The 56,008-nt window shown below is 72.9% G+C and carries 48 protein-coding genes, 1 other RNA gene and 2 pseudogenes (1 of these 51 only partly in view); 26 read left to right on the forward strand and 25 right to left on the reverse strand.

Annotated features, from left to right (window positions below):
• Positions 1 to 251: 251 nt before the first annotated feature.
• Positions 252 to 848, reverse strand: a pseudogene (locus ACIGW4_RS23090) (transposase family protein); the annotation flags it as partial.
• A 201-nt stretch (positions 849 to 1,049) separates the two neighbouring features.
• Between ACIGW4_RS23090 and ACIGW4_RS23095 the strand changes: the two are divergent.
• Positions 1,050 to 1,763 (forward strand): hypothetical protein, encoded by a 714-nt coding sequence (locus tag ACIGW4_RS23095; protein WP_399582597.1) that lies wholly within the window; start codon positions 1,050 to 1,052, stop codon positions 1,761 to 1,763.
• 30 nt (positions 1,764 to 1,793) lie between these two features.
• Here ACIGW4_RS23095 and ACIGW4_RS23100 read toward each other — a convergent pair whose 3' ends face one another.
• From ACIGW4_RS23100 to ACIGW4_RS23115, 4 genes are all read right to left on the reverse strand, one after another.
• Positions 1,794 to 2,204 (reverse strand): transposase, encoded by a 411-nt coding sequence (locus tag ACIGW4_RS23100; protein ID WP_399582599.1) that lies wholly within the window; start codon positions 2,202 to 2,204, stop codon positions 1,794 to 1,796.
• 45 nt (positions 2,205 to 2,249) lie between these two features.
• Positions 2,250 to 3,260, reverse strand: coding sequence for an LLM class F420-dependent oxidoreductase (locus tag ACIGW4_RS23105; RefSeq protein ID WP_399582601.1), 1,011 nt, complete (start codon positions 3,258 to 3,260; stop codon positions 2,250 to 2,252).
• A 108-nt stretch (positions 3,261 to 3,368) separates the two neighbouring features.
• Positions 3,369 to 4,226 carry a hypothetical protein gene (locus ACIGW4_RS23110; protein WP_399582649.1) on the reverse strand — a complete coding sequence of 286 codons (858 nt, stop codon included), beginning with the start codon at positions 4,224 to 4,226 and terminating at the stop codon, positions 3,369 to 3,371.
• Positions 4,227 to 4,331: 105 nt separating this feature from the next.
• A complete protein-coding gene (locus ACIGW4_RS23115) occupies positions 4,332 to 5,258 on the reverse strand; it encodes an N-acetylmuramoyl-L-alanine amidase (protein WP_123451809.1) in 927 nt (308 codons plus the stop codon).
• A gap of 728 nt (positions 5,259 to 5,986) precedes the next feature.
• Between ACIGW4_RS23115 and ACIGW4_RS23120 the strand changes: the two genes are divergently transcribed.
• Positions 5,987 to 7,582, forward strand: coding sequence for a hypothetical protein (locus tag ACIGW4_RS23120; RefSeq protein ID WP_399582603.1), 1,596 nt, complete (start codon positions 5,987 to 5,989; stop codon positions 7,580 to 7,582).
• Positions 7,583 to 7,584: 2 nt separating this feature from the next.
• On the opposite strand, the gene ACIGW4_RS23125 is transcribed toward ACIGW4_RS23120, so the two are convergent.
• Together ACIGW4_RS23125 and ACIGW4_RS23130 are read right to left on the reverse strand one after the other, a co-directional pair.
• Positions 7,585 to 8,214 carry a class I SAM-dependent methyltransferase gene (locus ACIGW4_RS23125; protein ID WP_123451808.1) on the reverse strand — a complete coding sequence of 210 codons (630 nt, stop codon included), beginning with the start codon at positions 8,212 to 8,214 and terminating at the stop codon, positions 7,585 to 7,587.
• Positions 8,215 to 8,260: 46 nt separating this feature from the next.
• On the reverse strand, positions 8,261 to 8,668 hold the full coding sequence (locus ACIGW4_RS23130) for an ATP-binding protein (protein WP_399582605.1): 408 nt from the start codon (positions 8,666 to 8,668) through the stop codon (positions 8,261 to 8,263).
• Positions 8,669 to 8,752: 84 nt separating this feature from the next.
• Between ACIGW4_RS23130 and ACIGW4_RS23135 the strand changes: the two genes are divergently transcribed.
• Genes ACIGW4_RS23135 through ACIGW4_RS23145 form a run of 3 tightly spaced genes read left to right on the forward strand, consistent with a single transcriptional unit; the run spans position 8,753 to position 10,189 of the window.
• Positions 8,753 to 9,601 (forward strand): helix-turn-helix transcriptional regulator, encoded by an 849-nt coding sequence (locus ACIGW4_RS23135; RefSeq protein ID WP_123457295.1) that lies wholly within the window; start codon positions 8,753 to 8,755, stop codon positions 9,599 to 9,601.
• Entirely contained in the window at positions 9,561 to 9,770 is a 210-nt protein-coding gene (locus ACIGW4_RS23140; protein ID WP_123451804.1) for a DUF397 domain-containing protein, read from the forward strand. The genes ACIGW4_RS23135 and ACIGW4_RS23140 overlap by 41 nt, the downstream gene beginning before the upstream one ends.
• Before the next feature lie 20 nt (positions 9,771 to 9,790).
• Positions 9,791 to 10,189 carry a hypothetical protein gene (locus ACIGW4_RS23145; protein ID WP_359589966.1) on the forward strand — a complete coding sequence of 133 codons (399 nt, stop codon included), beginning with the start codon at positions 9,791 to 9,793 and terminating at the stop codon, positions 10,187 to 10,189.
• On the opposite strand, the gene ACIGW4_RS23150 is transcribed toward ACIGW4_RS23145, so the two are convergent.
• The 5 genes from ACIGW4_RS23150 to ACIGW4_RS23170 all read right to left on the reverse strand — a co-directional run bounded on the left by ACIGW4_RS23150 (position 10,176) and on the right by ACIGW4_RS23170 (position 14,300).
• Positions 10,176 to 10,997, reverse strand: a complete 822-nt coding sequence (locus ACIGW4_RS23150) for a hypothetical protein (RefSeq protein WP_398710821.1) — start codon at positions 10,995 to 10,997, stop codon at positions 10,176 to 10,178. The two genes, ACIGW4_RS23145 and ACIGW4_RS23150, sit on opposite strands and share 14 nt — an antisense overlap.
• A gap of 116 nt (positions 10,998 to 11,113) precedes the next feature.
• A complete protein-coding gene (locus ACIGW4_RS23155; RefSeq protein ID WP_123451800.1) occupies positions 11,114 to 11,518 on the reverse strand; it encodes a DUF4259 domain-containing protein in 405 nt (134 codons plus the stop codon).
• Positions 11,519 to 11,704: 186 nt separating this feature from the next.
• Entirely contained in the window at positions 11,705 to 12,472 is a 768-nt protein-coding gene (locus ACIGW4_RS23160) for a hypothetical protein (RefSeq protein ID WP_399582607.1), read from the reverse strand.
• A gap of 139 nt (positions 12,473 to 12,611) precedes the next feature.
• Positions 12,612 to 13,196, reverse strand: coding sequence for a hypothetical protein (locus ACIGW4_RS23165; protein ID WP_399582608.1), 585 nt, complete (start codon positions 13,194 to 13,196; stop codon positions 12,612 to 12,614).
• 222 nt (positions 13,197 to 13,418) lie between these two features.
• Positions 13,419 to 14,300: an NmrA/HSCARG family protein gene (locus ACIGW4_RS23170; protein ID WP_399582609.1), complete on the reverse strand. Its 882-nt coding sequence runs from the start codon at positions 14,298 to 14,300 to the stop codon at positions 13,419 to 13,421.
• 167 nt (positions 14,301 to 14,467) lie between these two features.
• Between ACIGW4_RS23170 and ACIGW4_RS23175 the strand changes: the two genes are divergently transcribed.
• The 6 genes and pseudogenes from ACIGW4_RS23175 (at position 14,468) to ACIGW4_RS23200 (ending at position 29,873) form a co-directional block, all read left to right on the forward strand.
• Complete coding sequence (locus tag ACIGW4_RS23175) at positions 14,468 to 16,639, forward strand: acyl-CoA dehydrogenase (RefSeq protein WP_399582651.1); 2,172 nt, start codon at positions 14,468 to 14,470, stop codon at positions 16,637 to 16,639.
• Positions 16,640 to 16,650: 11 nt separating this feature from the next.
• The gene (locus tag ACIGW4_RS23180; protein WP_399582611.1) at positions 16,651 to 17,847 is read left to right on the forward strand and encodes a lipid-transfer protein; all 1,197 of its coding nucleotides are present in this window, start codon (positions 16,651 to 16,653) and stop codon (positions 17,845 to 17,847) included.
• Positions 17,848 to 17,920: 73 nt separating this feature from the next.
• Positions 17,921 to 18,091 (forward strand): annotated as a pseudogene (locus ACIGW4_RS23185) (MFS transporter); the annotation flags it as partial.
• A gap of 523 nt (positions 18,092 to 18,614) precedes the next feature.
• The gene (locus tag ACIGW4_RS23190) at positions 18,615 to 22,304 is read left to right on the forward strand and encodes a LamG-like jellyroll fold domain-containing protein (protein ID WP_399582613.1); all 3,690 of its coding nucleotides are present in this window, start codon (positions 18,615 to 18,617) and stop codon (positions 22,302 to 22,304) included.
• Between the two features lie 205 nt (positions 22,305 to 22,509).
• Positions 22,510 to 29,475, forward strand: coding sequence for a polymorphic toxin-type HINT domain-containing protein (locus ACIGW4_RS23195; protein ID WP_399582614.1), 6,966 nt, complete (start codon positions 22,510 to 22,512; stop codon positions 29,473 to 29,475).
• Complete coding sequence (locus ACIGW4_RS23200) at positions 29,475 to 29,873, forward strand: hypothetical protein (protein WP_399582616.1); 399 nt, start codon at positions 29,475 to 29,477, stop codon at positions 29,871 to 29,873. The genes ACIGW4_RS23195 and ACIGW4_RS23200 overlap by 1 nt, the downstream gene beginning before the upstream one ends.
• Positions 29,874 to 29,980: 107 nt before the next feature.
• Here ACIGW4_RS23200 and ACIGW4_RS23205 read toward each other — a convergent pair whose 3' ends face one another.
• Genes ACIGW4_RS23205 through ACIGW4_RS23220 form a run of 4 tightly spaced genes read right to left on the reverse strand, consistent with a single transcriptional unit; the run spans position 29,981 to position 33,371 of the window.
• The gene (locus ACIGW4_RS23205; RefSeq protein WP_399582618.1) at positions 29,981 to 30,586 is read right to left on the reverse strand and encodes a response regulator; all 606 of its coding nucleotides are present in this window, start codon (positions 30,584 to 30,586) and stop codon (positions 29,981 to 29,983) included.
• Positions 30,583 to 31,734 carry a sensor histidine kinase gene (locus tag ACIGW4_RS23210; RefSeq protein WP_399582620.1) on the reverse strand — a complete coding sequence of 384 codons (1,152 nt, stop codon included), beginning with the start codon at positions 31,732 to 31,734 and terminating at the stop codon, positions 30,583 to 30,585. Before ACIGW4_RS23210 ends, ACIGW4_RS23205 begins: the two co-directional genes overlap by 4 nt.
• A 9-nt stretch (positions 31,735 to 31,743) precedes the next feature.
• Positions 31,744 to 32,466 (reverse strand): ABC transporter permease, encoded by a 723-nt coding sequence (locus ACIGW4_RS23215; RefSeq protein WP_398710827.1) that lies wholly within the window; start codon positions 32,464 to 32,466, stop codon positions 31,744 to 31,746.
• Positions 32,463 to 33,371: an ABC transporter ATP-binding protein gene (locus ACIGW4_RS23220; protein ID WP_123451786.1), complete on the reverse strand. Its 909-nt coding sequence runs from the start codon at positions 33,369 to 33,371 to the stop codon at positions 32,463 to 32,465. Before ACIGW4_RS23220 ends, ACIGW4_RS23215 begins: the two co-directional genes overlap by 4 nt.
• Positions 33,372 to 33,645: 274 nt before the next feature.
• On the opposite strand from ACIGW4_RS23220, the gene ACIGW4_RS23225 reads away from it, so the two are divergent.
• From ACIGW4_RS23225 to ACIGW4_RS23235, 3 genes are read left to right on the forward strand one after another with little or no spacing between them, the layout of a single operon-like run.
• Positions 33,646 to 34,500, forward strand: coding sequence for a MaoC/PaaZ C-terminal domain-containing protein (locus tag ACIGW4_RS23225; RefSeq protein WP_123451784.1), 855 nt, complete (start codon positions 33,646 to 33,648; stop codon positions 34,498 to 34,500).
• A 24-nt stretch (positions 34,501 to 34,524) separates the two neighbouring features.
• Positions 34,525 to 35,601: a Zn-dependent alcohol dehydrogenase gene (locus ACIGW4_RS23230; RefSeq protein WP_359589971.1), complete on the forward strand. Its 1,077-nt coding sequence runs from the start codon at positions 34,525 to 34,527 to the stop codon at positions 35,599 to 35,601.
• Positions 35,602 to 35,614: 13 nt separating this feature from the next.
• Positions 35,615 to 36,577 (forward strand): 3-oxoacyl-ACP reductase, encoded by a 963-nt coding sequence (locus ACIGW4_RS23235; RefSeq protein WP_398710828.1) that lies wholly within the window; start codon positions 35,615 to 35,617, stop codon positions 36,575 to 36,577.
• A gap of 87 nt (positions 36,578 to 36,664) precedes the next feature.
• Here ACIGW4_RS23235 and ACIGW4_RS23240 read toward each other — a convergent pair whose 3' ends face one another.
• Positions 36,665 to 36,799 carry a hypothetical protein gene (locus tag ACIGW4_RS23240; RefSeq protein ID WP_260174325.1) on the reverse strand — a complete coding sequence of 45 codons (135 nt, stop codon included), beginning with the start codon at positions 36,797 to 36,799 and terminating at the stop codon, positions 36,665 to 36,667.
• A 47-nt stretch (positions 36,800 to 36,846) separates the two neighbouring features.
• The gene (locus ACIGW4_RS23245; protein ID WP_123451779.1) at positions 36,847 to 37,980 is read right to left on the reverse strand and encodes a hypothetical protein; all 1,134 of its coding nucleotides are present in this window, start codon (positions 37,978 to 37,980) and stop codon (positions 36,847 to 36,849) included.
• Between the two features lie 231 nt (positions 37,981 to 38,211).
• Here ACIGW4_RS23245 and ACIGW4_RS23250 point away from each other — a divergent pair, with 231 nt between their 5' ends.
• The 5 genes from ACIGW4_RS23250 to ACIGW4_RS23270 all read left to right on the forward strand — a co-directional run bounded on the left by ACIGW4_RS23250 (position 38,212) and on the right by ACIGW4_RS23270 (position 43,428).
• Positions 38,212 to 39,246, forward strand: coding sequence for an ABC transporter substrate-binding protein (locus ACIGW4_RS23250; RefSeq protein WP_123451777.1), 1,035 nt, complete (start codon positions 38,212 to 38,214; stop codon positions 39,244 to 39,246).
• Positions 39,247 to 39,504: 258 nt separating this feature from the next.
• Positions 39,505 to 40,323 (forward strand): Nif3-like dinuclear metal center hexameric protein, encoded by an 819-nt coding sequence (locus tag ACIGW4_RS23255; RefSeq protein WP_123451775.1) that lies wholly within the window; start codon positions 39,505 to 39,507, stop codon positions 40,321 to 40,323.
• Positions 40,320 to 41,063, forward strand: a complete 744-nt coding sequence (locus ACIGW4_RS23260) for a zinc ribbon domain-containing protein (protein WP_185094751.1) — start codon at positions 40,320 to 40,322, stop codon at positions 41,061 to 41,063. The genes ACIGW4_RS23255 and ACIGW4_RS23260 overlap by 4 nt, the downstream gene beginning before the upstream one ends.
• Positions 41,063 to 42,559, forward strand: coding sequence for a bifunctional RNase H/acid phosphatase (locus ACIGW4_RS23265; RefSeq protein ID WP_398710830.1), 1,497 nt, complete (start codon positions 41,063 to 41,065; stop codon positions 42,557 to 42,559). Before ACIGW4_RS23260 ends, ACIGW4_RS23265 begins: the two co-directional genes overlap by 1 nt.
• Before the next feature lie 50 nt (positions 42,560 to 42,609).
• The gene (locus ACIGW4_RS23270; protein WP_123451771.1) at positions 42,610 to 43,428 is read left to right on the forward strand and encodes a GNAT family N-acetyltransferase; all 819 of its coding nucleotides are present in this window, start codon (positions 42,610 to 42,612) and stop codon (positions 43,426 to 43,428) included.
• Here the strand turns inward: ACIGW4_RS23270 and eda are convergent.
• Positions 43,418 to 44,065, reverse strand: a complete 648-nt coding sequence (gene eda / locus ACIGW4_RS23275) for a bifunctional 4-hydroxy-2-oxoglutarate aldolase/2-dehydro-3-deoxy-phosphogluconate aldolase (protein ID WP_359589976.1) — start codon at positions 44,063 to 44,065, stop codon at positions 43,418 to 43,420. The genes ACIGW4_RS23270 and eda overlap by 11 nt on opposite strands.
• A gap of 65 nt (positions 44,066 to 44,130) precedes the next feature.
• Positions 44,131 to 44,898, reverse strand: a complete 768-nt coding sequence (gene yaaA / locus ACIGW4_RS23280) for a peroxide stress protein YaaA (RefSeq protein WP_123451767.1) — start codon at positions 44,896 to 44,898, stop codon at positions 44,131 to 44,133.
• Positions 44,899 to 45,181: 283 nt separating this feature from the next.
• Between yaaA and ACIGW4_RS23285 the strand changes: the two genes are divergently transcribed.
• Entirely contained in the window at positions 45,182 to 46,624 is a 1,443-nt protein-coding gene (locus tag ACIGW4_RS23285) for an RNB domain-containing ribonuclease (protein WP_399582625.1), read from the forward strand.
• Here the strand turns inward: ACIGW4_RS23285 and ACIGW4_RS23290 are convergent.
• Positions 46,569 to 47,465: a hypothetical protein gene (locus ACIGW4_RS23290; RefSeq protein WP_398710833.1), complete on the reverse strand. Its 897-nt coding sequence runs from the start codon at positions 47,463 to 47,465 to the stop codon at positions 46,569 to 46,571. The genes ACIGW4_RS23285 and ACIGW4_RS23290 overlap by 56 nt on opposite strands.
• A 173-nt stretch (positions 47,466 to 47,638) precedes the next feature.
• Positions 47,639 to 48,436 (reverse strand): MerR family transcriptional regulator, encoded by a 798-nt coding sequence (locus tag ACIGW4_RS23295; protein ID WP_399582627.1) that lies wholly within the window; start codon positions 48,434 to 48,436, stop codon positions 47,639 to 47,641.
• Between the two features lie 78 nt (positions 48,437 to 48,514).
• On the opposite strand from ACIGW4_RS23295, the gene rnpB reads away from it, so the two are divergent.
• Positions 48,515 to 48,913: RNase P RNA component class A (gene rnpB, locus ACIGW4_RS23300), an RNA gene on the forward strand.
• Positions 48,914 to 48,984: 71 nt separating this feature from the next.
• On the opposite strand, the gene ACIGW4_RS23305 is transcribed toward rnpB, so the two are convergent.
• Positions 48,985 to 49,512 carry a DUF1203 domain-containing protein gene (locus tag ACIGW4_RS23305; RefSeq protein WP_399582629.1) on the reverse strand — a complete coding sequence of 176 codons (528 nt, stop codon included), beginning with the start codon at positions 49,510 to 49,512 and terminating at the stop codon, positions 48,985 to 48,987.
• A 140-nt stretch (positions 49,513 to 49,652) separates the two neighbouring features.
• On the opposite strand from ACIGW4_RS23305, the gene ACIGW4_RS23310 reads away from it, so the two are divergent.
• The 3 genes from ACIGW4_RS23310 to ACIGW4_RS23320 all read left to right on the forward strand — a co-directional run bounded on the left by ACIGW4_RS23310 (position 49,653) and on the right by ACIGW4_RS23320 (position 51,630).
• The gene (locus tag ACIGW4_RS23310; RefSeq protein ID WP_398710836.1) at positions 49,653 to 50,114 is read left to right on the forward strand and encodes a VOC family protein; all 462 of its coding nucleotides are present in this window, start codon (positions 49,653 to 49,655) and stop codon (positions 50,112 to 50,114) included.
• 84 nt (positions 50,115 to 50,198) lie between these two features.
• A complete protein-coding gene (locus ACIGW4_RS23315; RefSeq protein ID WP_359589981.1) occupies positions 50,199 to 51,227 on the forward strand; it encodes an excalibur calcium-binding domain-containing protein in 1,029 nt (342 codons plus the stop codon).
• 79 nt (positions 51,228 to 51,306) lie between these two features.
• Positions 51,307 to 51,630, forward strand: coding sequence for a nuclear transport factor 2 family protein (locus ACIGW4_RS23320; protein ID WP_123451755.1), 324 nt, complete (start codon positions 51,307 to 51,309; stop codon positions 51,628 to 51,630).
• A 140-nt stretch (positions 51,631 to 51,770) separates the two neighbouring features.
• Here the strand turns inward: ACIGW4_RS23320 and ACIGW4_RS23325 are convergent, their stop codons facing one another.
• On the reverse strand, positions 51,771 to 52,547 hold the full coding sequence (locus tag ACIGW4_RS23325; protein WP_399582631.1) for an SDR family oxidoreductase: 777 nt from the start codon (positions 52,545 to 52,547) through the stop codon (positions 51,771 to 51,773).
• 102 nt (positions 52,548 to 52,649) lie between these two features.
• Between ACIGW4_RS23325 and ACIGW4_RS23330 the strand changes: the two genes are divergently transcribed.
• Positions 52,650 to 54,281 carry an alkaline phosphatase D family protein gene (locus tag ACIGW4_RS23330; protein ID WP_399582633.1) on the forward strand — a complete coding sequence of 544 codons (1,632 nt, stop codon included), beginning with the start codon at positions 52,650 to 52,652 and terminating at the stop codon, positions 54,279 to 54,281.
• Here ACIGW4_RS23330 and ACIGW4_RS23335 read toward each other — a convergent pair.
• Positions 54,268 to 55,275 (reverse strand): Gfo/Idh/MocA family protein, encoded by a 1,008-nt coding sequence (locus ACIGW4_RS23335; protein WP_398710839.1) that lies wholly within the window; start codon positions 55,273 to 55,275, stop codon positions 54,268 to 54,270. The two genes, ACIGW4_RS23330 and ACIGW4_RS23335, sit on opposite strands and share 14 nt — an antisense overlap.
• 74 nt (positions 55,276 to 55,349) lie before the next feature.
• Between ACIGW4_RS23335 and ACIGW4_RS23340 the strand changes: the two genes are divergently transcribed.
• Positions 55,350 to 56,008, forward strand: partial view of a Bcr/CflA family multidrug efflux MFS transporter gene (locus ACIGW4_RS23340; protein ID WP_399582653.1) — the 5' portion only. Its footprint extends 628 nt past the window's final position; the window shows 659 of its 1,287 coding nt (coding positions 1-659); its start codon is at positions 55,350 to 55,352; its stop codon lies off the right edge, out of view.

Below are 56,008 nucleotides of genomic sequence, written 5' to 3' on the forward strand. Positions count from 1 at the left end.
GGACGCTTCGTCACCGGCAGCGACATGGGACGACTCCGCTTCGGTGACACCACCGGCGACGGCAAGGCCGACATGTACGTCCACGTGATCGGCACCGGCGAGGTCTCGGTGCGCAAGAACATGGGCACCTACTTCGACGGCGGCACGCTGATGGTCACCCTCTGACCCATGCCTCCTCGCCCCCTGGCCCGACTGACGCAGCTGCCGTCAAGGGGGCGAGGACTCCCCGGCCGAACACGTCAGCCCTCGCACAACGAGCTCGTGTGTGATCGGGGTGGAGGCATGAGTGCCTGCTGGCCGGGATGGTCGCGCCGGAGCCCGGGGCAGCCGTCGTCCAGAAGCACTTCCACGTCCGGGAAGTGCTGGAAACAGATCCCGATGCCTTCGTTGCAGGCAGCGGTCGCATCGTGCATCCGCCCTGGTCGCAGGGCATCGGTCCAGAGCGTGCGGCTTTGGTGGTCGGCGATGACGGTGGCCTTCATGGTGTTCTGTTTCCTTGTGCCCGAGGCGAACGCCCGGCGTCCGCCTCGGCCGGCCACGGGTCGGCGGACCTGGACCTCGGTGGCGTCCAGACGCAGCTCGACGCCTTCGGCCCGGGCGTAGGCGAACACATCCGCCAGGGTCCGCAGCCGCAGATGGAGCGGCGTGACGACCAGCCGGTCGACGAATACCAGCCGATGCCGGGTACCGGTCCCCGCCCCGCGCTGCCTGGCCTCGCCGCGTGCTTTGTGACGACGACCCTCCACGGCAGCCTGTCACGGGTCGGCCAACTCCTCGACCAGGCAAGCCAGATGCTGCCGGGAGATCCCTGTGAACAGCTGATGCGCGAGGACGTGCCGGTCGACCATGATCACCACAGGCTGGATCGTCCCACCCCCGCCCGGCCGCCCCTCCACCGCAATCACACACCAGCTCGTTGCCGGCGCCGCTGGGCCGTGTGCCGAAAGTGTCTGGAGCGACGTGGTGCAACGGTTCTGATCGATGCCAAGCGCCACTCTCTATGCCGCGGGTCCTGGGGTGTTGCTGTGTTGCGGGTCTTGATCTGACGGGTGACCGAGTCGCTCGGCGAGGGCATCGATGTGCTCCAGCTGAGCCAGGACGGATATCGCCGCTTCTTGTCTGCGATGGAGCGCGTCGGCATCGTGACGCAACGCGCGAAGGCGTGCGCGCATCCGCAACCGCGTCTGCCATGGGTGCCACAGCGCCCGGAGCAGGTGTCGGGCTGTCGCCTGCCGATATTCCTCACACCGCGTCATGAGTTCTTCGAGGGAGTCACCCAGGACACCGCCGAGGCGGAGATCGATCAGTCTGATGACCTCGCATTGCAGGGCACGTTCCTCACCGCCTCCGGCGAAGTCCAGGACCCTGCGCGGTATGCCGGCCGAGAGTGCGGCCACCACAAGTTCCGAGATCGCTTCCCGCTGGGCGTGCTCGGCGTCGCAGCCGTCCTCCAGGACCGCCGTGACGCCAAAACGCGTCGTGGCGAGCAGTCGTTCCCCGACCAAGTACCGCGACGGACTCGCCCTTCGGCTCGGCACGATGTCGCCTACCCTGTCGCGCACCGCTGCGACGCGAAGAAGTCGCTGCATGACCGCTGCGCGCAGCTGTCGACGCTCCTGGTTCATGGAGAGGTGGTTGGTCACCGCGGCACCGACGACACCGCCGACCGTGGTGTATGCCAAGTCCATCCATCCAGGCATGGAAGCCGCCTCACTCTGCCGGGAGCAGGCAGATCGCTTCGCACCGAATCCGTCCGAGGGTAAGCGGGACGCTTGGCTGAGGGAAGACCGAGATCACGTGAAGCAGGCAGACCCAACATGATCTGCCAGACACCCCGCCGGCGCGGGTTCACCGGTCACAGCCACTCGTTGACGGCCGCGATGAGGTCGGTCTCCTCGTAGCGGACGGCGAGTTTCTCGTGCCTGGTGGCGACGGCACGGTGGCGTTTGAGGCGGTTGATCCCGCGCTCGACCGCGTGGCGCTCGCGGTAGTGGGCCGGACCGGCGGAAAAGGTCGCAGACCCGGTTCCACGGGCCGTAGTCGACGGGAACGTCCCGCCACGGAACCCCGGTCCGGACACCGAACCGCATACCGTCGATCCGCTGCCGCCGAGGCCGGGCCGGTGGCCGCCCCGCCTCGGCACCCTTCGGCGACAGCGGTTCCAGCGCCGCCCACGGCTCGTCGGTGAGATCTCCCCGACCCATGCACCGTGATCATTCACAGCTCAAGATCCACTTCCGATGCGCCCCCTACCCGTTGAGCTCCGCGAGCAGGCGGAGCGTGGCGGGGTCCGGTGAGGTGACCAGCAGGTCCGTCACCGGGCCCCGCCGCCATGTCTCCAGGCGTCCGGCGATCCGCCGCCGGGGGCCGACGAGCGAGATCTCGTCCGCGAAGGCGTCCGGCACGGTGAGCACGGCCTCCTCGCGCCGGCCCGCAGCGAACAGCTCCTGGATGCGGCGGGCCTCCTTCTCGTACCCCATGCGTCCCATCAGGTCGGCGTGGAAGTTGCGGGCCGCGTGCCCCATGCCGCCGATGTAGAAGCCGAGCATCGCCTTGACCGGGAGCAGCCCCTCCGCCACGTCCTCGCAGAGCCGCGCCCGGACCATGGGGGCGACGAGGAAGCCCTCGGGGAGTGTCGCCGGCAGGGCGTACACCTCGGCCCAGCGCTCGGGCGTCCAGTAGAGGGGCAGCCAGCCGTCGGCGATGGCGAGGGTCTGCGCGATGTTCCTGGGGCCCTCGGCGCCGAGCAGGACGGGGACGTCGGCGCGCAGCGGATGGGTGATCGGCTTGAGGGCCTTGCCGAGGCCGGTGCCGTCCGGGCCGTTGTACGGGTGGGAGTGGTGGCGTCCGTCGAGCCGGACGGGGGCCTCGCGGCGCAGCACCTGGCGGACCACGTCCACGTACTCGCGGGTCGCGGTCAGCGGGGAGCGGGGGAAGGGGCGCCCGTACCAGCCCTCGACGACCTGCGGCCCGGACAGGCCGAGCCCGAGCAGCACGCGCCCGCCGGAGAGGTGGTCGAGCGTGAGGGCGTGCATCGCGGTGGTGGTGGGGGCGCGGGCGGCCATCTGCGCGACGGCGGTGCCCAGTCGGATGCGGCTGGTGTGGGCGGCGATCCAGGTCAGCGCGGTGAAGGCGTCGGAGCCCCAGGCCTCGGCGGTCCACACGGAGTCGTAGCCGAGCCGCTCGGCCTCGCGGGCGAGGTCGAGGCGGTCGGGGGAGGGGCCGCGGCCCCAGTAGCCGAGGGCGAGTCCGAGTCGCATGCCCGCATCCTTTCTGACGCTCCGTCAGTTCGTGCGATGCGGGGACTGTACGGCAACGGCCCCCCGACCGGAAGGGATTCCGGTCGGGGGGCCGCTGGGAAGGAGGAGTCAGCCGCGCTGGATGCCGGTCGTGTCCTGGAGGACACCGCGACGGCCGTCCTGCGTCTGGGCCACCAGGCCCGGACCGCGCTGCTCGACCGCCAGGTACCAGGTACCCGGGGCCAGCTCGGCGATCGGCGCCTGCGAGCCGTCCTCCGCGTACAGCGGACGCGCGACCGGGACCGCGAACCAGAACGGCGCGAAGTCCGAGGCCGGCTGCGCGGCCGGAGCGGCCGCCTGCGGCTCGGGCTGCTGCGCGGCCTGCGGCTGCGGGGCGACGGCCTGCGCGCCGAACGGCTGGCCCGCACCCTGCGAGGGGTCCTGCGGCCCGCCGTACGGCGGCTGCTGCGCACCCGGGTAGCCGTAGCCGCCGGGGACGCCCGGCTGACCCGGCTGGCCGTGCTGCATGCCGTACGGCGAGGGGGTCTGCGGCTTGGGGGCGCCGACGAGCGGGGCCTTGAGGGCGGGGACCATCGGACCGGCGACGGCGGCGCCGGCCAGGGCCAGGGCGGCGATGAGGCCGAGGATCAGGCCGGCGCCGGCGTTCTCCACCTCGAAGATCCACATGAGCAGGGTCCAGGCGGACGCGACGGTGAACGCGGCGCCGACCTGGCCGAGCTCCAGGCCGACCACCTTGCGCGGCTGCGGCAGGGAGCGGGAGACGACGACGAGGGCGGCGCCGGCGATGCCGAGGAAGAAGGAACCCCAGCCGAGCTGCGAGATCTCCCACGAGTTCGTGGTGGGGACCTTGTCGCAGATGTCGGCGCTGACGTTGCAGCCGGAGACATCGAGGAACGAGGCGATGAACAGCAGCACCGCTGCACCGATCAGCACGCCGTCGCCTCGGGTGAGGGAGCGGATATTCACGTAAGAGTCCTTCGTCGGGTCGTCGGTCGTCGCGTCGGGGGTGGCGCTCAGGTTCATGACAGGGGGCGGCCCCATCGTACGGAGCGAATCTATCGCCCGTCGGTCCTACCCCTGGAGGTAGGTGGCGATGCCGTCCGCCAGTCCCTGGGCCGCCTTCTGCCGCCACGTCGACGACGTGAACAACTGGGCGTCCTTCGGGTCACGCATATTGCCGCATTCGACGAAGACCTTGGGGACGGTCGAGAGATTGAGGCCGCCGAGGTCGTCCCGTACGTCCAACCCCGTACCGGAACCGATGTAGTTGGCGGGCGAGGTCCCGGTGGCGCGTGCGAAGCGCTCCACGATCCGCTCGCCGAGGGCGCGGGAGGGGGCGACGATCCTCGCGGTGTCCGCGGAGCCCGCCCGCACCTTTGCGGGAAGGATCACATGGAAGCCGCGGTTGCCCACGGCCGTACCGTCCCCGTGGACGGAGACGACGGCGTCGGCACGGGCGGCGTTGCCGATCCTGGCCCGCTCGTCGATGCAGGGGCCCCAGGGGCGGTCGCCGTCGTGGGTGAGGACCACCTTGGCGCCGCGCGCGGTGAGGAGGTCCCGCAGGCGGTGGGAGACGTCGAGGGTGAAGGAGGCCTCGGTGTAACCGGCGTCGGTGGAGGTGCCGGTGGTGTCGCACTCCTTCCGAGTGGTCCCGATGTCGACCTTCTTGTTGATTTCGGCGGAATGGTCGAAATTGCCGGAGTTGTGGCCGGGGTCGATGACGACGGTCCTCCCGGCGAGTGAACGGCTCGCCTGGGAGGCGGGCAGCGGCGAGCGGGTGGCCCGGGGAGCGGAGGGCGCGGCGAACGGCGGGCGGGACTGCGTCCCGCTCTCGCCCCGGGTCGCCTGGGTTCCCTGCGTTCCTTGGGTTCCCTGGGCCTTCCCGTTCGGGGGTGAGGCCTGGGAGGCCGCGCACCCGGCGAGCGCGGCGCAGCAGCCCGCGGCGGCGAGGGCGAGGGCGAGAGTACGGCGGGCGGTCTTCCGGTGGTCGTACGGCACCCCGCGACTTTAGGCCCTGCGCGGGGCGAAACGCCGCAGGGGTGCGTAGCAGGTTGGTCACCGTCGTCACGGAACGGTGGACGCGTGTGGGCGAACCGTGAAGGGTAGGTGGAATGAGGCGGCGGTGGGGTGCTGCCGCGCACCGGACCCACGAGGGGGGAACCGTGGTGGGGGAAGAACCGAACGACGCACGTCCCGAACCGAACGACAGACCTCCGGGCGGCGACTGGTTGATCAAGGGGAGCGGGGAGGCGCCGGGGACGCCGTCGGGAGCGGCTTCCGACGGCCCTTCGGGGGCGTCGGCCGGAGGAGCGGCTTCCGGTACTCCTCCGGTCGCGCCTGCCGGGGGAGCGGCTTCCGGTACTCCTTCGGTCGCGCCTGCCGGAGCGCCCTCCGGCGCTCCTTCGGACGCACCGCCCTGGGCCGCTCCGGCCCCTGCGGCACCGGCGCCGTCGGCTCCGGCTCCGGGCCCGGCGGCCTCCGGCGCCTCGGAGACCCACGAGGCCCCGGCTCCGGCGGCTCGCGACGCTTCGGCGGCCCCAGGTGTCCCCGGCGCAGCCCCCGGCGCGGGGGCGGGATCGCCCACGCTCGCCTTCGGGACGCCAGCCGGGGCCGCGTCCGGGGCTGAGGGGGCGCGGCCGGAGGGCGCGGGTGCCACTCCGCCCGCCTCCCCGCCCGCCACTCCGCCCGGCCCCCCGACCGTGCCCGGCTGGGCGGGGGCCGGGACCGTGCCGCCGCCGCCCGGCGCCCCGCCCGGCTTCGGACCGCCGCCGGGGTACGGACCGCCCGGGTACGGCCCGCCCCCGGCGCCCGGCCCCGCGCAGCCGCCCGGCGAGGCGAACCCGGCCCAGGCCGCCGTGATCGGCCTGCTCAACCTCTCCTGCCTCGGCCTCGGCTACGTCCTGCTGCGGAACTGGATCGGCGCCGCGCTCTGCTGGCTCGCCACCGCCGGCCTGCTCGTGGCCGCGCTCCCCGCCGACGTCGACGGCGTGCCCACGGGCCTCCTCGCCGGTTACGGCGCCTTCCTCCTCGCCGTCGCCGCCGACGGCGCCCGGCGCGGGCTGCGCGCCAGGCTCCGGATCGGCGCCTCCTTCCGGCGCCTGGCGCTGCCGCTCGCGCTCGTGCTGCTCGCCGTGCCCGCCGGCGGCTCCCTCGCGTACGGCGCGGCCCGCGACGAGGCGAAGGAGCAGGCGCTGCTCGAACGGCTCGCGGCGGCCGACGCGCTGGTGAAGGAGGCCGACGGCCTCCCCTTCGACAAGGCCGAGCCGACACTCCGCAAGGCGCTCGACACCTATGCGGACCTCGGCACGAAGCACGCGGGCTCGCGGGCCGGGAAGCTCGTCCCCGACCGCCTCGACGCGTACTACAGGACGCTCTCCGCCCCGTACGGGAAGAAGCAGTACTGCGCGGCCGTCCCCCCGCTCACGCACCTGCGGGAGCTGCCCTCCACCGTGGACAAGGGGCTGCTCGGCTCCCGCCCGGCCAAGACCGACGAGCCGCTGGCCGAGTCGCTCTACCGGTGCGGCACGGAGGCGCTCGGCGTGCAGACGGCGAACCCGCCGGCGAGCGACAGCCTCAACGCGCTCCTCGACACCTTCCCGGAGTCCACCCAGGCGACCCGCGTCGAACCGGCCGTCCGGGCGGCGATCAGGACCCGGACGACCGCACTCGCCGGCACCGAGCCCTGCGACGCCACCGCCCAGCTGCGCGCCCTGGTCTCCTCCCTCGACAACATGCCGGCCCCGTCCCTCGAAGGCGCGTCGAAGGAGGCGGCGGACGGCGTCCAGAAGGGCGACTTCGCCTGCGGGACCGACCACTTCAGGGACAAGGAGTTCAGCGAGGCGGCCACGGCCATGACGGACTACGCCAAGGCGTACCCGAACAGCCCGAAGGCCGCCCACGCCCGCTCGATCGCCATCGCCGCCGAGATCGCCGAGGAGGAGCCGGAGGCCGGGAAGAGCCTGCCGCCGGCCGACGTCCCCGGCGGTGCCCGGATGGTCATGGTGGTGAGCAACGACGGCCCCGGCGAGGTGGAACTGCTCTACACGGGCCCGATGACCGGCAAGGTCACCCTCAAGGCGTGCGGGACCTGCACGAAGTACAAGACCCCGCTGTACGTGAACGCCCCGAAGATCAAGGCGTGCACGGGGCCGTCCTCGAAGTACCCGAAGGCGACCCTGCTGCTGCCCGCCGGCGACTACCACTTCCTCCAGAAGCGGGCGGCCACCGGCCCCTCGTCCGCCGGAGACACCAAGTCGAGCAGGACGAAGATCGAAGAGGGCTACAGCTACACGAACTGCCTGTACGTGACGTCTCTGTTCTGACGTCAGCGACGGCGCAGCACCCGCAGCGAGTCGGTGACGGAGACCTCGTCGAAGTCACCCGACTCGAGCGCCCGCAGATAGATCCGGTACGGCGCCTGGCCGCCGTCCTCCGGGTTCGGGAAGACGTCGTGGATGACGAGCAGGCCCCCGGGGGCGACCTTGGGGGCCCAGCCCTCGTAGTCGTTCGTGGCGTGCTCGTCGGTGTGCCCGCCGTCGATGAAGACGAAGCCGAGCTGCCCGCCCCACACCTTCGCGACCTGCGGCGACCGTCCGACGACGGCGATCACGTGCTCCTCCAGGCCCGCCTTGCGCAGGGTCCGGCGGAAGGTCGGCAGGGTGTCCATGACCCCCACCTCCGGGTCGACGACGCTCGCGTCGTGGTACTCCCAGCCCGGCTGCTGCTCCTCGCTGCCCCGGTGGTGGTCCACGGTCACCGCGACCGTCCCCGCCTGCCGGGCGACGTCGGCGAGCAGGATCGTCGACCGCCCGCAGTACGTCCCGACCTCCAGGAGCGGCAGCCCGAGCTTCGCGGCCTCGGCGGCGGCCCCGTACAGCGCCAGCCCCTCCCCGACGGGCATGAAGCCCTTGGCGGCCTCGAAGGCGGCGAGGATCTCGGGCGAGGGCTCGGACATGGTCACTCCTACTGGCGGGTACGCGGGTACGGGCGCCCATGTTGCCCTACGCGTCGCACGCGAACCACACCGTCTTCCCGTCGGCCCGTTCCTCGACCCCCCACCGGTCCGTCACGGCCTCCACCAGCGAAAGCCCCCGGCCGTCCTCGTCCAGGAGTCCGGCGGCTTTGGCGTACACCGTGCCGGGCACGCCGTCCGCGACCTCCACCCGCAGCCCGTACGGCTCCCGCAGCATCAGCACGGAACACCGCCGGCCCGGCACGTGCCGCACGACGTTCGCGACGAGCTCGGTGAGCGCGAGCGTCGCCGGGTCGGCGAGGTGGTCGAGCTCCCAACGCGTGAGGAACATGCGCAGGATGCGACGCATGTGCCCGGCGGAGTGCTCACCGATGGTGAACCCCATGCGGTAGCTGGTGGCAAGTGCCGGGGGATAGAGGTCAGTTGCATGATTCATGCCACCAGGGTGGAGCGGTTTCGTTACGCTCGGCTACGGGCCGAACACAACGCCTGGGTGCGTCTGCTTGGGGGTGACCTCGCCGTGGTCAACATCCGCAACCTGGATCCGAGCGCCTCGCCGCTGGACTACTACGGTTCGGAACTGCGTCGCCTGAGGGAGGAGGCCGGCCTCAATCAGCCGCAGCTGGGCAAGATCCTCTTCTGTACTGGCTCGCTGGTAGGCCAGATCGAGACGGCAAGAAAGGTCCCGACCAGGGAGTTTTCGGAACGCCTTGATGCCGCACTGATGACAGGTGGGATGTTCACTCGGTTGGTGGGGTTGGTTCTACGGAGCCAGCTGCCGACGTGGTTCCAGGCGTACGCGGAGATGGAGGCGCGGGCGACGTACATCTCGTCGTTCCAGCCCCAGTTGGTCGTGGGCCTGCTTCAGACGCCCGAGTATGCGCGGGCGGTCCTGGGCGCCCGGACCGAGGGAGACCTCGACGCCAAGGTCGCCGCCCGCATCGAGCGGCAGCGGATCCTGAAACGCGAGACGCCGCCGTTGATCTGGGTGGTCCTGAGTGAGGCGGTGCTGCGCCAGGAGATCGGCGGCCGGAGGGTCATGCGAGCCCAACTCGCCCATCTGTTGCGCATACAGGACCAGGAGTGGGTCAAGGTTCAGATCCTGCCTTTCGGCGCCGGGGCGCATGCCGGACTGATGGGCGAGTTCAATCTGCTGCGCTTCGAGGACGACCCCGATCTGGTCTACACCGAAGACTTCGTGCAGGGGCACATGACTGCCAATTCGGCCGCTTTCAGGGAGGGCTCGCTCCGTTACGATCACCTGCAAGCAGCCGCCCTCTCGGTGGAGGACTCGGCCGCACTGATCGCCCGCGTGATGGAGGAACACTATGGGGACCAACCAGAACCTGACGGGCGCGCACTGGCGTAAGTCTTCGTACAGCGGCGACACCGGCGGCAACTGCATCGAGATCGCCGACCTCACCGCCCACATCGCGATCCGCGACTCCAAGAACCCCGAAGGCCCCGCCTTCCTCGCCACCCCCGCCGCCTTCACGGCCTTCGTGAACGCCGCCGCCGAGGGGCGCGTCGGCGGCTGATCGTGGCGACCCTCGTGGGGATGGTGATCCTCGCCCTCGTCCTGCCGGCATGGGCGGGGATCACGTACGTGGGGCTGGTACGGGCCCGCCGGGAGAACGCCGCACTGCCCCCGCCGCCCCGGCCCCGCCGTACCTCCGCGAAGAAGGCCGCGTGGATCGCCGGGCTCGCCCTCCTCGCGGGCGGGGCCCTGCACGTGTACGGGCTGTCGTACCTGCCGTTCCTCTTCCCGGAGGACGCGTGCTGGTTCAACGCGGGGGCGAAGGTCACCCCGGACTCCAGCAGCGCCCTGCCCGTCAGCCTGGTCTGTCAGGGCGAGGAGGTCGTCCCGTGGTGGGTGAACCCGGGACTCCTCGTCCTGGCCGTCACCGCCGTCTCCGCGACCGTCGCCGCGGTCGTCCTCCGGTTCAGGCGCCGGTAGGGGACAGGCGGAGGGTCCAGGTCTCGACCGTGTACTTCGCCGGGTCGGTCGCGTGCGGCTCCGCGATGCTCGCGACGATCCTGCCCTCCTGGTCCTGGTGCAGGGTTCGTATCGCCCGGCCGTCGCCTGCGTTCTTCAGCTTCGCGAGGACGGTCGTGCCGAGGTCCCGCCCCACCGCCCGGAGCACCCCGCCGTCGAGCACCAGCACGGTCCCGTCCGGGAGGACGACCGGCTTCGGCGGCTGTGGGTCGGACAGTCGGGGGCCGGGCGTGACGACGCCGCCGGGCAGGAGCCGTACGACCCGGTTCCTCGTCGGGGTGTTCCGGTCCGCCTCCACGACCCGGACGCCGCTGCCGACGACGTAGTGCCCGTACGAGGGCCACCGGTCGGTCTCGTCGCCGTCGCGGTCGTACTCCAGCGTCTCGAAGACGCCGTAGCCCTCCAGGCCCAGCAGGAACCGGCCGCCGCCGCGTGCCGCCCCGCGCGCCCCGCGCAGCTCGGCGACCAACCGTCCGTCGGCGAGGTCGAGGAGGAGCGCCGGGCCGAGGTGGCCCCACGCCGTGTACTCCAGCGAGTCGGTGGTGACGAGGACCCGGTCGCCCGAGACGTGCGCCGCGTTCGGCCGCCCGGAGAAGGAGTGTGTCCACAGGGTGCGGCCGTCGGCGCCGACGCCGGTGACCGCACAGGTCCGGCCGTGGACGGCGATCCCGTCCCGGCGGGCGAGCGGCGCGCCGGGACGGGGCCGCTCGTACGGAGGCAGGCCATCGGCCCGCCGATGGTCCAGGATCACCGCACGGATGCTCGACATGGCGGGAGCGTAGCCCCTGGCCGGACTTCCCGTCCGCAGAGGCGACCCCGACGGTGGTCTGCCGAGAAGGCCCGGTGCGGCGGTGTACGTGAAGGGCTCCGCGCCCGATCCGCGGGTCAGGCTCCCGAGAGAACCGTCCGGAGTCTCAGGACCCCCGCCTTCCACTCCTCCCCGTCCGACTCCTCCCAGAGCTCCAGGAGTTCGGACGGCTCGGTGAGGACCCGGTCCAGGGCTTCGACGGCCGCCGGGCGCAGCTCGGCCGGAAGCGCCGGCAGGGGCTTCTTCGGGCCGTACGAGGTCGTGACCGGCTCCCCGCCCGGGCACTGGGCCGCGACGAGCGCCGCCGATGCGATCGCCTCCACGGCCACGTCCGAGTCCAGGTACTCGCCGCCGGTCTCGATCACCTCGCGGAAGGACGCACGCAGCACCTCCGCCTTCTTCTCCTCCGGGGCCTCGTCCACCCGGTACGAGAAGTCCGCGGCGGTGTCGTTGTCGAAGGGGCCGATGTCCCACGTACCCATGGCGCGTGCTCGCTCTCTGCTGTCGCTCACCTGTCCCGACAGCGTGGCAGGTACCACTGACAACGCCCCTCGCCCGCCGGTCCAGGCTCGTCCGGGCTGCCGGGAGGGGCGGTGCGGGACGCGACACGGAGCAGCTGAAGCCGGTGCACACCTGACCCGCACCGCGCGTGTCCGGGGGCGGCCCGCTCAGGAGCGCCGGTCCGGCCAGTGCGGGTCCTCCCAGCGCGCGGGGCCGGTCAGACCCAGGAGCCTTACCCGGTGGAGCAGTTCCTCGTGACCGTCCCGGGCCCGGAGCCGTGCGGGGACGTGCCGGACCAGCCAGGCGGCGAGCTCGGAGCGTACGGCCTCCTCGTCGTCGAGCCGCCACCCGTTCCAGGGCAGCCGGTCGTCCAGCAGGTCGTACTCCCAGTGGCCGGCGGTCTCGGCCAGATGCCGGTCGGCGACCTCGTCGTCGAGCCCCTCCCAGACCGCGAGCCACGGGCCGGGCGTGGCGGATGCCTCGGTGCACAGGGCGAGGAGCCCGTGGACGGGGACGGCGGGCTCCGGGTCGGTGAGGGCGTGGGCCCACCAGGCGTGCAGGAACTCCTCCACCGCCGCGGCCTGGGGCGCTGGCCACTCCTGCCAGCGGCCGCGGGCGAACGAGGCTCCCACCTCGGCCATGCCCGACACGGGCTCCCCCGAGCCGCCCACCAGCGCCCGGGCGAGCTGTGGCAGGACGCGGCGCAGCACCGCGCCGTGATCACTCCAGTCGGGTGCGGTCCAGGTGCGGCGCAGAAGGTCGGGGTCGAGCTCGACGTCCGGGGCCTTCAGCCGCGCGAGTTCTTCTTCGCCGCCCCAGTGGCAGTCGCACTGGACCTCGTCCTCGTGGGCGGTCATGCCCCGGAGGACGGCGGACAGGTGGTCCAGGGCGCGGTCGAGCCGGAGTCGTGCGGGGGAGTCGTCGACGTTCGTCATGGCAGGCACGGCCTCGCGGGGACTCCGGGCGGCTTCCGCCGGCCGAAGATCCCGACTCCAGCCGAGCGTTGCCGTCGACGGCACCGACGGCCTCGCCGGTCGTTCAGGTCTCCGGCGATCGCGGCAGGTCCCCTGGCCTTCAGTCGTCATTGATGCCGAGGTCGAGGCGCATCGCCACCCTCATCGCCGTCACGGCGGGCCAGACCTCCTCGTGGAGTTCCGGTTCCATGGCTGCCAGTTCGGCCGCGTACGTGGAGGGGGCCGCCGCGTACTTCCTGAGCTTTCCGTAGGCCTCGTTCAGACGGTGCTTCGCCGCGCCGGACGCCCGCGCCACCGCGTTCGGGACGATCATCTGGGCTTCCGCGTAGCTGTCCCGATAGGCCGCTCTGGCGGCCTCCAGGTTCTCCAGGGAGACGACGCCGTCCTCGCCGCGTCGTATCGCGTGGACGTGGTTGGTCATCGCCGTCACGTACTGCCGCGAGGCGGTGTTCAGCGTGATGTAGCAGGTCCGTCGGCGCTCCAGGCTCTCGCTCTGCTTCTGCCGTTCCCGCTCCGCCCGGAGCTGTTCCTCCGCGTGGGCGCGTTCCTCGCGCCGCTGTTCGGCGGCGGCCTGGAGCTCCATGCGCTTCGTGCGGTCCGCGCGGTTCTGCGTCAGCAGTGCGGCTCCCAGCGTTCCCGCCACGCCGACCACCGCGATCAGCAGTGCCGTCAGACTCCCGCCCATGATGTCCCCCTCCTGTGTCCGGCCCAGTCTCCCAGTGTGTGCGGCGTCAGGGTCCGGGGCCTTCGAGCTTCTCGATCACGCGCTCCAGGACGTGGACGGCCGTCCCGTACTCCTCCGGGGAGATGCCCTCGACGGAGTGGATGCGGAACGCGGCCACGTGGGGGGCGACCTCGGTCAGGCGGCGGGCGCCGTCCGGGACCCTCCGGGCGGTGATGAGGGCTGTCAGGGGTGGGAGGGCTCCGGCGTCAGTATCGACGGCCAGTCCTGCGCCCGGGCCCAGTCGTCGAAGCTCTGCCAGCCGACCTCCGGGAACTCGCGGCGCAGCCCGGCGACGTCGACGTCGAGCCCGGTCGTGGTGAAGTACGAGAACATCGCGGCCAGGTCCGCGGAGCGGGTGCGCACATGGGCGAGTGGGATCTCCTCGTAGGAGATCGGGCGGCCGGTCGCGGTGGCGAGTGCGCAGGCCATCTCCCCGGGGGTGCGCTCGTCGGAGGCGATGTCGATGCGCCGGCCCGCGAAGTCCTCCCGGCGCCCGAGGGCGAGCGCGGCGAACGCGCCGATGTCCCGTGAGGAGACGAGGGCGAGGGGGCGGTCGGCCGGCATCGGCCAGGCGAAGGTTCCCCCGCGCAGTCCGTCGGCGGTCCAGCCGCCGGCGTAGTTGTCCATGAAGGCCGCCGGGCCGATCACCGTCCAGGGGGTGCCGGAGGCGCGGAGGTGGTCCTCGACCGCCCGCTTGCTCTCGTAGTGCGGCACGCCGGTGCCGCGGTCGGCGTGGGCGACGGAGGTGAGGACGACGTGTCCGAGACGGGCGGTCGTCGCCGCGTCCACCAGGGCCCTGCCCTGCCGGATCTCGGCCTCGGCGCCGGCCCCCTCGAAGGCGGTGACGGCGAAGAGGGAGTCGGCGCCCGCGAGGGCGGCGTCGAGCGAGGAGCGGTCGTCGAAGTCGGCGTACCGCACCTCGGCGCCGAGGGCCCGAAGGGTCTCGGCGGCGGGCGATTCGGGGCGACGGGTGAGGGCGCGCACCCGGTGGCCCGCGGCGAGCAGGCTGCGGGCGGTGGCTCCGCCCTGGGTTCCGGTGGCTCCGGTGACGGCGACGGTGAGCATGGGTCCCCCTGGGGTTCTTGCTGCGTAATGCAATCTCTGTGTGACGAAGAAGACTCTACCCCGCTTTCTCTGCGCTACACAGGTTTCCCCGAATCAAGTTTCTGACCTTCCGTCAGAATGAAACGTGTTCTAGTCTGCCGCGCATGGGCATCAGCATGGGCACCACCATGGGCATCGCCATCACGCACGAACAGCGGGAGCTCGCCCGATCCGTCCGGGGCTGGCTCGCCCGCGCCGTACCCCCCGGGGAAGTCCGCAAGCACCTGGACGTCCCCGACACCGCCACCGGACGGCCCTCCTACTGGGACGCCGCCGCCGAGCAGGGGCTCCTCGGGCCGCACCTCCCCGAGGAGCACGGCGGCGGGGGCGGCGGTCTCGGGGACCTCGCCGTCGTCGTGGAGGAGGCGGCGCGGGCCCTGCTGCCCGGGCCCTACCTGCCCTCCGTGCTCGCCGCCGAACTCCTCCACCGGTGCGGGCGGCACGGGACCGCGGGCGCGCTCGCGCGGGGCGAGCGGATCGGGGCCGTCGCCCTCGGCGGCACCGGCACCCTCACCGCCGTCCGCACCGCGGGCGGATACCTCCTCGACGGCACCGCGCCCCCCGTCCTCGGCGGCGCCCAGGCCGACCTGGTCCTCCTCAGGGCCGCCACCGCCGACGGCTCCGTCTGGCTCGCCGCCGACGGAGAAGGCCTCGCCGTCCGGCCCCACGAGAGCGCCGACCCGACCCGGCCCACCGCCGAGATCACCGCCCGTGCCGCCCACGTGCCCGCCGCGCGCGCCCTGGACCTCGACACCGCCCTCGTCCAGGACCTCGCCGCCGTCCTCTTCGCCGCCGACGCCTGCGGCACCGCCGCCCGCGCCGTCGAGACCGCCGCCGAACACGCCCGCACCCGCGAGCAGTTCGGCCGTCCCATCGGGCGGTTCCAGGGCGTCAAGCACCTCTGCGCCGACATGCTCGTCCGGCTCGAACAGGCCCGCGCCCTCACCTGGGACGCGGCCCGCGCCGGCCAGGACGGTCAGGAGGGAGCCCGCTCCCTCACCGCCGCCCTCGCCGCCGCCACCGCCCTCGACGCCGCCTACACCTGCGCCAAGGACTGCATCCAGATCCTCGGCGGCACCGGCTTCACCTGGGAGCACGACGCCCACCTGTTGCTGCGCCGCGCCCTCGTCGCCCGCCAGCTCCTCGGCACCGGCGACCACCACCGGCTCGCCGCCCTCCGGCACGCCACCGCCGGCGTCCGGCGCGGCCTCCGCCTCGACCTGCCGCCCGAGGCCGACGCGTACCGCCGCGCGGCCCGCGAGGCCGTCGCCCCCGCCGTCGGGCTCGACCCGGCCGCCGCCCGGCGCGCCCTCGCCCCCACCGGCTACGCGGCCCCGCACCTCCCGGAGCCGTACGGGCTCGGCGCGGGCCCCCTCCAGCAGCTCGCCGTGCAGCGGGAGCTGGACGAGGCCGGGATCACCGTCGCCGGGCTCGGCATCGCCACCTGGGTGGTGCCGTCCCTGCTCGCCCACGGCACCCCGGAGCAGCAGGCCGAGCACCTCGGCCCGACCCTGCGCGGCGAACGCCTCTGGTGCCAGCTCTTCTCCGAGCCCGGCGCGGGTTCCGACCTCGCCTCCCTCCGTACGCGCGCGGAACGGACGGAGGACGGGCGCTGGCGGATCAACGGGCAGAAGGTGTGGACGAGCGCCGCCCAGTGGGCCCACCACGGCATCCTGCTCGCCCGCACCGACCCCGCCGCCCCCAAGCACCAGGGGCTCACCTACTTCCTGGTCGACATGCGCAACACGCCCGGGATCGACGTCCGGCCGCTCAAGGAGATCACCGGGGACTCCCTCTTCAACGAGGTCTGGTTCGACGACGTCCTCCTCCCCGCCGACGCCGTCGTCGGCGAGGTGAACGACGGCTGGAGGGTCGCCCGCAACACCCTCGGCAACGAGCGCGTCCACATGGCCGACCAGGTCGCCTTCGACACCGGCCTCGAAGCGCTCATCGCGCGGGCGGACCGGGTCGACAGTTCCGTACGCGTACGGATCGGGGCCCTGCTCGCCGAGGCGCACGCGCTCGCGTGCATCGGCCTGCGCACCACCCTGCTCCAGGTGTCCGGACTCGAACCCGGCGCGGGCGCCAGCGTCCGCAAACTCGTCCAGACCCTCCACCAGCAGAGGCTCGCCGAACTCACCCTCGAACTCCTCGGCCCCGAGGGCGCCGTGCGCGAGGGCCCCGGCGAACGGGCCGTCCACGGACTGCTCATGTCCCGCTGTCTCACCATCGCGGGCGGCACCACCCAGGTACAGCTCAACGTCGTCGCCGAGCGCCTGCTCGGCCTGCCGAGGGACTGAGGGGAAGCACGATGACCACCAAGGCGTACGTCGTCGGCGTCGGAACGACGAAGTTCGAGAAGCCGGAGACCCGGGACTGGCAGTACTGGGACATGGCCCGCGAGGCCGGCACCGCGGCCCTCGCCGACGCGGGCGTCCCCTACGCGCGCGTGGAGCAGGCCGCCGTCGGCTACTGCTTCCAGGCCTCCACGGCGGGACAGCGCGCCGTCTACGAGCTGGGGCTCACCGGCATCCCCGTCTACAACCTCAACAACAACTGCGCCACCGGCTCCACCGCCCTCATGACCGCCCGGCAGTTCGTCGAGGGCGGCATCGCCGACTGCGTCCTCGCCCTCGGCTTCGAGAAGATGAGCCGGGGTTCGCTGGGAGGCGGGGCGGGAGCCGGGGACTTCTCCACCTCGCCCGTCGCCCGGCACTACGGGATCATGGCCGCCGCCCACGGCTTCGAGGCGTCCCCGCCCACCGCCCAGATCTTCGGCAACGCCGCCCGGGAGCACATGGAGCGGTACGGGACGACCGAGGTGCAGCTCGCGGCCGTCGGCGCCAAGAACCACCAGCACTCGGCGAACAACCCCCACGCCCAGTTCCAGGACGTCTACACGGTCGACGAGATCCTCGCCGCGAAGACCGTCCACCGGCCCCTCACCAAGCTCCAGTGCTCGCCCACCTCCGACGGCGCGGCCGCCGCCGTCGTCGTGTCCGAACGCTTCGTCGACGAACACGGCCTGCGGGACAGGGCGGTGGAGATCGCCGGGCAGGCGATGGCCACCGACACCGAGGAGTCCTTCGCCTCCGGCTCCTGCATCGACGCCGTCGGCCGCCCCATGTCCCGGGCCGCGGCCCGCCTCGCGTACGAGCGCTCGGGCCTCGGCATCGAGGACGTGGACGTCGTCGAACTCCACGACTGCTTCTCCGTCAACGAGCTGCTGACGTACGAGGCGCTCGGCATGTGCGAGGAGGGCGCCTCCGGCAAACTCGTCGAGTCCGGCGCCACCACGTACGGCGGTCGCTGGGTCGTGAACCCCTCCGGCGGCCTCATCTCCAAGGGCCACCCGCTCGGCGCCACCGGCCTCGCCCAGGCCGCCGAACTGGTCCGGCAGCTGCGCGGCGAGGCGGACGCCCGGCAGGTGGCGGGGGCCCGGGTCGGCCTCGCCCACAACATCGGCCTGGGCGGGGCGGCGGTGGTGACGCTGCTGCGGAAGGCGTAGCTCCGCACGGGCCGCGAGCCGTGGGACTCACGGCGTATGTACGGGGCGCAACCGGTTTGCGGCCATCACGCTCATGTCGCAGACCGACTCCGCCACCACGACCGCGTCCTCCGCCGCCCGACGTTCCCCCCGCCCCTGGACGGTCGTCCTGACCGCCTGCGCGGGACAGTTCCTCGTCGTCCTCGACGTCTCCGTCGCGAACGTCGCACTGCCGTCGATGCGGGCCGACCTCGGCATCGCGGCCCTGACCACGCTCGCGACCGCTGTCACGGGCCCGGCCGCGACCCCCGCCGGCCTCACCGCCGGTTACGCGGCGGCCTTCCGCGTCTCGACGGCCGTCCTCGTCGGCGCGGCCCTGCTGATGCTGGTGTGGCTGCCGAAGAGCACCGGAAGAGTTCCCTCCAAGCGCGATCTCGGTATGTGAGTTGCGTCACCACCTATGTCGACATGGCGATGTAAGCACTGCGTGTCGAATTCGGAGTCATGAAATCCGGTTGAGGCGGCGAGGTGGGGGGAGCGGGGTGGTTTGCCCCCTTGAATCGGCGTACAGCCATTTCCCGAGGCCGTGAGTCCGCGGCCCCAGGTGCATTACGCTCCGTGGTCTCCCTCGCGTTCCGCCTCCCGTTGCCCGGCGGTGGAATCTGGGCCCAATGTCCGAACTGGCGCGGTTTTTATGCAGGTCAGCGCCTTGGGGGAAGGGTTGACGGCCCTCGTTCACCATCCGATTCTGTGGTTTCGCTGTGTTCTTTGCGTAACTAGGGGTGGGGATGGTGAAGAAGCAGTGGGCGCGCCGGCGTGCCCGCAGCTCGACGATCGCCTTGTCGGCGGTCGTCATGGCGCTGGGTCTCCCGGCGCCCGCGGTCCAGGCGGCCGCACCGTCGGTCGCGACGACGACCGACCAGAACATCAAGCTCGACGAAGGGCACCGCGCGCTCGCGGAGGCCAAGAAGTCGGGTGAACGCGTGGAGGTCCAGGGTGAACGCTCCGAGCGGACCACGGTGTTCGCCAATCCGGACGGCTACACGTTCACGCTGGAGCAGTCCACCGTCCCCGTCCGGGTCGCCAAGCCCGGTGGCGGCTGGCAGACGCCGGACGCCACGCTCGTCCGCCGCTCCGACGGCTCGATCGGGCCCAAGGCGGCCTCGGCGGTCATGACCTTCTCGCGCGGCGGCTCCGAGGACCCGCTCGTCTCGATCGAGGAGCAGGGACGTTCCCTGGAGCTCGACTGGCAGGGCACCCTGCCGGCGCCCGTCCTCGACGGCAGCAGCGCCGTCTACCGCGAGGTGCTCCCGGACGTCGACCTGAAGGTCACCGCCACCGTCGAGAGCTTCCAGCACGTGCTGGTCGTCAAGACGCCGAAGGCGGCGGCCAACCCGAAGCTGAGGGAACTGACCTTCGGGCTGAAGGCCAAGGGCCTGGACGTGCGCAAGGGCGCGGCGGGCAACCTCAGCGCCGTGGACGAGACCGGCAAGACCGTCTTCCGCGCCCCGCCGGCGCAGATGTGGAACTCGGCCGGCCGGTCCGCCGCGACCCCGGCCGCCCAGCAGAAGCAGGCGTCGGCCGCGGACGGACGGCCCTCGGGCTCGGACGCCTCCCGCATCGAGCGCGCCCCGTCCGGCAAGGGCCTCGCCCCCGGCCAGGGCGACAAGGTCGCCCGGATGGGCGTCAAGCTCGGCAAGGGCTCGCTGTCGGTCGTCCCGGACGCCGCCATGCTCGCCACGAACGACGCCTCCGCCTTCCCGCTCTTCATCGACCCGACGGTCACCTGGGGCGAGTCGGAGCGCACGCTGCTGCGCAGCGACGGCTACGAGTCGTACGGCTGGGGCAACGGCAGCGACGGCCGCGGCCAGGGCGTCGGCGAGTGCGGCAGCTGGAACGGCTACTACTGCGGTCCCGGCTACGTGCAGCGCCTGTACTTCGAGTTCGCGCCCGACCAGCTCAAGGGCAAGCGCGTCCTCGACGCGACCTTCGCCGTGACCGAGCCGTGGGCCTTCCAGTGCGACCCGCGCACGGTCGACCTGGTCCGTACCGACAACATCTCCTCCGCCACGACCTGGGCCGGCCGGCCCAAGGAGCTGGACTGGATGGTCGACCGGTCCGTGTCCGCCGGACGCGGTTCGCTCTGCGACCCGGACTCCCCGGACGCGCCGATCGAGTTCAACGACAACCCGGAGGAGACCAACGAGAACCTCACGCCGACCGTCGCCTCCTTCGCGGCCGGCAACTTCTCGCGTCTCACGCTCGAACTGCGCGCCCACGACGAGACCGACACGTCGGCCTGGAAGCGCTTCAAGGACGACGCCGTCCTCCGCGTCAGCTACGTCGCCTACCCGGCGAAGCCGACCGGCGTCGGCATCGTGGGCGGCTCCGGCACGGTGTGCAGCACCAACGCGGCCGACCCGACGGTCGTCTCCGACCCGACGCCGACGCTGAACTCGACGCCGCAGACCGCCGCGGGCGGCGAGAGCGGCGCCAAGCTGAAGGCGTGGTTCCGGATCGAGAAGCAGGCCGCGGACGGCACCTGGTCCGGCTCGGGCCTCGCGAGTCCCTCCGGCACCGGCTTCGTCGGCGACAACGTCAAGGTCACGACCTCCTGGCCCAGCACCCTCACCGAGGGACCGCTGCACCGCTACACCTCGCTGACCCAGGTCTTCTACGACAACGGCACCCACGCGCAGTCCTCGGGCTACTCCAGCTGGTGCTACTTCAAGGTCGACCCGACCGCGCCCAAGAAGCCCACCATCGCCTTCAACGGCCCGTACGTCGAGTGCCTGCCCAACGACTGCCCGGCCGGCGGTGCCCCCGGCGTGGTCGGCGGCTTCACCTTCGGCCCCGCCACCGGCGACACCAACAACAAGTCGTACGACTGGCGTCTGGCCCCCTCCACCACGTGGAACGCGCTGGCGCCCGGCGTCCTCAAGGCGAACGTCACGCCCCCGGCCTCCGGCACGTACACCCTCGAGGTCCGCGCCAAGGACACCCTGGGACGCGCCGGCGCCACGAGCGCCGTCCTGTTCAAGGTGGCGACCGGCGCCGACGCCGTCGGCCGCTGGCACTTCGACGAGGCGACCGGCACCGCCCTCGACAGCGCCCCCACGGGCGGCGACTCCAACGCGACGCTGTCCGGCCCGGTGAACCGGGACGACCGCGGCCGGCGCGGGCTCATCACGCACGACGCGAACGGCGTGCCGCTGGAGGCGCCGGTGACGGACAAGGGACTCAACCTCGCCGGCACCACGGGTTACGCCTCCACCGACGGTCCCGTCGTCGGCACAGGCTCGTCCTACACTGTCTCCGCCTGGGTACGTCTGGAGGACGGCAGCCGCAACAACACGGCCCTGGGCCAGGACGGCACCATGACGGGCGGCTGGTACAGCGCCTTCTACCTCGGCTACCGGGCGGACTCCAAGAAGTGGGAGCTGCGCACCTCGCCGAAGGACGCCACGGACGGCGACATCAGCAACCAGATCGTGCAGTCCAAGCGGCCCGCCGTGATCGGCGCCTGGACGCACCTGGCCGCCGTGTACGACAACAACACCAAGCTGATCAAGCTGTACGTCAACGGTGAGCTCCAGGGGACGCGCACGGTCGTGCAGTCGTGGACGTCCACCGGCAAGTTCCAGATCGGCCGCGTCTGGTGGCGCGGCGCGTACTACGACTACTGGAAGGGCTCGATCGACGAGGTCGCCGCCTGGCAGCGCGCCCTGATCGACTCCGAGGTGGCCGAAGAAGCCCGGCTGACGATGCCCGGCGGCATGACCGGAGTGGAGCTCGTCGGCAGCTGGTCCGCCGCCAACACCTCCGGCACCACGGTCGCGGACCCCGACTCGGGCTACGGACGCGTGATGACGCTTGCGGGCGGCGCGGCCCTCTCGGGCGAGGAGATCGTCCTCGACGGCGTGGACGACGCGGCGACCGTCACCGGCCCCGTCATCGACGACACGGGCTCGTTCACGGTGTCGACGCAGGTCGCGCTGGACCGCGCCAAGGTCCTCGCGAAGGGCGTCGGCTACACGGGACAGGTCGTCGGCCAGCGCACGGCGGACGGCTCCTCCTGGGGCCTCTGGTTCAAGACGACCGGCACCAAGACCGTCCTCGACGAGGAGACCTTCGAAGAGGAGACCGTCCCGGTCGGCTACTGGTTCTTCGGCCGCCTCAACACCGACGGCACCTTCTCCGCGGTGCAGTCGGACGCGGAAGCGGTCCTCGGCGCCACCGTCCGCCTCACGGGCATCTTCGACGCCCAGAGCGGTGAGATCGCCCTCCGGGTCGGCACCTCGCAGAACGGCGACTGGGAGAAGTACACCGCCCAGGCCGGCACCGGCGAGCTGGCCGTCGGCAAGGGCATGACCGGCGGGCTGTGGAAGCACTTCCTGCCGGCCAAGGTCGCCGACGTACGGATCTGGGCCGGTGCGATGAACAACGAGAACCAGATCGAGGCTCAGATCGGCTCCTGACCGGAACCGGTCCCGTCGGGCCGGGCGGCACCGCGCGACGCGGTGGTGCCCGGCCCGACCTGTCACGGGCGGCGCTCTGCCGCCCTCACACATCGTCGAAGGACGGGAAAGAGCATCTGTGGTGTTCGACATAGGTAGTTCGACAACACGGCAGGGCAGAGCCCGCCGCAGGCGCCGCCGTGCGCTCGTGGTGCTGCCGCTCGCCGTGGCACTCTCCATACCGATCGGCCTCACCCCGGTCGTCGCCGCCGACGGCACGAAGGGCGGCCTCGGCCGCCCCGACCTGCCCGCGCAGCGCGTCAGCAAGGTCAAGCCGGTCACGGAGCCGGGAGCGAAGCAGGCCCGCCGACAGGTGGCCGAGGACCTGCGGAGCAACGCCTCCCAGGCGCTCCGCGCCCGCTCCGAACAACAGCGCGGCGACGCCTGGCCAAAGGCCGGCACCGCCGACCTGAAGCTCGGCGCCACCGCGTCGCCCGGCGGCCTGCCCGTCACCCTCGCCCCCGCCGCGGGCAAGGCCGCCGCGGCCGAGGGCACCGGCGCCACCGTCGCCGTCCTCGGCCAGAGCGCGGCGGACAGGCTCGGCATCACCGGCGTCGTCCTCACGGCCGAGGCCGACACGGCGGGCAGGGCCAGGATCGGCGTCGACTACGGGGCCTTCGCCTCGGCGGTCGGCGGCGGCTGGTCCGGACGCCTCCGGCTCGTCCGGCTCCCGGAATGCGCCCTGACCACGCCCGAGAAGGCGGAGTGCCGGACGCAGACCCCGCTCGCCTCCGACAACGACGCCGACACGCACACGGTCTCCGCCGACGTCGACCTCGCCGCCTCGGCCTCCGGGCCCGAGACCCAGCTCGGCACCGCCGCGTCCTCGACGAGCGGCGCCATGGTCATGGCCCTCACCACCTCGGGCGGCTCCGGCCAGTCCGCGAACGGCACGGGCGACTACAGCGCCACCCCGCTGACCTCCTCGTCCTCCTGGGCGGCGGGCGGCAGCTCGGGCGCGTTCACCTGGTCGTACGGCCTCTCGGTGCCCCCCGCGGCCGCCGGACCGGCCCCGAGCCTGACCATCACCTACGACTCCAGCAGCATCGACGGCCGCACGGCCACCACCAACAACCAGCCCACCTCCGTCGGCGAGGGGTTCACCCTCACCGAGTCGTACATCGAGCGCAGCTACGGCAGTTGCGACGACGACGGCCACACGGACATCGGTGACCGCTGCTGGACGTACGACAACGCCCGCATCGTGCTCAACGGCAAGTCCTCCCGCCTGGTGAAGACGGCCACCGCGGGCGTCTGGAAGCTGGAGGGCGACGACGCCTCGAAGGTGACCCGGCTGACGGGCGCCACGAACGGCGACGACGACGGCGAGTACTGGACGGTCGTCAGCGGCGACGGCACGAAGTACGTCTTCGGCCAGGACAAGCTCGACGGCGCCACCACCCAGCGCACCAACTCCACCTGGACCGTGCCCGTCTTCGGCGACGACTCCGGCGAGCCCGGCTACAGCGCCGGCACCACCTTCGCCGAGCGGGCGGTCACCCAGGCCTGGCGCTGGAACCTCGACTACGTCGAGGACACCCGCGGCAACGCGTCGACCTACTGGTACGACAAGGACACGAACTACTACAAGAAGAACAAGGCGACGAAGGCCGACGCGGAGTACGTCCGCAGCGGCCGTCTGAAGGAGATCACCTACGGCCTGCGCAAGGGCGAGCTCTTCACGGACAAGGCCGACGCGAAGGTCACCTTCGGCTACGCGGAGCGGTGCACGGCGGCGGACTGCACGTCCCTCACCAAGGAGACCGCCGACAAGTGGCCCGACGTCCCCTTCGACGCGATCTGCGCCAAGGACTCGACCGAGTGCCTCACCCAGTCCCCGTCGTTCTTCACCCGCAAGCGTCTCACCGACGTCAGCACCTTCAGCTGGAACACGGCGACCAGCGCCTACGACCCGGTCGACTCCTGGGCGTTCACCCAGCAGTACCTCGACGGCGGCGACATCGGTGACACCTCCGATCAGGTGCTGACGCTGAAGTCGGTCCAGCGGACCGCCAAGGCCGGCACCGCGATCACGACGAACCCGCTCTCGTTCACGTACCAGATGCGCCCGAACCGGGTGGACGGCACGGACGACATCCTGCCGCTGACCCGGCCCCGCGTCTCCACCATCACCTCGGAGACCGGCGCCCTCACCACCGTGGGCATCTCCGCGCCCGAGTGCGTCCGCAGCCAGGTCCTCACCGCGCCGCAGGACACCAACACCCGCAGCTGCTACCCGCTGTACTGGAACATCAACGGCGCCGCCGACGCGTCCGTCGACTGGTTCCACAAGTACCGCGTGCTCAGCGTCACCACCTCCGACCCGGCGGGCCAGAACGACACCGTCGAGAACGAGTACACGTACAGCGGTGCCGCCTGGCACTACAACGACGACCCCTTCACCAAGAAGGCCGAGCGGACCTGGTCCGACTGGCGCGGCTACCGCCAGGTCACGGTCCAGAAGGGATCGAGCAACGCCGCGGTCCGCTCCAAGACGGTCTCCCTCTACATGCAGGGCATGGACGGCGACCCGAACAAGGACGGCACCACCAAGTCCGTGACGCTGGCCCCGCTCGCCCAGCCCGCGATCGGCGTCGCCGGCATCAAGGACACCGACCAGTACAACGGCACCCTGCGCGAGCAGGTCGTCTACGACGGCGCGACCCCGCTCTCGGCCACGGTCAACGACCCGTGGTCGAAGGAGACCGCCCGTCAGACCGGCGTCCCCGACGCCGGCGACCACGTGGCCCGCTTCGTCCGCACGGACAAGACCACCGCGTACACCTACCTCACGGCCTCCGGGACCTGGCGTTCCAGCGCCACCGACACCGTCTCCTTCGACGCGGAAGGACGTCCCGTCAAGGTCCTCGACACCGGCGACCTCGCCGCCGGCGGTGACGAGACCTGCACCCAGACCTGGTACGCCGACAACGACACCGTCGGACTCAAGAACCTCGTCTCACGCGTGCGCACGGTCGCGCTCGGCTGCACCTTCGCCGAGACGGACCTGAAGCTGGAGAACGCCGACGGCACCCGCGGCAACGTCCTGTCCGACACGGCCACGGCCTACGACGGCCTCGCGTGGACCACCACCATGCAGCCGACCAAGGGGCTTCCCACCTGGGTGGGCCGCGCCACGACCTACGGCACGGGCGGGGCGGTCACCTGGGACAAGGGCACCACGACGGCCTACGACGTGCTCGGCAGGCCGACCAAGGTCACCAACGCCGACCTGAAGTCGACCACCACGTCGTACACGCCGGCCACCGCCGGTCCGCTCACCAGGACGCTGCAGGCCAACGCCCTGACCCACCAGAACGTCACGTACGTCGATCCGCGCCGCGGCCTGCCGGTGCGCATCTACGACGCGAACCTGAAGAAGACCGAGCTCGCCTACGACGCGCTCGGCCGGGTCACGGACGTCTGGCTGCCCAACCGCGACCGGGGCACCCAGAGTCCCAACAGCAAGTACACCTACTCCGTCAGCAACACCAAGCAGTCCTGGGTCTCCAGCGCCATGCTGAACGCCGACGGCGAGACCTACCAGACCACCTACGCGATCTACGACGCGCTGCTGCGGCCCCTCCAGACCCAGCGGCCGACCCCGCAGGGCGGCCGTGTCCTCACCGACACCCGCTACGACTCCCGCGGACTCGCCTACGAGACGTACGCGGACATCTTCGACAACACCGTCACGCCCAACGGCACGTACGCGCGCGCCGAATACGGCGAGGCGCCCGTCCAGACGCTGACGTCGTACGACGGGGCCGAGCGCCCGGTGTCCAGCGCCCTGCTCGTGCTGGGCGTCGAGAAGCAGAAGACGACCACCAGCTACACCGGTGACTCGGTGGCCACCACCGCGCCCGACGGCGGATCCGCGTCCCGCACGATCACCGACGTCCGGGGCAGGACCACGGAGACCCGCGAATACGCGGGCAGCAGCCCCGCCGACCCGCAGTTCGGTGCGACGCTCGGCGCGACGTACACCTCGACGAAGTTCACGTACACGCCGGACGGCAAGCAGAAGTCCATCACCGGCCCCGACAACGCCGCGTGGACGTACACCTACGACCTGTTCGGCCGCGAGAAGACCGCGACCGACCCGGACATGGGTGCTTCCACCACCGAGTACGACCTCCTCGACCGGCCGGTGAAGACCACCGGCGGCGGGAAGAGCGTCATCACCGCCTACGACGCCATCGGTCGTCCCACCTCCACCTGGGCGGGGGAGCAGAAGCCCGAGTACCTGCTCACCAAGCGCACCTACGACGCTCCGCTGAAGGGCTACCCGACGGCGGCGACCCGCTACGTCAACGGTGAGACCGGCTCGGCCTACACCAAGACCGTCACCGCCTACGACGCGCTCAACCGCCCCTCGACGACCGAGGTCACGCTTCCGGCCGGAGACGCGCTCACCGCCTCCGTCCCGGGCGGCAAGCTGACGTACACCACCACGTACCGGATCGACGGGTCCGTGGACACCGCGTCCGAGCCCGCCCTCGGCGGACTGCCCGCCGAGACGGTCAAGTACGGCTACGGCAGCGTCGGCCAGCTCACCTCGGTCACCGGGACCAGCGGGTACGTCCGCAACATCGACTACTCCGCCACCGGCCAGGTCCGGCAGCTCACCCTGGGCATGGGCGGCACCGGCGACCGGAACGTCTACGTCACCCACACCTACGAGGAGGGCACCGGCCGCCTGACCAACAGCAATGTCACGGACCAGACGCACCCGTACATGCTGCAGGACCTCACCTACACCTTTGACCAGGCCGGCAACGTCACGTCGATCGCCGACCCGACGACCCTCGGCGGCACCAGCAAGGCCGAGAAACAGTGCTTCGCCTACGACGGCCACCGCCGTCTCCTCGAAGCCTGGACCCCCGCGTCCCAGGACTGCACCGGCACCCGCGACGTCACCCAGCTGTCCGGCCCGGCCCCGTACTGGACCTCGTACACCTACAACAAGGCGGGACAGCGGGACACCGAGACCCAGCACGCCGCCACCGGCGACACCAGGACCACCTACTGCTACGACGCCACCAACCAGCCGCACGCCCTCCGCTACACGACCACGCGGACGACGACGCCGTGCGCCGCGGCCGACCCGGCCAAGGACAAGGTCTACGGCTACGACAGCCAGGGCAACACCACCAGGCGCCCCGGAGCCACGGGTCAGCAGGACCTGATCTGGTCCTCGGAGGGCAAGCTCGGCAAGCTCACCGAGGGCGGCAAGGCGACCGACTACCTGTACGACGCGGACGGCGAGCTGCTGATCCGCGCCACGGAGGGCGGCGAACGCGTCCTGTACGCGGGCTCCACCGAACTGCACGTCCCCTCGGGCGGAGCGGCGGTCTGGGCCCAGCGCAGCTACTCCGCCGGCGGCGGCGTGGTCGCCATGCGCTCCACCGAACTCGGCGTCAACAAGCTCACGTTCCTCGCCGGTGACCACCACGGCACCCAGAGCGTCGGCATCACCTCCGACGTCTCGCAGACGGTCACCAAGCGCTTCATGAACCCCTTCGGTTCGGAGCGCGGCGGATCCGTCGGCAGCTGGGGGAACGACAAGGGCTTCCTCGGCAAGACGCTCGACAGGACGACCGGCCTCACACACGTCGGGGCCCGGGAGTACGACGCGGTCACCGGCCAGTTCATCAGCGTCGACCCGCTGCTCTCCCCGGACCAGCACCAGTCGCTGAACGGCTACTCCTACGCCCACAACAGCCCGACCACCCTGGCCGACCCGACCGGCGAGAAGGTGCCGGAATGTGACAACCCGAGCAAGTACGGCATCACGTGCAAGGGAGGTCTCCCCGTCACCGGTGGTGGCGGCGGTGGCGGTGGCGGCGCCCCGTGCCCGAGCCTGACCAACCCGCAGTGCCCCGAGTACAACGGCGGCGGCGGCGGCGGTGGCGGCGGTGGCGGTGGCGGTGGCGGTGGCGGTGGCGGCGGTGGCGGTGGTGGCGGTGGTGGCGGCGGCAAGTCCGACGACTGCCCCTGGTACTCCACCTGCGGCCTGTCGAACGCCTGGGACAGCACCAAGAAGTTCGTGGTGGAGCACCGTGAGGTGATCTCGGTCGTCACCGAGGTCGTCGTCGGCGGGCTCTGCGTCAGCACGGCGGTCGGCGCCGGCTTCGTCTCGGGCGGCGCCGGATTCGCGGCCGCGGCCGGATGCGGCGCGGTGGCGGGTGCCGCCGGTTCCGCCCTCAACAACGCACTGACACCAGGAGCGGACAACAGCGTCACCGGCCAGCTGACGGCCCAGGCCAACGGCGCCGTCTGGGGCGCAGCCTCGGGCGTGGTGGGAGCGGGTGTCGGGAAGCTCGCGGAGAAGGGCGTCGCCAAGCTCATCGGCGGATGCCACTCCTTCCTGCCCGGCACCAAGGTGCTGATGGCCGACGGCTCGACCAAGGACATCGAGGACGTGGAGGTCGGCGACACCGTCGTCACCACGGACGTCGAGACGGGCGAGACCACGGAGAAGAAGGTCGTCGACACCATCCGGACGGAGGACGACAAGGCCTTCACCGAGATCACCGTCGCGACGGGCGACACCCTCTCCACCATCACCGCCACCGACACCCACCCCTTCTGGGTCCCCGCCCTGAAGGAATGGGTCCCGGCCGGCGACCTGCAGACGGGCCAGTGGCTCCGCACGAGCGCGGGGACGAAGGTCCAGATCACGGCGCTCAGCCACTACACGAAGCGCCAGCGCACGCATGACCTCACGATCGAGGACATCCACGCGTACTACGTGCTGGCGGCGTCCACTCCGCTGCTGGTGCACAACTGTGGCAACGGGCTGCCCGGCTTCGGCCAGGCTTGCACTTGCAATCCGAGCCAGGGTTTCGCCCGGTTCGGTACGAGCAAGGAGAGCACCGGTCGACTCGCGGGACAGGCTCAGAAGGCGGAGGCGAACGAGAAGTCCTTCGGCCATGGTGTTTCGGTCACGGTGGCTGACGGCCCGGCGGAAGGCGCTTCCTTTGCGACCAAGCAAGAAGTGGAAGAAGCGGGATTCTCGTTGATCTTCACCCCCACGAGGAACAATCCCATGCACCACACTCTGATCCTGCCCAAACCCGTGGACACGGCGGTTCAGAAGCGGTTCAACCTACTGTTCGGACGGAACTGATGCAGACGATGGAAGGCTCTGACGCGGGGCTCGGAACGCCGCGCGTGCTGATCGTCCTCGACTGGCGGGACGGCCCCCTCGAGGGCGTCCTTGCCACCGGCCGGGAGGCATGCTGGTACTTCCGGCTCTTCGCGGAGCGTTTCGAGGCTTCCGGTGCGGACGACCGGCTCTACGGGCTCTGGAGCATTCCGGGCGCGGACGCCTCGATTCTCCTGGGGGAATTCGGTTCCCCCGGCGGGGAGCCGGTCGTCTGGCCGGTCGTGGGCGGGCTGGGCTCGCCCGAAGCGCAGAGCGTCGTCGACGCGCTCCTCTCGGCCGAACGCGGTCTTCCGCGGCTCATCGTGAGGGCCCCGGACTTCCCCGAGGTCCTCGGAGTCTGGGATGTGACCTCGAACTAGTCCGATCGGATCGGTCCGGCCCGTGAGAAGGCCCGGACCGACACGGAGGCCCCGGCGCGTTTCGCCCGGGGCCTTTCCGCGTCTCCGGCCCGCCCCGCCGGCAGGAGTCACAACCACCCCTGCCGCCGCGCCGCCCGCACCGCCTCCATCCTGTTCCGCGTGCCCGTCTTGCCGATCGCGGAGGACAGGTAGTTGCGGACCGTGGACTCCGAGAGGTGCAGGGTCGCGGCGATGTCCGCGATCGTCGCGCCGTCCACCGAGGCCGCCAGGGCGTCCCGTTCGCGGGCCGTCAGCGGGTTCGGGCCCGCGCTGAGGGCCGCTGCCGCGAGGGCCGGGTCGATCACCGTCTCGCCGCGCAGCACCTGCCGGACCGCCTCGGCCAGGTCCTCCACGGGGCCGTCCTTCACGAGGAAGCCCGCCGCGCCCGCCTCCATCGCCCGCCGCAGGTAGCCGGGGCGGCCGAAGGTGGTGAGGATCAGGACCTTGCAGTCCGGGACCTCGTCCCGCAGGTCCGCCGCCGCGTCGAGGCCCGAACGCCCCGGGAGTTCGATGTCGAGCAGGGCCACGTCCGGGCGCGCGACGAGCGCCGCGTCGACGATCTCGTCCCCCCGCCCGACCTGCGCGACGACCTCGATGTCGTGCTCCATCCCGAGCAGCAGGGCCAGCGCCCCGCGCATCATGCCCTGGTCCTCGGCGAGCAGCAGTCTGATCATTCCGTGGGCTCCCCCTCGTGCGGTGCGGGGGTCTCCACGGGGAGCTCCGCGGTGACCCGGAACCCGCCCCGCGGAGCCGGCCCCGAGACAAGAGTGCCGCCTGCCGCGGCGACCCGCTCGCGCAGGCCGCGCAGGCCGCTGCCCGGGGCGGTGTCGGAGGGGCCGTGGCCGTTGTCGGTGACGGTGAGCCGGGCACGGTCGGTGGTGCCGCTGAGGTCGATCTCGCAGCGAGTGGCGCTGCTGTGCCGGATCGCGTTGGTCGCCGACTCCCGCACCACCCAGCTCAGCAGGGCCTCCGTCTGGGGCTCCAGGAGCGGGCCCGAACGGCGTACGACCGGTTCGATGCCGGCCGAGGAGAGCGCGTCGCGCGCCCGGTCCAGCTCGGTGGCGAGGCTGCCCTCGCGGTAGCCGGTCACCGCCTCCCTGATCTCGGTGAGCGCCTGACGGCCCACCGACTCGATGTCCGCGACCTGTGCCAGGGCCGCGTCCAGGTCGCGGGGGGCGAGCCGCCGGACGACCTCCGACTTCACCACGATCACCGAGAGGGTGTGGCCGAGCAGGTCGTGCAGGTCGCGCGAGAACCGCAACCGCTCCTTCTCCACCGCCGTGCGGGCCAGCTCCTCGCGGGTCTCGCGCAGCTCCCGGACCGTCTCGTCGAGGGCGAGGATCGCCGCCGTCACCATGACGGAGATGAACGTGCCGTACACGACGCCGAAGGAGTCCCAGCCGTCGCGCCAGAACGTCACCGCCGCGACCGCCGCGACCAGCGGGAAGGCGACGTACCGCAGCCGCTCCTTGCCCCGCACCACCGCGCCGACCGCGAGGCCCAGGAGCGGGAAGAGGAGCAGCCACTCCCGGCCGTAGCCGAGGGCGAGGGCGAAGGTGAGCGCGGCGAGGGCGGCGAGGAGGCACCAGGTCAGCGGGGCCTCACGGCTGCGGCGGTCGAAGGCCCGGAAGACGATCGCGATGTAGAGGGTGTTGAAGGCGAGCAGTCCGAGGCCGCCGATCCACGGGTTGGGGGCGTCCCCGCCGAGGAGGTGGGAGAGCGCGCCGAGGCCCATGAGGAGCCAGGGGAGGAGGCTCAGTCCGCTCGGGCCCCGGTCGGAGCGTTCTCGTGCCGTCGTTCTCCACCGCTGCCGTCTCGTCATGTCCACTCCCTACGCCGTCCTCGCCGAACGACGGTACGAGACCGCCGCGTACGTGCCGAACAGTGCCGCCCAGGCGACGACGACCGCGAGCGTCGTCGCGCCCGGGGCGTGGCCGTAGGCGATCGAGACGCCGAGTTCGGCGAAGCGGTTGGTCGGGGTGTACGCGGAGAGGGACCGCAGCCAGTCGGGGAAGAGGCTCACCGGGAACCACAGGCCGCCGAGGACCGCCAGGCCCAGGTTGCAGGCGATGTTCGCGACCCCGGTGGTCTGCGCGGTGAACCGGTAGCCGTTGCCGATGCCGAGGAGGGTGAAGGGGAGCGAGCCGAGCCAGAGGGCGAGGGCGACCACGGCCCACTCCCAGGCCGCCAGGTGGACGCCGTTGACGAGGCCGCCGGCGAGGAGGACCCCGACGATCGACGGCAGCACCACCACCGAGCCGGTGAGGGCGCGGCCGGTGACGACCTGGCGGGGGCTCATCGGTGTGATCCGCAGCTGCCGTAGCCAGCCGGACCCCTTGTCCTCGGCGACGCCCGTGCCGATCGACAGGGCGGCGCCGAGCGCACCGTACGCCGCCATGCCGACCATGGAGGCGGTCTTCCACTCCTCCTCGTTCTGGCCGCCGAGGTTGGTGAAGAGGAGGTACATCATCACCGGGACGGCGATGGCGCCGACGGCGAATCCGGTGTCGCGCAGGGTGCGGCGGACTTCGAGGCGTACGTACTCGGTGATCATCGGGTCGTCTCCAGGGGGCGGGCGTGCGCGGTGAGGGCGAGGAAGGCGTCGTTGAGGGACACGGGGGCGACTTCGAGGCCCCGGATCGCGTTCCGTTCGGCGAGCGCGCGGACGGTCGCGTCGGAGTCGTCGGTGTGGAGCCGGGCGCGGTCGCCGCGGATCTCCACGGAGGTCACTCCGGGGAGCAGGTCCAGGCCCGCGCTGGGGCCGCCGGCCAGGTCGAAGGCGACGAAGCTGCCGCCGGCCGCGCGCCTGAGGTCCTCGCCGGTGCCGTCGGCGAGGACGCGGCCGGAGTCGATGACGACGATCCGGTCGGCGTGGGCGTCGGCCTCCTCCAGGTAGTGGGTGGAGAAGAGGACGGTGTTGCCGCGCCGGGCGTAGCCGCGCATCGAGTCCCAGAAGACCTCGCGGGCCTCGACGTCGAGGGCGGCGGTGGGCTCGTCGAGGACGATCAGTTCGGGGTTGCCGGCGAGGGCGACGGCGAAGCGGACGCGCTGGACCTGGCCGCCGGAGAGGCGGTCGACCCGGCGGTCGGCGAGTTCGGTGAGGCCGGCGAGCGCGAGGGCCTCGGCGACCGGCATGGGCTTCGGGTAGGTGCGGGCGACGAAGGTGACGAGCTCGCGGACGGTGGTCCGGGGGACCGGGCGGCCGTCCTGGAGCATCGCGCCGGTCCGGCCGGCCGCGACGGCGCGGGCCGGGGTGTCGCCGAAGAGCCGCACCTCGCCGCCGTCGGGCTCGTCGAGGCCGAGGAGCAGGCCGATGGTGGTGGACTTGCCGGCGCCGTTGCGGCCGAGCAGGGCGACGGTCTCGCCGCGCCGGATGGTGAGGTCGATGCCGTCCACGGCGCGGACCGGTCCGAAGGACCGGGTGACTCCGGTGAAGGCGACCGCTGTCTCGTTCTTCATGGGGACGACGCTACGGAGCGGGGGGTACGGCCCGGCAGGCGTGGATGTACGGACCCGGCCGTGACAAATGTCCCGGGTGCCTTTCGTCCGAAGGTTTCTGACGTGTCGTCAGGAGGGTTCCCAACTCCTGTCGCCTCGGCTATACATGGGGTCCACCGACCTAGAACGCGTTCTAGAACGGGCGCGTACGGGACGGTCCCCGCACGGCCTCGGTGCGGCCGACGGTGCGGACGGCCGCGCCGAGGTCTTCCATGGAACGAGGAGCAGCAGCCCGATGCCCATCGACCCCGCCAAGGCCGTCGCCGCCGAACCCCGCAGCGCCGAGATCTCCTGGGACCACAAGGACGTCCAGCTCTACCACCTGGGCCTCGGCGCGGGCGTCCCCGCAACCGACCCCGACGAGCTCCGCTACACCCTGGAGTCCCGGCTCCACGTCCTGCCCAGCTTCGCCACCGTCGCGGGCGCCGGCATGGGCGTCGTCGGCGGACTCTCCGCCCCCGGCATCGACATCGACCTCGCCGCCGTCCTGCACGGCGGCCAGTCGATCACCCTCCACCGCCCCCTGCCCACCGGCGGCAGGGCCGTCTCCACCTCCCGCGTCGCCGCCGTGTACGACAAGGGCAAGGCCGCCGTCCTGGTCCTGCGCTCCGAGGCCGCCGACGAGGACGGCCCGCTCTGGACCAGCGACGCCTCGATCTTCGTGCGCGGCGAGGGCGGCTGGGGCGGCGACCGCGGCCCCTCCGAGCGCCTCCCGCTCCCGGAGCGCGCGCCCGACGCCGACGTCGAACGGCCGATCCGCGAGGAACAGGCCCTGCTCTACCGGCTCTCCGGCGACTGGAACCCGCTCCACGCCGACCCCGAGTTCGCCAAGCTCGCCGGCTTCGACCGGCCGATCCTGCACGGCCTCTGCTCGTACGGCATGACCCTCAAGGCGGTGGTGGACACGCTGCTCGGCGGCGACGTCACCCGCGTCCGCGCGTACCGCACGCGCTTCGCCGGGATCGTCTTCCCCGGCGAGACCCTGCGCATCCGGATGTGGGCCGGCGACGGCCGCGTCCAGGTGGCGGTGACGGCCGTGGAGCGCGACGACGCCCCGGTCCTCGCCGACACCCTCGTCGAACACTCGTAGACCCGTCCCGGAGGGAGCCGCACCATGCGCGCAGCCGTACTGCACGAGATCGGCCAGGACAAACTCGAAGTGCTCGACGACGTCGAGGCGGTGGGCTTCGGCCCCGGCAAGGTGCGGATCCGCGTGCGGGCCACCGGCCTGTGCCACTCCGACGTCTCCGCCATGAGCGGCGTCCTGCCGCAGCCCGCCCCCTTCGTCCCCGGCCACGAGGGCGCCGGCGAGATCCTCGACGTCGGCGACGGCGTCACCGGCCTCAGCCAGGGCCAGCGGGTCCTGCTCTGCTGGCTGCCCGCCTGCGGCAGCTGTCCGGCCTGCAAGCGCGGCCAGACGCAGCTGTGCCTGGCCGGCTTCATGAACGCCGGCACGCCCAACTTCAAGCGCCCCGGCGGTGACGTCTTCGGCTTCGCCGGCACCGGCACCTTCACCGAGGAGGTCGTCGTCGACGCGGGCTGCGCCGTCCCCATCCCCGACGACGTGCCCTTCGACATCGCCGCCCTCATCGGCTGCGGCGTCACCACCGGCCTCGGCGCCGCCGTCAACACCGCCAAGGTGGAGGCCGGTTCGTCGGTCGCCGTCATCGGCTGCGGCGGCGTCGGCATCTCCGCGATCCAGGGCGCCAGGCTCCAGGGCGCCGCCCAGATCGTCGCCGTCGACCCCGTCGAGTCCCGGCGCGAGGCCGCGCTGAGGTTCGGCGCCACCGAGGCGGTCGCCCCCGAGGCGCTCGCCGACGCCAAGCAGCGGATCACCGGCGGCGAGGGCTTCGACTACGTCTTCGAAGTCGTCGGCAGGTCCGCCACCGCCCGCACCGCGTACGAGACGACCCGGCGCGGCGGCACCCTCTGCGTCGTCGGCGCGGGCGCCCTCGACGACTTCCTCCAGCTCAACATGTTCGAGCTGTTCTTCGACGAGAAGCGGATCCTGCCCTCGATGTACGGGGGCGGGGACGTGCTCCGCTCGTACGAACGCGCCATCGCGCTCTGGCGGGCCGGCCGCATCGACCTGGAGTCGCTGATCACCCACCGGGTGCCGCTGGCCGGCATCAACGAGGCCCTGGAGCAGATGCGGACCGGCGCGGCCCTCCGTACCTGCATCGAGATCTGAGAGGACTCCGGTCATGTCACTGCCTCTTGAGGGGCTGAGCGCGATCGTCACCGGCGCCGGGCGCGGACTCGGCCGCGCCGAGGCCCTGGAACTGGCCCGGCTCGGCGCCGCCGTCGTCGTCAACGACTACGGGCAGCCCGGCCGCGACGGCTCGGGCGAGGCCTCCGCCGCGCCCGCCGAGGAGGTCGCGGCGGAGATCCGGGCGGCGGGCGGCCGGGCGGTCGCCCACCTCGGCGACGTCTCCGACTTCGAGACGGCACGGGCCCTGGTCGACCTGGCGGTCGCCGAGTTCGGGAAGCTGGACGTCCTGGTCAACAACGCGGGCATCCTGCGCGACCGGATGGTCTTCTCGATGAGCGAGGACGAGTGGGACTCGGTCGTACGCGTCCACCTCAAGGGCCACTTCAACACCACCCACTTCGCGGCGGTCCACTGGCGGGGCCGCGCCAAGGCGGGCGAGGCCGGCGTCTACGGCCGCATCGTCAACACCTCCTCGGAGGCCTTCCTCGCGGGCTCGGCCGGTCAGCCGAACTACGCGGCGGCCAAGGGCGGCATCGTGGGCCTGACCACCTCGTCGGCGCTCGCGCTCGCCCGGTACGGGGTCACGGTGAACGCGATCTGCCCCCGGGCCAGGACGCGGATGACCGAGGACGTCTTCGCGGCCATTCCAGCAAGCAAGGGGAGCGCCGAGCCGACGGCCGAGGGCGAGCTCGATCCGCTGTCCCCGGACCACGTGGCCCCGCTCGTCGGCTATCTGGCGTCCCCGGCGGCGGCCGGGGTCAACGGACAGCTGCTCGTCGTGCACGGCGGGATGGTGGCGGTCGTGGACCGGCCGAAGGTCTCGGCCAAGTTCGACACGGCCAAGGAGGCGTTCACGTACGAGGAGCTGGACTCCCTCCTGACCCCGCACTACGCGTCCCGCCCGGCGGGCGAGACCTTCGCGGCGACGGAGGTGCTGGGTCTGAAGAAGGGCTGAGCCACGGGGTGGCGGGACCCGTCGGAGGACGGGCGGTGGGGAAGGGCGAAGGGCCCCGGGGTGACCCCGGGGCCCTTCGTCTCTTCCTCAGTGCGCGTGGGCGTCGCCCTCGCGGCGGTGCCGGCCGTGCGGCGAGGACGTGGAGTCCTCCGCCGGGGACGCCTGACCGCGGTGCTTCCCGGAGCCGTGCGACTCCGTACCCTGCGTGCTTCCTTCGGACATGCTGGAACTCACCCCGTACGTCTTGCTCTTGCTGTGCGGCCGTGAGTCTAACGAGCCGGTCCGCGGTCCGTCAGAGGAGCCTGCTGCAAAGGCACCGGACGGCACACCCGGGGCTCCTCGACGACCACCGGCTCGGGCTCGGGCTCGGGCTCCGGCGGCATCTCCAGACCGGCGAGCCCGCACGGCACCTCGGCCGTCGCGTACGGCAGCCGCAGCACGCCCTCGGCCGTCCACACGCCCGCCCCGGCCAGCCAGCCCTGCGGCGCGGCCAGTTGGGCCATCCGGCGGGAGGAGGGCTGCCAGACGCCCACCCAGCTGCCGCCCGCCGCGTCGATCCGCAGCGCCACCGCGCAGCTCTCCGGCATCAACACCTGCCCCGGCTGCACCGCGAACGGCGTCACCGCCGCGTCGTCGAGCCGCAGGCACTCGGGGAACCGCACCGGCAGCAGGCTCCCGAGCACCCCCCAGCCGAGCCGGTCGTGCCCCGGCGCGTCGGAGCGGATCAGGAGCAGTCCGCTGTCCGGGTCGGCGAGCAGCAGCCGGTCGTCGCTCCCCTCGGTGATCTGGAGCAGCGGCGTCACCTCCCCGCCCCGTTCCAGGTCGACGGCGACCGCCTTCACCGGTCCGTCGTCGAGCCGCCGGTCGAGCGCGAGCATCCGGCCCGTGCGGTCCAGCCACACCCCGCCCGTGCAGCGGCCCCTGATCTCCGCCACCCGCTCCGGGCCGAAGGCGCCGCCCGCCACCAGCCACAGCGTCGTCGTGTCGGGGCCGACGCACATCGCGTACGCGCAGATGCCGTCCGGCGAGGGCGGGAGCAGCACCAGACGCTCGGAGCCGGGCGCCTCCACCGCGCCGAGGCGGAGCTCGCCGGTGGCCGGGCCGGTGGGGTACAGCAGCGAGAACGTGTTCCGTCGCCCGTCGACGCGGCGGGCGACGAGGACCCGGCCGTCCGCGAGGGGCAGCAGCCGGGTGCCGGGCTCCTCCGGCTGGTCGAGGGGGAGCGGCACGGCGTACGGCTCGGGGCCGTCGAGCGTCCACCTCTCCACGTACAGGGCGTCGCCCTCGCCCGCGAGCCTGGCCGCGTACGCGCCGTTGGCCGTGATCGTGAACCCTGCCGGCCGTGCCGCGACGGGGTCGCGGTCGCCGTCCTCGGCCGTGGTCTCGATGGCACACGCTGTCATCGACTCGTCACCTCCGGCGACGAAGCTAGTTTTCGCACTTCCAGCCGAACAACACGAGCAGGGTCACTTCACACATAAGGGTGGCCCTGCGGCGGTTCGGCTGAGGGGGAGGGGGCGGTTGTGCTGGAGTGGCCCATGGTGAGTAAGGTAAGGCGAACCTAAGTGGAGGTCTCGCCTCCGCTGGGCCGTGTCCGTACATCCCGCCGGGACGACCAGTACAGGAGCCCTCCCATGTCCCTCCGCCGCCGCGGCACCGCCGCCGCCGTCGCCCTCGCCGCCGCGCTCTCGCTCGCGGCCTGCGGAGGGGGCGACGGGTCCTCCGACCCCGCCAAGAAGGAGGACACGGCCAAGAAGAAGGACGTCGCCACCGGCGGCAAGGACTTCGGCGACGCCGCCGCCAAGACCGCGGCCATGGGCACCGACGCGAAGCCCGGCCAGTTCCCCCGCACCCTCACCCACGCCCTCGGGAAGACCGAGCTGAAGGCCGCCCCCAAGCGGGTCGTCGTCCTCGACGTCGGCGAGCTCGACAACGTCGTCTCCCTCGGCGTCAAGCCCGTCGGCTACGCCCCCTCCGAGGGCGACGACGGCATCCCCGCCTACCTCGCCAAGGACGCCGGCACCCCGAAGTCCGTCGGCACCATCAACAACCTCAACCTGGAGGCCATCGCCAACCTCCAGCCCGACCTCATCCTCGGCAGCCAGCTGCGCGCCGCCGACAAGTACGACGAGCTGTCGAAGATCGCGCCCACCGTGTTCTCCATCCGCCCGGGCTTCACCTGGAAGGAGAACTACCTCCTCAACGCCGCCGCGCTCGACAGGACCGCCGAGGCGAAGACGAAGCTCGCCGCCTACGAGACCAAGGCGAAGCGGCTCGGCACGGACATCGGCCCGGACAAGCCGACCGTCTCCATGGTCCGCTACCTCCCCGGCAAGATCCGCCTCTACGCCCGGGCCTCCTTCATCGGCACGATCCTGGAGGACGCCGGCCTGCCCCGGCCGAAGAACCAGCAGATCGACGAGCTCGCCGCCGAGATCAGCCCCGAGAGGATCGACGAGGCCGACGCCGACTGGATCTTCACCGGCGTCTACGGCGACGCCAAGGCCACCAAGAAGGACACCGCCCAGGCCAACCCGCTCTGGAAGAACCTCGGGGCCGTCAAGGCCGGCCGGGCCAAGGACGTCCCGGACGAGACCTGGTACCTCGGCCTCGGCGTCACCGCCGCGAACAGCGTCCTCGACGACCTGCGCGGCTACCTCGTGAAGTAGGGGCCATCTCGTGAAGCAGGCGGCGGCTACCCCGTGAAGCAGGCGGCGGCTGCCTCGTGAAGCAGACGGCGGACACCTCGTGAAGTAGCGGCGGAACCCCTGGTGCCGACGGCGCCAGGGGTTTTTCCGGCGGATACGACCGCGACCGCCGGCGGGGACGACCGCGACCGCCGGTCGAGGAACCCCGGCGGCGGCCCGCCGCATCCGCGAGAGCGGCGCCGGTTCAGGCGCAAAGAGGAGCCAGGTAGCCTTTCCCTCGTGCCCCGTCTGTCTGAAGTCATCGCCGAGCTCGACGCCCTCTGGCCACCGGAGCGAGCCGAGTCGTGGGATGCCGTCGGCACCGTCTGCGGCGACCCCGACGCCGAGGTCACCCGCGTCCTCTTCGCCGTCGACCCCGTCCAGGAGATCGCCGACGAGGCCGTCGCCCTCGGCGCCGACCTGATCGTCACCCACCACCCGCTCTACCTGCGCGGGACGACGACGGTCGCGGCCGGCCACTTCAAGGGCCGCGTCGTCCACACCCTGATCAAGCGGGACATCGCCCTCCACGTCGCGCACACCAACGCCGACACCGCCGACCCCGGCGTCTCCGACGCCCTCGCCGGCGCGCTCGACCTCCGGGTCACCGGACCCCTCGTCCCCGAGAACAACCTCGGCCGGATCTGCGAGCTCGACCGCCCCGAGACCCTCGCCGACTTCGCCGCCCGCGCGGCCGAACGGCTGCCCGCCACCGCCCAGGGCATCCGGGTCGCCGGCGACCCCGCCATGACCGTGCGCCGCGTCGCCGTCAGCGGCGGCTCCGGCGACAGCCTCTTCGACGCCGTGCGAGCCGCGGGCGTCGACGCCTTCCTCACCGCCGACCTGCGCCACCACCCGGTCTCCGAGGCCACCCAGCACTCCCCGCTGGGCCTGGTCGACGCCGCCCACTGGGCCACCGAATGGCCCTGGTGCGAGCAGGCCGCCGCGCAGCTCGACGAGATCTCCGACCGCCACGGCTGGGACCTCCGCGTCCACGTCTCGAAGACGGTCACCGACCCCTGGTCCTCCCACCACACCTCTCCTGGAGCCCCCAACTGAACGCCGCGCCCGCCGACCAGATCCGCCTCCTCGACGTCCAGGCCCTGGACGTCCGCCTCCAGCAGCTCGCCCACAAGCGCCGCTCGCTGCCCGAGCACGCCGAGATCGAGGCGCTGACCAAGGACCTCACCCAGCTGCGCGACCTGCTCGTCGCCGCGCAGACCGAGGAGAGCGACTGCGGCCGCGAGCAGACCAAGGCCGAGCAGGACGTCGACCAGGTCCGCCAGCGCGCCGCCCGCGACCAGCAGCGGCTCGACTCCGGCGCCGTCTCCTCCCCGAAGGACCTGGAGAACCTCCAGCGCGAGATCGTCTCCCTCGCCAAGCGCCAGGGCGACCTGGAGGAGATCGTCCTGGAGGTCATGGAGCGCCGCGAGGCCGTCCAGGAGCGCCTCGCCGAGCTGACCGAGCGGGTCACCGCCGTGCAGGCCAAGGTGGACGACGCCACCGCGCGCCGCGACGCCGCGCAGGGCGAGCTGGACACCGAGTCCGCCTCCGTCGCCAAGGAGCGCGAGCTCGTCGCGGGCTCCGTCCCGGCCGACCTGCTCAAGCTGTACGAGAAGCTGCGCGAGCAGCAGGGCGGCGTCGGCGCGGCCCGGCTGTACCAGCGCAAGTGCGAGGGCTGCCACATCGAGCTCAACATCACCGAGCTCAACGAGGTCCGCGCCGCCGCGGCGGACGCGGTCGTCCGGTGCGAGAACTGCCGCCGGATCCTCGTCCGCACCTCGGAGTCCGGCCTGTAATGCGCGAGGTCGTGGTCGAGGCGGACGGCGGCTCCCGGGGCAACCCGGGGCCCGCCGGCTACGGCGCGGTCGTCCTCGACCCGGCGACGGGGGAGACCCTCGCGGAGGCCGCCGAGTACATCGGCGTGGCCACGAACAACGTCGCCGAGTACAAGGGCCTCGTGGCGGGCCTGAAAGCGGCCCGGGAGCTCTTCCCGGACGCCCTCGTCCACGTCCGCATGGACTCCAAGCTGGTCGTCGAGCAGATGTCCGGCCGCTGGAAGATCAAGCACCCGGACATGAAGCCGCTCGCGGCCGAGGCGGGACGGGTCTTCCCGCCCGGCCGGGTCCGCTACGAGTGGATCCCCCGCGAGCGGAACAAGCACGCCGACCGGCTCGCGAACGAGGCGATGGACGCGGGCAGGCGGGGCCTTCAGTGGGAGCCCTCGGCCTCCACGGCGGCCCTGGACGCCACGGCCGCCCGCAACGCCGCGACCCCGCCCCCGTCGGGCCCGCCCGGTGACGCGACGGCGGGCGCGGCCAGAGCCCGAGCGGCGCTGACGGGCACGGCGGGGGGCACCGGCACGGGTACGGCCACGGCCGGTGGCGCCGGTACGGACCCGGGTGGCGGCCTCGGTACGGGCACGGGCTCGGGCGCCTGGCCGGCCGCGGTCTCGCGCCCGACGGCCCCGGACACCGCCCCGGACGACGGCCTGTCCGCCGAACCGGACGACGGCCTGTTCGCCGCGGAGGAGGCCGTCGCGGCCTCGGTTGCCTCGGGCGACTTCGAGGCCGAGGCGGGCGCGACGCCCACGGCGGGCAGCACCGTTCTCGCGCGAACCGGCGCCGCCGGCGCGTCCGCCCCCCGGCAGGGGTGGTCCGGGCCCGACATGGGGGCGCCCGCGACGTTCGTGTTGCTGCGGCACGGGGAGACCGCGCTCACGCCCGAGAAGCGGTTCTCGGGGAGCGGGGGGAGCGACCCCGAGCTGTCGGCGGCCGGGCTGCGGCAGGCCGAGGCCGTCGCCGAGGCGCTCGCCGCGCGCGGCACCGTCCAGGAGATCGTCAGCTCGCCGCTCGCCCGCTGCCGCCAGACCGCCGGTGCCGTCGCCGCCCGGCTCGGCCTGGACGTGCGCATCGAGCAGGGCCTGCGGGAGACCGACTTCGGCGCCTGGGAGGGCCTGACGTTCGGCGAGGTCCGCGCGCGGTACCCGGAGGACCTCGACGCCTGGCTGGCCTCGCCGAAGGCCGCGCCGACCGGCGGGGGCGAGAGCTTCGCGACCGTCGCCCGGCGCGTCGCCGCGACCCGGGACCGGCTGACCGCCGCGTACGCGGGCCGTACGGTCCTCCTGGTCACCCACGTCACGCCGATCAAGACCCTGGTCCGGCTCGCGCTCGGCGCCCCGCCGGAGTCGCTGTTCCGGATGGAGCTGTCGGCCGCCTCGATCTCGGCCGTGGCCTACTACGCCGACGGCAACGCCTCCGTACGGCTCCTCAACGACACCTCGCACCTGCGGTAGCCGTCAAAAGGGGTGGCGGCGGGACTCGGCCCCGTACCACCATCACCCGCATGACCTGGTCCTTCACCGACAGCGCCGCCGCCTTCCGGGCCGTCGCCGCCGAGCACCTCGCCGCCGACCCCGCCCGCAACACCGCCGTGCTCACGCTCGTCGACGGGGCCGGGCGGCTCGGCTGGTGGACGGAGGCGGACGGCACGGTCACCGGCGTCCTCGTGGTGGCCCGGCCCGGCGTGCCCGTCTTCGGGGCCGTGACGGAGGAGGCGGCCCGCGCGCTCGCCCTTCCGGGAGGGCTCCCGGACGGCGAGGAACCGACGGAGGCGCGCGGCGAGACGGCCGCCGTCGAGGCGTACGCGGAGGCCACCGGCCGCCCCTGGACCCCCATCGTCCGGATGCGGCTCTTCCGGCTCGGCGAGCCGGTCCCCCCGGACCCGGCCCCGGCCGGAACGGCGCGCCTCGCCACCGGGGCCGACGTGCCGCTCGTCGCCGCCTGGACGGGGGAGTACGCGAGGGCCGTCGGGGAGGAGCCCGCCGAGGACTACACCGGCTTCGTGACCGAGCGGATCTCCGAGGGACGGCTGTGGCTCTGGGAGGGGCCCGACGGCCGCCCGGTCTCGATGGCCGCCGTCTCCCGCACGACCGAGGGCCAGGTCCGCGTCCACCTCGTCCACACCCCGCCCGCCGAGCGCGGCCGGGGATACGCGGCCGGGGTCACCGAGGCGGTCGGCCGGGCCGCGCTCGACGCCGGGGCGGCGCAGGTCCTGCTCTTCACGGACCTGGCGAACCCCACCAGCAACGCCCTCTACCAGCGCCTCGGCTACCGGCCGGTGACCGACCACCTCCGCGTGGCGTTCACCGGGCTCACGCGCTGACCGGTCCCCGCAGCGCCGCCGCCCCGCGCGCCAGCGCCTCCACGCGCGCCCAGTCGCGGGCGGCGAGCGCGGAGGGCGGGAGCATCCACGTACCGCCGACGCAGCCGACGTTCGGCAGGGCCAGGTAGGCGGGGGCGGAGCCGGGGGAGATGCCGCCCGTGGGGCAGAAACGGGCCCGGGGGAGCGGGCCCGCGAGGGATTTCAGGTACGGGACGCCGCCCGCCGCCTCGGCCGGGAAGAACTTCATGTCCTCGACCCCGCGCTCGATGAGGGCCACGACCTCCGAGGCCGTCGAGACCCCCGGCAGGAACGGCACGCCGGAGTCCCGCATCGCGCCGAGCAGCCGCTCGGTCCACCCCGGGCCGACCAGGAACCGCGCCCCCGCCTCCACCGCGTCCGCGACCCCGGCCGCCGAGACGACGGTGCCCGCGCCGACGACCGCCTCCGGCACCTCGGCCGCGATCGCGCGGACGGCGTCGAGCGCGGCGGGGGTGCGCAGGGTGACCTCGATCAGCGGCAGCCCACCGGCCACCAGGGCCCGTGCCAGGGGCACGGCGTCGGCGGCGTCCTCGATCACGACGACGGGGACGACGGGGACGGCACGGCCCCCCGGGGCAAGCCCGAACACGCTCGTCATGGGCGTCATCCTGCCCAGGGCGAGCGTCACCCGCAACGGCCGTTGCGGAGGATGCAACGATGGTGTCAGTGGACCTCGTCCACGAGCACGTCGAGCGCCCCCGCCTTCCCGCCCTCCTCCACGACGTACCGCAGATCCCGCAGCGCCTCCACCAGCTCCGCCGGCGAACCCGGCTCCGCGCCCGCCTCCAGGAGGCTCCGCACGATCCGGCCCTTCGTCGCCTTGTTGAAGTGGCTGACCACCTTCCGGGTCGGCGCGTGCAGCACCCGCACCGTCGCCGTCCGGGCCGCGACCTCCCCCTTCGGCTTCCACGCCGACACGTACGCCGAGGAACGCAGGTCCAGGACGAGACCGTCCCCGGCCGCCTCCGGCAGCACCGAGGCCATCGCCCCCCGCCAGTGCGCGCCGAGCGCCCCGAGACCGGGCAGCTTCACCCCCATCGAGCAGCGGTACGACGGGATCCGGTCCGTCACCCTCACCGCGCCCCACAGCCCCGAGAACACCAGCAGCGAGCTCCCCGCCCGCTCCCGGGCCGCCGCGTCCAGGGTCGCCAGGCCCAGCGCGTCGTACAGCACGCCCGTGTAGATCTCCCCGGCCGGACGCGCGCCCGCCGTCCGCAGCTCCGCGTTCTTCGCGACCTCGCCGCGCAGCCCCTCGCTCAGGCCGAGCACCTCGCGCGCCTTCTCCTCGTCGGCGGCGCACAGCTCGACCAGCTCGTCCAGGACCGCCGCCCGCGCCTCCGCGAGCCCCGGCAGGGACAGCGACTCCGGCTTGAGCGGCGCCCCGCGCCCCGAGGAGGCCTTGCCTTCGGAGGGCGGCAACAGCACGAGCACGGTGGTTCTCCTTCGTCCGTACGGGGATGGGGGTGCGGCCCCGACGCCCCAGCGTACGAGGTCCCGACCCCCGCCCCCGCCCCCGTACGAGGTCCCGACCCCCGTCCCCGCCCCCGTACGAGGTCCCGACCCCCGTCCCCGCCCCCGTACGAGGTCCCGACCCCCGTCCCCGCCCCCGTACGAGGTGCCGACCTCCGTCCCCGCCCCCGTACGAGGACCCGGCCCCCGCCCCGCCCCCCCCGTACGAGGTGCCGCACCACGCCCCAGCTCATACGCTCGGTCCATGCCCCGCCGCCACCTCCACGTGACCGGCGCAGCCGAGGCTCCGCTGCGGGCCGCCCTGCGCGCACTCCGTACCGAGCTCGCGATCCCCGAGACCTTCCCGCCCGCCGTCCTCGCCGAGGCCGAAGACGCCGCCAAGAACCCCCGGCTCCCCCCGTACGACGCCACCGACCTGCCGTTCTTCACGATCGACCCGCCCGCCTCCACCGACCTCGACCAGGCCATGCACCTGGCCCGCCGGGCCGACGGCGGCTACCGGGTCCACTACGCCATCGCCGACGTCGCCGCCTTCGTGGCCCCCGGCGGCGCGATCGACGCCGAGGCCCACCGGCGCGTCCTCACCCTCTACTTCCCCGACGGCAAGGTCCCCCTCCACCCCGCCGTCCTCTCCGAGGGCGCCGCCAGCCTGCTCCCCGGCGAACCCCGCCCCGCCCTGCTCTGGCGCGTGGACCTCGACGCCGAGGGGCGGAGGGTCGCCACCGACGTCCGCCGCGCCCTCGTCCGCAGCCGCGCCAAACTCGACTACGCGGGCGCGCAGCGGCGGATCGACGACGGCACCGCCGAGGAACCGCTCGCCCTCCTCCGCGACATCGGCCGGCTCCGCGAGGCCCTGGAAGCCGAACGCGGCGGCGTCTCCCTCAACGTCCCCGAGCAGGAGATCGTCGAACGGGACCACACCTACACCCTCGAATACCGGGCCCCGCTCCCCGCCGACGGCTGGAACGCCCAGATCTCCCTCCTCACCGGCATGGCCGCCGCCGACCTCATGACCGCCGCCGGCACCGGCATCCTGCGCACCCTCCCGACCGCCCCCGACGGCGCCGTCGCCCGGCTGCGCCGCTCCGCCCACGCCCTCGGCGTCGACTGGCCGCACCACGTCTCGTACGCGGACGTGGTCCGCTCCGCCGACCCCACGAACCCGCGCCACGCCGCCTTCCTCCAGGAGTGCACCACCCTGCTGCGCGGCGCCGGCTACACCGTCTTCACCGACGGCCACGTCCCCACCCCGGCCGTGCACGCCGCCGTCGCCGACGAGTACACCCACGTCACCGCCCCGCTGCGCCGTCTCGTCGACCGGTACGCGGGCGAGCTGTGCGTGGCGGCCGTCGCCGGGGACGAGCCGCCCGAGTGGGTACGGGCCGCCCTGCCAGCGCTGCCCGACGAGATGGCCACCGGCGCCCGCCGCGCCAACACCGTCGAACGCGAGAGCGTCGACATCGTCGAGGCGGCCCTCCTGAAGGAACGGATCGGCGAGATCTTCGACGCGTACGTCATCGACGTGAAGGAACGCGAACCGGCCGTCGGCACCGTCCACCTGGAGGACCCGGCGGTCGTCGCCCGGATCGAGGGCGGCGCGACGAGGCTCCCCCTGGGCGAGTGGCTCCGCGTCAGGCTGTCGGAAGCGGACCCGGGGACGGCGAAGGTCCTGTTCGCGCCCGCGTGAGCGCGTCGTACAGGGCCCCGGGGTCGTCGGCGTGCAGACGGACCAGCCGTACGGGGCGGGGCGCGCCGAGCAGCCGGGGCGCGTCGACCGGGCCGGTCAGCTCGATCGTGACGGAGGTCTGGGAGCCGACGGCGAGGTTCAGCTCGCCCTCGGCCTTCTCGTGCGAGAAGCACAGCTCGCGGCGGACGGCCGCGATCCGGTCGAGCGGGACGGCCACGTCGACGTGCGCGGCCTGCCGCAGCCGCAGGACGTTCCCGGCGAGCGTGTGCGGGCGGGTCGCGGAGGCGGCGTGCAGCCCCAGGACGAACAGCACGGTGTAGACGTCCAGGACGAGGACGACCGCGTGGACGAAGGGCCACTCGGCCAGCAGGTACGACATGCCGACCGTCTCGACCAGGCACACGAACGCGAAGCCGTACATCAGCGCCGCCTGGTCCCGGGCGTGCGGGAACACCCCGTCCGCGCCCGCCACCCCGTGCGGCCGCCGCGCGACCCAGCGCCCCAGGCTCGCCATCAGGCGCAGCTCGTGCCCGACGAGCCGCAGCACGGGCTCGGGCACCAGCTCGGCCACGACGGCCCGCCGGGAGAGCCCGCGCCTCCGCAGCCGCACCCAGACGACGCCCTCGGCGGCGAGCAGCCCCAGGACGAGCCCCTCCCCGACGAGCGGCACGCCCCCGGGCATCCGTACGCCTCCCAGGAGGCAGACGAGGAGCACGAGCTCGGCGGGCAGCGCGGCGTACGCGACCCCGCGCAGCAACCGCAGCACCCGGCCGCGCACCACCGCGCCCCCGGCGCCACCAGCCACCTGCCCGGCCCCCACCAGGGTCTCCGGAACCGTCACGGCCCCTGGCCCCTCCACGGCCCCCGCCCCCGTCACGGCCCCCGCCCCCGTCACGGCGGCCCCTGGCCTCTCCACGGCCCCTGGCCCCTCCACGGCCCCCGGCTCCGTCGTGGCCCCGGGCCCCGTCACCGGACCGCTCGCCTCCTCCGGTCCCCGCGGTGTCCGTGTGTCCGTCATCGACTCGACCCCCCTCTTCCCTCCGGATCCCTTCTCCCCGGACCGGCGTCCCCCTCGTCCCCTCGTCCCCGCGCCAGCCCGATCGCCCGCCGCACCGCCGCCGACTGAGCCGGCGCCAGGTCCGCGAAGAAGGCGTCGGCGAGGCCGCCGGAGCCCTCCTCGGGCAGCTCCACGGCCATCCCGTCCGGCAGGACCGAGGCCAGGGCGCGAGCGGCCTCGTCCACCCGGGGATCGTCGGGCGTCACGTCGGCGAGGGCGTCGAGGAGCGCGTACAGCTCCCGCGCGCTGCCCGCCGCCCCGCGCATCAGCTCCATCAGCCGGGCCCGCTCCGCGTCGGGGACGACCGTGTCGAGCAGGGCCAGGATCTCCCGGTCCTTCGCCGCCATCGGGGACCCGGGCAGCTCGCCCACGCCCGCCAGCAGCGCGGCCAGCTCCGGCGACACGGGCCCCTCGGCGGGCAGGCGCCCCGCGCGGGCCTCGGCGAGGAGCGGGGCGAGGCGCTCCCGGCGCTCGCGGATCACCGCCTCCTGCCGGGCCAGGTCGTCCGCCAGCTCCTCCAGGACCTCCACGAGCTCCCGCCCCTCGTCGTCCGCGAGCACGTCCCGCACCTCGTCGAGCCCGAGCCCCAGCTCGGTCAGCCGCCGGATCCGGGCGAGCAGCACGGCGTCCCGCACCCCGTACTCCCGGTACCCGTTGGCCCGCCGCTCCGGCTCGGGCAACAGTCCCGACTGGTGGTAGTGCCGCACGGCCCGGGGGGTGACCCCGACGAGCGCGGCGATCTCGCCGATCCTCATGGGCCCAGTAGAAACCCTGACGCTGCGGCAGGGTCAAGCGGCCGCCGTCGCGCCAGGTAGCATGGTCGGCACGGCAGACGAGCCGGGCGGACGGCCGCGTGGAGATCCCCGGATCTCCCCGAGGAACGTCCGGGCTCCACAGAGCAGGGTGGTGGCTAACGGCCACCCGGGGTGACCCGCGGGACAGTGCCACAGAAAACAGACCGCCGGGGACCTCGGTCCTCGGTAAGGGTGAAACGGTGGTGTAAGAGACCACCAGCGCCTGAGGTGACTCAGGCGGCTAGGTAAACCCCACTCGGAGCAAGGTCAAGAGGGGACACCCCGGTGTCCCTGCGCGGATGTTCGAGGGCTGCTCGCCCGAGTCCGCGGGTAGACCGCACGAGGCCGGCGGCAACGCCGGTCCTAGATGGATGGCCGTCGCCCCGACGACCGCGAGGTCCCGGGGCACAGAACCCGGCGTACAGCTCGACTCGTCTGTCGGTGAGCCGGAGAAGGCCCCTGACCGAGCACCTTGCCCGGTCAGGGGCTCTTTTCTCGTGTCCGTGGTGTCAGGGCCGCCGGACCTCGAAGTGGAAGCAGCCGTACTCGACCGCCCGGACGTGCACCAGGGCCACCTCCGGGTCGGCGAAGGCCTCGGTGAGGGCCTGGTCGAAGCCGTCGGCGGGGGTCTCCGGCAGCTCCAGGAGGCGGCCTCCGACGATCCGGCCGGCCGCGTCGTAGCGGCGGAGGACGCGGAGCGCGCCGGGGCGGGAGAAGGGGTACGCCTCCGAGGGCGCGGGGCCGCCGCAGTCCTCGGCGTGGATGAAGACGGGGCCCTGCTCGTCGTAGGCGCCGGGCTCGGCACCGGTCTCGGCGGCCCAGCGGCGCAGCGGCGCGTACGAGACGAGGGCGATCCGCTCGCCGGGCGCGGAGGGCCGCAGGCAGCAGCGGAGGGGATCGCCGCCGTCGGTGGCGGTGTGCGGGACGCAGGCGCGGCCGGCGTCGTCGGTGACGCGCAGCTCGGCGAGCACGGCGGCGGGAACGGCGCGGGCGGTGTGGGCGGTGGCGGGGCGGGCGGTGGTCGTGTGGGTGCTCATGACGTCAGGGTGCCGAGGAACACCCCGTACCGCTGGCGCAATTCGGACGGCGTGCTGAGGCCTCCGACGTTCCGCGGGGGGAGTGTCAGAGGGCTCCGATACGGTCGGTCGACGAGCCGCTACGAAGGGAGCACGTCCCCATGAGCAACCGTTTCCAGGTCACCTTCGACGCCCACGATCCCCGCGCGCTGTCCTCCTTCTGGCGCGACGCGCTGAGGTACGTCCACCCCGGGCCGCCCGGGGTCGAACTTCCGGAGGGCGCCGATCCGTTGGCCGCCTGGGACGACTTCCTCGCGAGGATCGGCGTACCGGAGGCGGAGCGCAACTCCAGGTCCGCCATCGAGGACCCGGACGGGCAGGGCCCCCGCGTCTTCTTCCAGCGGGTGCCGGAGGACAAGGTCGCCAAGAACAGGGTGCACCTCGACGTCCGCGCCGCCCCCGGCCTCGTGGGGGAGGAGCGCATGGCGGCCCTGGAGGCCGAGTGCGACCGGCTCGTCGGCCTCGGGGCGAAGCGGGTGCGGCGCTTCGAGCCCGTCCCGCCGATGAGCGCCGGCCACATCGTGATGACCGACCCCGAGGGCAACGAGTTCTGTCTGGACTGAGCCGTCCGACCCTGGCCACGGGCGGCGAATCCGCAGGTCATACCCTGTGGGCGCTGAGACGTCATCAGGGAGGGGCAGGGTCGCGTGGGCGTGTCGCTGGACAAGGGTCCGGTTCGGGAGGAGCGGTGGTGGCGACGGCCCGGGTTCGTCGTCTTCTGCCTGTTCCTCGTGCCGCCGGCCGGCATGGTGCTGGCCTGGCGGACCCGCTGGTCGCCCGGTCGTAAGGTCCTCGCGACCCTCCTGTCCGCCGTCTGGTTCGTGGCGGTCGGCACCAGCGACCCGCCGGCGGACCGGCCCGCGGCGGCCGGTGCCGAGCCGCGGGTCACCGGCTTCCCGTCCTTCACCCCCTACACCCCGCCCACGCCCACCCCGACCCCGCTCGTGCGGCGGGTGGTCGCCGACTACACCGGGCAGAACCTGAAGGCGGCGAAGGACGCGGCGTACGAGGCGGGGTTCTGGGCGCGTTCGCACGACGCCACCGAGGACGACAGGACGCAGTTCGCCGACGGCAATTGGAAGGTCTGCTTCCAGGAGCCGGTGGCCGGGGAGACCACCACGACCCAGGAGGGGCGGCGGGGCCGGATCGAGTTCGCCGTCGTCGAGAAGGGCAGTCCCTGTCCGGCGCGGGACGGCGAGGCCGTCGTCTTCCCCAAGGTGCCGGACGTCGTCGGCAGGACCTTCGCGTCCGGTTCCGCGGTCCTCCGGAAGGCGGGCCTGACCGAGATCCGGGGCGACAGCGTCTACACGGACGTCGACCTGGCGGCCGGTCACGACGACTGGCGGATCTGCTTCCAGGACCCGGAGGCGGGCGAGGACATCGAGGACCCGCAGTACCTGTCCGTCCGGCTCTCCCTCGCACGTCCCGGCCTCTCCTGCCCGGGCGAGGACTACGCCCGGCTGCACCCGGACCCCGACCCGGACCGCCACGGCAGCGGCGGCGGTTCGGGAGGCTCCGGCTCGGGTTCCGGCGGATCCGACGGCGGCGGCCTCGCCTACTACAAGAACTGCGACGCCGTCCGCGCCGCCGGCAAGGCCCCCATCTACCGGGGCCAGCCCGGCTACCGCTCCGGCCTCGACCGCGACGGCGACGGCAAGGCCTGCGACTGGTCCTGACGGCCCGGAGACCGCTGTCGGGGGGACTTCACGGCCGGGGCGCCCGGAGACGGGCGCCCCGCGGGTGTACGGGTGGGGCATGACCATTCCCGTGAACAAGCTCAGCGACCCTGCCGTGCGCGCCTTCGTCACGGCCCTCAACGCCAACGACGAGTCCGCCCTCTTCGAGGCCCTGGCCCCCGACGCGACCATGTCCGACGACGGCTCCGACCGCGACGTGCGGCAGTGGCTCGACCGGGAGGTGTTCGCCTCGCGCGGGCACATGGACGTCCAGAGCGAGGCGGCCGACGGGCGCGTCCTCGTCGCCGACTACCGCAACGACACCTGGGGCGAGATGCGCACCAAGTGGGCGTTCACCGTCGACGGCGGAAAGGTCTCCCGGTTCGAGACCGGCCAGGCCTGACGCCCCTCCGGCCGGGGGGGGGGCCCCCCCCCCCCCCCCCCCCCCCCCCGCCCCCCCCCCCCGGGGGGGGGGGGCCCCCCCCCCCCCCCCCCCACGCCCGGCGCGGCGCCCCGCCCCCGGCCGGCGCACGTCGTGGGCCCTCAGCCCCGCCCGATGTACGGCATCGTCGTCGCCATCACCGTCGCGAACTGCACGTTCGCCTCCAGCGGCAGACCCGCCATGTGCACCACCGTCGCCGCCACGTCCGCCGCGTCCATCACCGGCTCCACCGCCAGCTCGCCGTTGGCCTGGAGGATGCCGGTCTGCATGCGGGCCGTCATCTCCGTCGCCGCGTTGCCGATGTCGAGCTGACCACAGGCGATCCGGTACGGCCGTCCGTCGAGGGACAGGGACTTCGTCAGGCCCGTCATCGCGTGCTTCGTCGCCGTGTACGCGATCGAGTGCGGGCGCGGCACGTGCGCGGAGATCGAGCCGTTGTTGATGATCCGGCCGCCCTGCGGGTCCTGCTCCTTCATGGTCCGGAAGGCCGCCTGGGCGCAGAGGAACGCGCCCGTCAGGTTCACGTCGACGACCGCGCGCCAGGTCGCCGGGTCCAGGTCCTCGACGGGGACGCCGCCGCCCGCGAACGTACCGGCGTTGTTGAAGAGCAGGTCGACCCGGCCCCAGTGGTCCCGTACGGACGCGAAGAGGGCCGTCACCTCCTCCTCGGAGGTCACGTCCGTCGGGACGGCCAGGAAGTCGCCCGCCGGGAGGGCCGCCGCCGTCTCCTCCAGGGCCCCGGCCCTGCGGCCCGCGAGGGCCACCGACCAGCCGGCCGCCGCGAGGGCCAGCGCCACGCTCCGCCCGATGCCCGAACCGGCTCCCGTCACCACTGCGATGCTCATGGGCGCGCAGCGTACGCGAGACGCGTGCCCCATGAACTCATCCGTCCGACACGTGGATGTTCTGTACTCGACAAGGAAAGGTCGCCCCGCCCCCCTCGAATGACGGAAGGACAGCATCCGTCTGGGGAGGGGCACATGGACCACGTACAGAACCACTCCGAGGAACTCCGCGCCGCCGCACGCCACTTCGGGCGCCGCCGGTTCCTCACCGTCACCGGCGCGGCCGCCGCGCTCGCCTTCGCCACCCAGCTGCCCGCGGCCGGCGCCGCGGCCGCCGCCGAGCTGGACGCCCGGCGCGTCACGGAGGACCCGTTCACCCTGGGCGTGGCCTCGGGCGACCCGCTGCCGGGCTCCGTCCTCCTGTGGACCCGGCTCGCGCCCCGACCCTTCGAGCCCGACGGCGGACTGCCCGACCGCCGGGTCCCCGTGCGCTGGGAGCTCGCCCGCGACGAGCGCTTCGCCCGGATCGTCCGGCGCGGCCTGGCCACCGCGCACCCCGAGTTCCGGCACGGCGTCCACGTGGAGGTCGAGCACCTCGACCCCGACCGCGCGTTCTTCTACCGCTTCCGCGTCGGCGACTGGGTCAGCCCGGTGGGGCGGACCCGCACCGCCCCGGCCCCCGGTGCCCGGAACACCGCCCTCAGGCTCGCCGCCGTCTCCTGCCAGGCCTACCACGACGGCTACTTCACGGCCTACGGCCACCTCGCCCGGGAGGACGTCAACGTCGTCTTCCACCTCGGCGACTACCTGTACGAGTACGCCGTGAACGCCACCGGCGGCGCCCGCGCCTACACCGACCGGACCCTTCCGGCCGTCTTCGCCCGCGAGACGATCACCCTGGAGGACTACCGGCTCCGCTACGCGCTCTACAAGTCGGACCCCGACCTGCGCGCCGCGCACGCCGCCCACCCCTTCGTCGTCACCTGGGACGACCACGAGACCGAGAACAACTACGCGGGCGACACCCCCGAGAACGACGTCCCGCCGGAGGAGTTCCTGCTCCGCCGCGCCGCCGCCTACCGCGCCTACTGGGAACACCAGCCCCTGCGCCGCCCCCAGCTGCCCGAGGGCCCCGACATGAGGCTGTACCGGCGGCTGCGCTTCGGGCGGCTCGCCCAGTTCGACATCCTCGACACCCGCCAGTACCGCTCCGACCAGGCGTACGGGGACGGCTGGCAGGTCCCGGGCCCCGAGTCCGAGGACCCGGCGCGCACCCTGACCGGCGCCGCGCAGGAGCGCTGGCTGCTCGACGGCTGGCGCGCCTCCACCGCCCGCTGGAACGTGCTGCCGCAGCAGGTGGTGTTCTCCGAGCGCCGCGACCGCCCCACCGCCGACTTCAAGCTGTCCATGGACTCCTGGGACGGCTACCCGGCCTCCCGGCAGCGGATCCTCGCGGGGGCCGAGGCCGCCGGCGTCGAGAACCTGATGGTGCTCACCGGTGACGTCCACGTCGGCTACGGCCTCGACATCAAGGCCGACTTCCGCGACCCGGGCTCCCGGACCCTCGGCACCGAGATCGTCGCCACGTCCATCGCCAGCGGCAAGGACGGCGCCGACCGGCCGTCGAACTACGCCAAGCTCATGCAGGCCAATCCGCACCTGCGGTTCTTCAACGGGCGCCGCGGCTACGTCACCGTCGAGCTCGGCGAGGAGAGCGCCCGCGCCGACTTCCGCACGGTCCCGTACGTGACCCGGCCGGGCGCCCCCGTCGCCACCGCCGCCTCCTACGTCACGGAGGTGGGCGACCAGGGCCTCAAGCCCGCGTAGCCGCGAGCTCGGAGGGGTAGCGGACGCCGACGCGGTCCCGTACCGCGTCGAGCGTCCGCATCACCGCCAGCGAACCCTCCAGGGGGACGAGCGGGGACTCCGTCTCGCCGGCGCGCAGGCAGCGCATCACCTCCGCCGCCTCGTGCCGGAAGGGGTGCGGGTCGTCCCCGTTCACGTACTCCTCCGGTTCCGCGCCGTTGCGCAGCAGGGTGAACCGCTCGGGGAAGAAGAAGCCGCGCGGGACGTCGATCCGGCCCTCCGTGCCCGTCACCGAGGCCGTCAGCGGGGTGTCCGCCTCCAGCGAGCAGGACAGCAGGGCCGAGGCGCCCGAGTCCCAGCCCAGCAGCACGCCCGTGTTCAGGTCGACGCCCTCCGGCGAGATCCGCGCGTGCGCGTGGACCGCCGACGGTTCGCCGAGCAGCAGCTGCGCGAACGAGACCGGGTACACGCCGAGGTCGAGCAGCGCCCCGCCGCCCACCGCCGGGTCCCGCAGCCGGTGGCCGGCGTCGAAGGGGCCCGCGATCCCGAAGTCGGCCTGGACGGTGCGGACCTCGCCGATCGCGCCGTCGCGCACGAGCCCGGCGATCCGCCGGACCAGCGGGTTGCAGTACATCCACATGGCCTCCATCAGGAAGAGGCCGCGGTCCCGGGAGAGCGTGACGAGTTCCTCCGCCTCGCGGGCGTTGAGTGTGAGAGCCTTCTCGCAGAGCACCGCCTTGCCCGCCTCCAGGGCGAGGCCGGCGGCCGTGCGGTGCGCGTGATGCGGCGTCGCCACGTACACCACGTCGACGGACTCGTCGGCGAAGAGCCCGGCCCACTCCCCGTACGCCCGCGGGATCCCGAACCGGTCCGCGAAGGCCTTCGCCGACGCCTCCGTGCGGGACGCCACCGCGACGACCTCGGCGTCGTCGAGCGTCAGCAGGTCCGTGGTGAACCGTTCGGCCATTCCGCCCGTCGCCAGGATCCCCCAGCGCACCGTCCTGTTCGCGTCCATTCCCACCCCATAGGTCTCGACCACGCCGGTCGAGCTGAGAGCATAGGCAAGGATTCAACGAAATGGAGCAGTCGATGCCGGAGAGCGGCCAGAAAGCAACACGAGGACACATAACCGAAACCACCCCGGTCGTCACCGCCGCCCGGCGGACGGGGCTCCTCGTCACCCTCGTCCTGGGCGGGCTCACCGCCCTCCCCCCGCTCTCCATGGACATGTACCTCCCGGCCCTCCCGGAGGTCACCGGCGCGCTGCGGGCCCCCGCCGCCACCGTGCAGCTCACCCTCACCGCCTGTCTCGCCGGCATGGCCCTCGGCCAGCTCGTCGTCGGCCCCATGAGCGACAAGTGGGGACGCCGCCGCCCGCTGCTCGCCGGCATGGTCGTCTACGTCCTCGCCACCGCCGTCTGCGCCCTCGCCCCCAGCGCCGAACTCCTCATCGGCTTCCGGCTCCTCCAGGGCCTCGCCGGCGCCGCCGGCATCGTCATCGCCCGCGCCGTCGTCCGCGACCTGTACGACGGCGTCGAGATGGCCCGCTTCTTCTCCACCCTGATGCTGATCTCCGGCGTCGCCCCGATCATCGCCCCCCTCATCGGCGGCCAGATCCTCCGGCTCACCGACTGGCGGGGCGTCTTCCACGTCCTCACCGCGATCGGCGTCCTGCTCACCCTCGTCGTCTGGCGCTTCCTCCACGAGACGCTGCCCCCCGAGCGGCGGCACGAGGGCGGGGTCGGACA

Origin of the sequence: Streptomyces sp. NPDC053513 (assembly GCF_044544765.1) — a bacterium.
In the GTDB taxonomy this organism is placed as follows: domain Bacteria; phylum Actinomycetota; class Actinomycetes; order Streptomycetales; family Streptomycetaceae; genus Streptomyces; species Streptomyces litmocidini.

Coding starts and splice junctions, on each gene's coding strand:
- ACIGW4_RS23230 (WP_359589971.1), top strand. CDS start 34,525: ATGCGCGCAGCCGTACTGCACGAGATCGGCCAGGACAAACTCGAAGTG.
- ACIGW4_RS23325 (WP_399582631.1), bottom strand. CDS start 52,547: ATGGGGCACGCGTCTCGCGTACGCTGCGCGCCCATGAGCATCGCAGTG.
- ACIGW4_RS23100 (WP_399582599.1), bottom strand. CDS start 2,204: ATGGGTCGGGGAGATCTCACCGACGAGCCGTGGGCGGCGCTGGAACCG.
- ACIGW4_RS23165 (WP_399582608.1), bottom strand. CDS start 13,196: ATGGGCGGGAGTCTGACGGCACTGCTGATCGCGGTGGTCGGCGTGGCG.
- ACIGW4_RS23145 (WP_359589966.1), top strand. CDS start 9,791: ATGGTGATCCTCGCCCTCGTCCTGCCGGCATGGGCGGGGATCACGTAC.
- ACIGW4_RS23105 (WP_399582601.1), bottom strand. CDS start 3,260: ATGCGACTCGGACTCGCCCTCGGCTACTGGGGCCGCGGCCCCTCCCCC.
- ACIGW4_RS23265 (WP_398710830.1), top strand. CDS start 41,063: ATGCGCGAGGTCGTGGTCGAGGCGGACGGCGGCTCCCGGGGCAACCCG.
- ACIGW4_RS23215 (WP_398710827.1), bottom strand. CDS start 32,466: ATGATCACCGAGTACGTACGCCTCGAAGTCCGCCGCACCCTGCGCGAC.
- ACIGW4_RS23160 (WP_399582607.1), bottom strand. CDS start 12,472: ATGACGAACGTCGACGACTCCCCCGCACGACTCCGGCTCGACCGCGCC.
- ACIGW4_RS23235 (WP_398710828.1), top strand. CDS start 35,615: ATGTCACTGCCTCTTGAGGGGCTGAGCGCGATCGTCACCGGCGCCGGG.
- ACIGW4_RS23180 (WP_399582611.1), top strand. CDS start 16,651: ATGACCACCAAGGCGTACGTCGTCGGCGTCGGAACGACGAAGTTCGAG.
- ACIGW4_RS23250 (WP_123451777.1), top strand. CDS start 38,212: ATGTCCCTCCGCCGCCGCGGCACCGCCGCCGCCGTCGCCCTCGCCGCC.
- ACIGW4_RS23330 (WP_399582633.1), top strand. CDS start 52,650: ATGGACCACGTACAGAACCACTCCGAGGAACTCCGCGCCGCCGCACGC.
- ACIGW4_RS23130 (WP_399582605.1), bottom strand. CDS start 8,668: ATGAATCATGCAACTGACCTCTATCCCCCGGCACTTGCCACCAGCTAC.
- ACIGW4_RS23150 (WP_398710821.1), bottom strand. CDS start 10,997: ATGTCGAGCATCCGTGCGGTGATCCTGGACCATCGGCGGGCCGATGGC.
- ACIGW4_RS23310 (WP_398710836.1), top strand. CDS start 49,653: ATGAGCAACCGTTTCCAGGTCACCTTCGACGCCCACGATCCCCGCGCG.
- ACIGW4_RS23155 (WP_123451800.1), bottom strand. CDS start 11,518: ATGGGTACGTGGGACATCGGCCCCTTCGACAACGACACCGCCGCGGAC.
- ACIGW4_RS23295 (WP_399582627.1), bottom strand. CDS start 48,436: ATGAGGATCGGCGAGATCGCCGCGCTCGTCGGGGTCACCCCCCGGGCC.
- ACIGW4_RS23285 (WP_399582625.1), top strand. CDS start 45,182: ATGCCCCGCCGCCACCTCCACGTGACCGGCGCAGCCGAGGCTCCGCTG.
- ACIGW4_RS23140 (WP_123451804.1), top strand. CDS start 9,561: ATGGGGACCAACCAGAACCTGACGGGCGCGCACTGGCGTAAGTCTTCG.
- ACIGW4_RS23210 (WP_399582620.1), bottom strand. CDS start 31,734: ATGACGAGACGGCAGCGGTGGAGAACGACGGCACGAGAACGCTCCGAC.
- ACIGW4_RS23175 (WP_399582651.1), top strand. CDS start 14,468: ATGGGCATCGCCATCACGCACGAACAGCGGGAGCTCGCCCGATCCGTC.
- ACIGW4_RS23305 (WP_399582629.1), bottom strand. CDS start 49,512: ATGAGCACCCACACGACCACCGCCCGCCCCGCCACCGCCCACACCGCC.
- ACIGW4_RS23170 (WP_399582609.1), bottom strand. CDS start 14,300: ATGCTCACCGTCGCCGTCACCGGAGCCACCGGAACCCAGGGCGGAGCC.
- ACIGW4_RS23225 (WP_123451784.1), top strand. CDS start 33,646: ATGCCCATCGACCCCGCCAAGGCCGTCGCCGCCGAACCCCGCAGCGCC.
- ACIGW4_RS23245 (WP_123451779.1), bottom strand. CDS start 37,980: ATGACAGCGTGTGCCATCGAGACCACGGCCGAGGACGGCGACCGCGAC.
- ACIGW4_RS23200 (WP_399582616.1), top strand. CDS start 29,475: ATGCAGACGATGGAAGGCTCTGACGCGGGGCTCGGAACGCCGCGCGTG.
- ACIGW4_RS23205 (WP_399582618.1), bottom strand. CDS start 30,586: ATGATCAGACTGCTGCTCGCCGAGGACCAGGGCATGATGCGCGGGGCG.
- ACIGW4_RS23320 (WP_123451755.1), top strand. CDS start 51,307: ATGACCATTCCCGTGAACAAGCTCAGCGACCCTGCCGTGCGCGCCTTC.
- ACIGW4_RS23270 (WP_123451771.1), top strand. CDS start 42,610: ATGACCTGGTCCTTCACCGACAGCGCCGCCGCCTTCCGGGCCGTCGCC.
- ACIGW4_RS23125 (WP_123451808.1), bottom strand. CDS start 8,214: ATGTCCGAGCCCTCGCCCGAGATCCTCGCCGCCTTCGAGGCCGCCAAG.
- ACIGW4_RS23335 (WP_398710839.1), bottom strand. CDS start 55,275: ATGGACGCGAACAGGACGGTGCGCTGGGGGATCCTGGCGACGGGCGGA.
- ACIGW4_RS23190 (WP_399582613.1), top strand. CDS start 18,615: ATGGTGAAGAAGCAGTGGGCGCGCCGGCGTGCCCGCAGCTCGACGATC.
- ACIGW4_RS23220 (WP_123451786.1), bottom strand. CDS start 33,371: ATGAAGAACGAGACAGCGGTCGCCTTCACCGGAGTCACCCGGTCCTTC.
- eda (WP_359589976.1), bottom strand. CDS start 44,065: ATGACGAGCGTGTTCGGGCTTGCCCCGGGGGGCCGTGCCGTCCCCGTC.
- ACIGW4_RS23240 (WP_260174325.1), bottom strand. CDS start 36,799: ATGTCCGAAGGAAGCACGCAGGGTACGGAGTCGCACGGCTCCGGGAAG.